The sequence below is a fragment of the Streptomyces sp. CRCS-T-1 genome, assembly GCF_024442335.1.
Lineage (GTDB): Bacteria > Actinomycetota > Actinomycetes > Streptomycetales > Streptomycetaceae > Streptomyces > Streptomyces koelreuteriae.
Genome location: NZ_CP101651.1, coordinates 4,780,203 through 4,837,873, shown reverse-complemented (window position 1 = coordinate 4,837,873; position 57,671 = coordinate 4,780,203). Strand labels below are relative to the sequence as shown.

Genomic DNA, 57,671 nt, shown 5'->3' with positions numbered 1-57,671 from the left:
GTTGTTCGTCTCGCGCACGACGATCTTCTTGGTCTCGCCGCCGGCGACCTTGATGGTCTCCTCGCGCGTCTGGAAAGGCTTGATCTTGCCGTCGTACTGGTAGCCGTCGCCGGTGATCTTCTCCAGGTAGAGGTCCGTGACGTCGACGCCGGAGTTGGTCATACCCCAGGCGATGTCCTGGTTGTGACCGATTATCACGCCGGGCATGCCCGCGAAGGTGTAGCCGCTGACGTCGTACTGGCAGGCGCTGGAGACGCTGCGGCAGTGCAGGCCCATCTGGTACCAGACGGAGGGCAGCGAGGGCGACAGGTGCGGGTCGTTGGCCAGCAGCGGCTTGCCGGTGATGGTGTGCTCCCCGGAGACGACCCAGGAGTTGGAGCCGATGCCGTCGCCGTTCACGCCGACCGCCGGCGGGAGGTCGTCCAGGACCTTGGTGAGGCCGGTGAGCTGGCTCTGGAGGCCCTCGGTACCGGAGCTGCCGGAGCTACCTGTGCTGCTTGAGCTGCCAGTGCCGCTCGAGCCGCCGGCGGCGGTGCCCCCGGTGCCGGTGGAGCCGCCGCTCGTGCCCAAGGTGCCGGACGTGCCGCTCGTGCCGCCCTGTTCGAAGGTGCCCGTCAGCTCGTTGTACTGGCCCTCCTGGACGATCGCCTTGTTGCGGCCGGAGGGATACTCCGGGTACAGGTCGGCGATCTGCTTCGGGCCGAGGCGGCTGGTCAGCAGGGCGCGGTCGACCTCGTCCTGCATGTTGCCGCGCAGGTCCCAGGCCATCGCCTTCAGCCAGGAGACCGAGTCGACCGGGGTCCAGTTCTGCGGCTTGTAGTCGTTGGTGAAGCCGAGCGCCGCGTACTCCAGGGAGATGTCCTTGCCGTCCTTGCCCTGGAGGTAGGAGTTGACCCCCTTGGAGTACGCCTGGAGGTACTTCTTCGTGGAGGCCGACAGCTTGGTGTCGTACTCCTTCTCGGCGACCCGGTCCCAGCCGAGCGTGCGCAGGAACTCGTCGTTGTCGACCTGGCTCTTGCCGAACATCTCCGACAGCCGGCCGGAGGCCATGTGGCGGCGTACGTCCATCTCGTAGAACCGGTCCTGCGCCTGGACGTAGCCCTGCGCCATGAACAGGTCCGCGTCGGAGGAGGCGTAGATCTGCGGGATGCCGTAGTTGTCCCGTTTGACCTCGACCGGTCCCGAGAGGCCCTTGAGCGTGAGAGTGCCCTTGGTCTGCGGGAACGAGGCCCGGACGGTGCTGACGGACCAGTACCCCCCGAAGGCCACACCCCCGATGAGGGCCAGCACCAGGACGATCAGGACCAGTCGGGCTTTGCGCCCCTTTCTCCTGCCGGACTTGCCGGGCTGCTGACCCGTGGAGGCGGTGGTGTTGGGGGGCATCGCTGTCCTTGCTGTCCTAACGCGAGCGGCAGGTTCGGCTGTGCTTTTAACTGAGCGCTGGAGCAACGATAGGCGCAGGGCCTTGGGCGCCTTGACGCGGAGTCGGGAACCAGCACGGACGAACGTTCGATCTTGGCCTCGGAAGCGTCAAGAAATCGTCAAGAGTTAGGTAAGGTAACGAAGTAGTTGGCGCGGTGCGCCACAGCTTCATGTGCGATGTACGAGAGCCCACGCGCGCGTGCGGGCGGGCCAGGGAAGGATTCAGCCGCTGACTGTTCACCACCTCAACCAGCTCTTGCTCGTCTGCTCGCTCGTCCTGCTCGTCGCCGTCGCAGCGGTACGGATCTCCTCGCGCAGCGGGCTCCCCAGCCTGCTCGTGTACCTGGGCATAGGCGTCGCCATGGGCCAGGACGGCGTAGGCGACATCCACTTCGACAACGCCGAACTGACCCAGGTCATCGGATACGCGGCCCTGGTCGTGATCCTGGCCGAGGGCGGTCTCGGCACGAAGTGGAAGGAGATCAAGCCGGCCCTGCCGGCCGCCACGGCACTGGCGCTGGCCGGTGTCGCGGTGAGCGTCGGGATCACGGCGTCGGCCGCGCACTATCTGATCGGTCTGGAGTGGCGGCAGGCGCTCATCATCGGGGCGGTCGTCTCCTCGACCGACGCGGCGGCCGTCTTCTCCGTGCTGCGCAAACTGCCCCTGCCCGCGCGCATAACGGGCACGCTGGAGGCGGAGTCCGGCTTCAACGACGCGCCCGTGGTCATCCTGGTGGTCTCCCTGTCCACGGCGGGCCCGGTCGAGCACTGGTACGTGCTGCTGGGCGTGATCCTGCTGGAGCTGGCCATCGGCGCGGCCATCGGGATCGCGGTGGGCTGGCTGGGCTCCTGGGGGCTGCGGCATGTGGCGCTGCCCGCCTCCGGCCTCTACCCGATCGCCGTCATGGCGATCGCGACGGTGGCGTACGCGGCGGGCGCGCTGGCCCACGGCAGCGGGTTCCTCGCGGTGTACCTCGCGTCGATGGTGATGGGCAACGCGCGGCTGCCGCACTGGCCGGCCACGCGCGGGTTCGCCGACGGGCTCGGCTGGATGGCCCAGATCGGCATGTTCGTGCTGCTCGGGCTGCTGGTCACCCCGCACGAGCTGGGCGACGACATCGTGCCCGCGCTCGCCATCGGGCTGGTGCTGACCATGGTGGCGCGTCCGCTGAGCGTGGTGTTCTGTCTGACGCCGTTCCGGGTGCCGTGGCGCGAGCAGGCCCTGATGTCCTGGGCGGGACTGCGCGGGGCCGTGCCCATCATCCTGGCGACCATCCCCATGGTGGAGGGCGTCGACGCCAGCCGCCGGATCTTCAACATCGTCTTCGTCCTGGTCGTCGTCTACACCCTGGTCCAGGGCCCGACGCTGCCGTGGCTGGGCCGCAAGCTGCGCCTGGGCGACGGTTCGGAGGCCGCCGACCTCGGCATCGAGTCGGCCCCGCTGGAGCGGCTGCGCGGGCATCTGCTGTCGGTGGCGATCCCCGACGGGTCGAAGATGCACGGCGTCGAGGTCAACGAGCTGCGGCTGCCGCCCGGCGCCGCGGTGACGCTCGTCGTGCGGGCGGACGAATCGTTCGTCCCGCTTCCCACGACGGTGCTGCAGCGCGGGGACGAGCTGCTCGTCGTGGCCACGGATCCGGTCCGGGACGCGACGGAGAGCCGACTGCGGGCGGTGGGGCACGGCGGCAAGCTGGCCGGATGGCTGGGGACGGACGGGGCGAGTCGTTAAGTGGCGGGTCGTTAAGGACCGATTCATGCCGATTCGTATTTGCAAGGCGGGCGGGCCCTTGGTGCTTGCTTTCACAGCCACGCGCCCCGTTGATCCCTGTACGATGAAGGCGTACCCAGATCGAACCAACTCTGTCTGACGCAGAGCTGGCGCGACCGTATGGCGGTCGGGACGTCCCTCCTCACCGGGCCCCGGCATCTACCGCAGTTCCGCGCAAGAGGACAGCTCTCGGCGCCGCCCGCCTGCCGGGACGCGCTACCAGGCGGCAGAAAGGCACGGGCCGTGGCATCCACGGTCACCTCGAAGAAGTCGAAGAACTCGACGGCTTCCGCCCGCCCGGGATACGGCCGGCTGCTGCGCACCCGCGGCGCCTGGACGTTCCTGCTCCCCGGTTTCGCGGCACGCCAGCCGTTCGCGATGCTGACGATCTCCATCGTGCTGCTGGTGCAGCACACCACCGGCTCCTACGGAGCGGCGGGCGCCGCCGCGGCCGTCACCGGTGTCTCCATGGCCCTGTTCGCGCCCTACAGCGGCCGCCTCGCCGACCGCTACGGGCAGCGTGCCGTGCTGATCCCCGGGGTGCTGCTGCACGCGGTCTCCGGGCTGACGCTGACGGCGCTCGCGCTGCTGGACGCCCCGCTGTGGGCGGTGTTCGCGGCGGCCGTCCCGACCGGCGCCTCGGTGCCGCAGGTCGGCCCCATGGTGCGGGCCCGCTGGGGCGTGAAGCTCAAGGACTCGCCCCTGATGACCACCGCGGCGGCCTTCGAGTCGGTCACGGACGAGCTGACCTTCGTCGTCGGACCGCTGCTGGCCACCGCGCTGTGCACGGCGATCGACCCGGCCGCCGGGCTGGTCACCGAGGCCTCGCTGACGCTGATCGGCGGTCTGCTGTTCGCCGCGCAGAAGAGCACCCAGCCGTCCGTCGAGGGCCGCGGCCACGCGCGCGTGGAGCACGCTTCCGCGCTGCGCGTCCCCGGTGTGCGCGTGCTGATCGTGACCTTCCTGGGCATCGGCGCCGTCTTCGGCGGCATGCAGGTCTCGCTGGCCGCGTACACCGAGTCGATCGGCGAACCGGGCCTGAACGGCGTCCTGTACGGCGTCTTCGCCGCGGGCAACATGATCTCCGGCCTCGTCTGCGGCGCGATCGCCTGGCGGGCGGCCCCGCAGCGGCGCCTGGTCATCGGCTACACGGCGCTCGCCCTCACCGCCTCGGGCCTGTGGGCCGCCGACTCGGTCCCGGTCCTGGCGGGCCTCGGCCTGCTGGTCGGCATGTGCATCGCGCCCGCCCTGATCACCGGCTACACCCTGGTCGACGGCCTGGTCCCGGCCGGTGCCCGTACCGAGGCCTTCACCTGGCTGACCGGCGCGGTGGCACTGGGCCAGGCGGCGGCCGTCAGCATCGCCGGGCAGCTGGAGGACCGTCTGTGGGGCGGCGCCGGTTTCCTGGTGCCCATGGGCGGCACCGTGCTCGCCCTGGCGACCCTCCTGGCCCTGCGTTCCCGGCTGGCCGGGCACGCCCAGGGGCGGACGGTCGCACGTGGCGTGGGTCACCGCGTGCCGGTGGCGGTGGACTGAGCGGCTGGAATACGTCACTATGGACCGTCGTTAGCACTCATCGAGTGAGAGTGCCAGGAGGAAGACAGTGCCGACCTACCAGTACCAGTGCACCGAGTGTGGCGAGGGCCTCGAGGCGGTGCAGAAGTTCACCGACGACGCTCTCACCGAGTGCCCGAACTGCAAGGGCCGCCTGAAGAAGGTGTTCTCGGCGGTCGGCATCGTCTTCAAGGGCTCCGGCTTCTACCGGAACGACAGCCGCGGCTCCTCGTCGAGCAGCTCCCCGGCGAAGTCGTCGAGCTCCTCCTCGTCGTCCTCCGACTCCGGTTCGGGCTCCGGCTCGGGCTCCTCGTCGAGTTCTTCGTCCAGCTCGTCCTCGAGCTCTTCGTCGGGCTCGGGCAGCTCGACCAGCAGCACCACCGCCGCGTAAGGCCTGATGCGTTCGGGACCCTGTCGCCCTTGGGGCGACGGGGTCCTCGGCGTTCGTGCGTGCGGTTAGGGTGCGGACATGGCGAACAAGGCGAACGTGACGGGCTCGGCGGACGTGGCGGGCTCGGTGGACGGGCAGGGCGCGGGGATCGGCGTCATCGGCGGCTCCGGGTTCTACTCCTTCCTCGACGATGTGACCGAGGTCCAGGTCGACACCCCGTACGGGCCGCCCAGCGACTCCCTCTTCCTCGGTGAGGTCGCAGGCCGGCGGGTCGCCTTCCTGCCGCGGCACGGGCGGGGCCACCACCTGCCGCCGCACCGGATCAACTACCGCGCCAATCTGTGGGCCCTGCGGTCCGTCGGCGTGCGCCAGGTGCTCGCGCCGTGCGCCGTGGGCGGCCTGCGCCCCGAGTACGGACCGGGCACGCTGCTGGTGCCGGACCAGCTCGTCGACCGTACGAAGTCCCGCGCGAACACGTACTTCGACGGAGAGCCGCTGCCCGACGGGTCGGTGCCGAACGTGGTGCATGTGTCGCTGGCCGACCCCTACTGCTCCGCCGGGCGGGCCGTCGCGCTGAAGGCGGCGCGCGGCCGGGACTGGGAGCCGGTGGACGGCGGCACGCTGGTCGTGGTCGAGGGGCCGCGCTTCTCGACCCGTGCCGAATCGTTGTGGCACCAGGCGCAGGGCTGGTCGGTGGTGGGGATGACCGGGCATCCCGAGGCGGCACTCGCCCGTGAGCTGGAGCTCTGCTACACGTCCCTGACCCTGGTCACCGACCTCGACGCGGGCGCCGAGAGCGGGGAGGGCGTCTCGCACGACGAGGTGCTGCAGGTGTTCGCGGCGAACGTGGGGCGGCTGCGGGGGGTGCTGTTCGACGCGGTGGCGGGGTTGCCGGGGGTGGACGAGCGGGACTGTCTGTGTGGTGGGGCGTTGGGTGGGATGGATCCGGGGTTCGTGTTGCCGTAGTCGGCAGGCCGCCTTTCTTGTGGGGCGTGGGGAGGCGGAACTTGCCGTTCGGGTGAGGGAGTTGTCCACAGGTCCGGGGTAGGTCCACAGGCCTCAGCGGGCGGCGGCGGGAAGCCTCATCGTGGGGAGCGCAAGCCGGTCCTCGTCGCAGGTGGTGGTTCCCGTGTCCCTCGCTCCGCTCATGTCCTCCCTTTCCGGCGGCTCCCCCGTCGCCGCGCTCCCGCCCGGCCCCGAGGTGCCCGCGACGCGTGAGGTGCCGCGCTTTGATCCCGTGCGGGTGCGTGGGGGCCGGTACCGGTCGGGCCGGCTCGGGCGGCACCGGCGGCGGGCCCTGGCCGTCGGGCTCGCGGTCACCGCGACCGCGCTGGTGGCGGCGGGCCCGCGTGACGGTGACGGGGCCCGCGGTCAGCCCCGGGCCACGTCTCCCGCGCATACGTCCTCGATGTACCGGGAGCGGTCCGCGCGGATGCGTGGTGCAGCGGGGGCGGGTGTGGCGGGGACAGGTGCCGCAGGGGCAGGTGCCGCGGGCCCGGGTGCGGCGGGCCCGGGTGCGGCGGGCCCGGTGACGGCTCCGATCCGGATCGCCGACGCGGCGACGGTACGGCTGCTGCGGCCGGGCGACCGGGTCGACGTCATCGCCGCCGAGGGGACGGCACCGGGCGGCGACGCCCGCGTGATCGCGCGCGGGGCCAGGGTGACGAAGGTGCCGGAGCCGCTGGAGGGCGCGACGGACGGCGGGGCGCTGGTCGTGCTCTCGGTGCCGCGTGCCACCGCCGCCCGGCTCGCCGGGGCGAGCGCGACGGCACGGTTGGCGGTGACGTTGTGGTGATGCTGTGCACGATCGCGTCAAGGCCCTCGTTCGAGGGACCCAGGTACTCGGTTCGGCCCCCTCGTGACGTAGGTTGCGGAGCGTTTTGTTCCATAAGCTGCTCGTGCGAGGAAAGGCCCCGAGGTGAGCGAGAAGAAGGAACCGAGCCTCTGGGAGGGCTTCAAGGCCTTCCTGATGCGCGGGAACGTCGTCGATCTGGCTGTGGCGGTGGTGATCGGCGCCGCGTTCACGAACATCGTCAACGCCGTGGTCAAGGGGATCATCAACCCGTTCGTCGGGGCCATCGGGACCAAGAACCTCGACCACTACAGCTCCTGCCTGAGCTCGACCTGCAAGGGCGAGGAGGGCATCCAGATCGCGTGGGGCTCCGTCCTCGGCGCCGCCCTGAGCTTCGTGATCACGGCTGCGGTCGTCTACTTCCTGATGGTCCTGCCCATGGCGAAGTACCTGGCCCGCCAGGAGGCCCGCCGCAAGGCGAAGGAGGGCACACAGGAGGTCATCGAGGTGACCGAGCTGGAGGTGCTGAAGGAGATCCGGGACGCGCTGGTCGCCCAGCGTGGCGCGGGGAACGACCGGCAGGACCAGCCGGAGCGGTAGCGCGGCGGGCGGCGCGGACGCGGCTGGGCCGCCTGGTCCGGCTGTGGTGGAGCCGCCCGGCTCAGACGTGGTGGAGCCGCCCGGCTCAGACGTGGTGGAGCCGCCCGGCTCAGACGTGGTGGAGCCGCCCGGCTCAGATGTGGTGCGGCGGCTTCTCGTCGAGGAAGCGCTTGAGGTCAGCCGCGCCCCCGCCGGAGTCCGTGCGCTCGCCCCAGCCGCGGTCGGTGTCGTCGGAGGACTGCTGGTCGAGCGGGTCGTCGAAGACCAGCGCGGGCTTCGGCGCGGGCGCCTCGGGATCGGGGGTGCTGCTCATGCGTCCAGGGTACGGTCGCGGAGAAAATCCCCGCGCCTTCTGTTGTGCTGGGAATCATGACGTCCAGCCCCACTCCCCCGCCCGTCCCCTCCGGCCCGCCCGGCGACCGGGGACCGCTGCGCAGGCTCAGGGCCCGCGGACGCGACGAGGCGCACCGGACGGCCTCACCGCTGGAGCTCTTCTTCGACCTGTGCTTCGTCGTGGCCGTCGCCCAGGCGGGCATCCAGCTGGTCCACTCCGTCGCCGAGGGCCATGCCGGCGAGGGGATCCTCGACTACGCGATGGTCTTCTTCGCCGTGTGGTGGGCCTGGATGAACTTCTCGTGGTTCGCCTCGGCGTACGACAACGACGACGTGCTGTACCGGGTCGTCACCCTGGTGCAGATCGCGGGTGTGCTGGTCCTCGCGGCGGGGGTCTCGCAGGCCTTCGAGGAGCACGACTACCTCGTGGTCTGGCTGGGCTACGTGATCATGCGGCTGGCCCTGGTGACGCAGTGGCTGCGGGCGGCCCGCGCCGCCGAGGGCCCGGAGCGGACGACGGCCCTGCGCTACGCCGGCGGGGTACTGCTGTGCCAGGTCGGCTGGCTGGGCCTGCTGCTCCTGCCCGAGGACGCGCTGCCCTGGTGGTTCCTGGTGATGGCGCTGCTGGAGATGTGCGTGCCGCTGTTCGCGGAGCGGGGCCAGCCCACGGCCTGGCATCCCCGCCATATCGCGGAGCGCTACGGACTGTTCACGATCATCGTGCTCGGCGAGACGGTCGCCGCGGCCACGATCGCCGTGAAGTCCGGCATCGACGAGAACGACTCGCTGGGCGAGGTCCTCCCCATCGCGTCGGGCGGGCTGCTGATCATCTTCGCCGCGTGGTGGATCTACTTCGTGGTGCCCATCCACGGCCATCTGCGCTCCAACCGGCAGGCGTTCCTGTGGGGCTACGGCCACTACGTGGTCTTCGCCTCGGCGGCCGCGATCGGGGCCGGGCTGGAGGTGGCGGTGGAGCAGACGGTGGGCAAGGCGCACATCTCCACGCTGGCGGCGTCGGCCGCCGTGACCCTGCCGACGGCCCTGTATCTGCTGACCGTGTGGGCCCTGCACTCGCGTCACTTCAAGGCGGGCATCACCCAGCAGCTGGTACTGCCGACGACGGCACTGCTGGTGATCTGCTGCACGTTCCTGGGTGACTGGGCGGTGCTCACGGCGGGCGTGGTCTGCGCGCTGTCGGTGGCGGCGGGAGAGACACTGGCCGCCCGCCCGTCAAGGACCCACGCCCCGTCGAGCCGGACGGCCTGACGGCGCCGACGGGCCCGGCGACGCCCGGTGCGCCCGCGACGGCCGACGACTGGACAACACTGGGCGCCATGACAGTTGAAGCTCTGGTGGACGCTCTGACGGATGTCTCCGGCCTGCGTGTGGGGCACGCGACCCGCGCCGGCGACGGATGGCTCACCGGCACCACGGTCGTGCTCGCCCCGGAGGGCGGGGCCGTGGCCGCCGTGGATGTGCGGGGCGGTGGCCCCGGGACCAAGGAGACGGACGCGCTCGATCCGCGCAACGTGGTGCGGAAGGTCGAGGCGATCGTGCTGACCGGCGGCAGCGCCTACGGGCTGGACGCGGCCTCGGGGGTGATGGCCTGGCTGGAGGAGCGGGGACGCGGGATCCGGGTCGGGGCGGACCCGGCGCAGGTCGTGCCGGTGGTGCCCGCCGCCTGTGTCTTCGATCTGGGGCGGGGCGGCGACTTCCGGGCCAGGCCGGACGCGGCCACCGGGCGGGCCGCGGTCGAGGCGGCGGCGGCGAGCGAGCCCGGCGCGCCGGTGGCCCAGGGCTGTGTGGGCGCCGGTACGGGGGCGGTGACCGGGGTGGTGAAGGGCGGCATCGGCAGCGCGAGCACGGTGCTCGGCTCGGGGGTCACGGTGGCCGCGCTGGTGGTGGCCAACGCGGCGGGTTCGACGGTGGATCCGGAAACGGGGGTGCTGTACGGGGAGTTGTTCCAGGGGCGGGTGGAGTATCCGGAGGCGGAGGTGCATGAGGCCGCGCGGCGGCGCCTGGCCGAGACGGCCGCGCGGAGCGCGCCTCCGCCGCTCAACACCACGCTCGCGGTGGTCGCCACGGACGCGGATCTGTCGAAGGCCCAGGCGCAGAAGCTGGCCGGCACGGCTCACGACGGCATCGCCCGCGCGGTGCGGCCGGTGCACCTGCTCCACGACGGGGACACGGTGTTCACGCTGGCGACGGGAGACCGCGCCCTGGACGCCGAGGACCCGCTCGCCCTCAACGAGGTCCTCGCGGCGGGCGCCGATGTGGTGACCCGGGCGATCGTGCGGGCGGTGCGTGCCGCCGAGTCGGTCGACGGTCCGGGCGGGGCGTGGCCGTCGTACGGGGAGTTGTACGCGGGCCGTTGAGCAGCCCGGCACCCACAGCGGTTCCACAGCGGCGCCGGACATTGTCGCGGCCCTGTAACGGTGATGTCGTTCCTGGCGGCCGGACGCAACCCGAACGGCCCCCGGGGCCCTCTTGCTTCACGTACTGGAGCGGATCACGCACTTCACACGAACTGGGAGCAGCCCGTGACAAGGCCGGACATTGCTGCGCGGCGCACACTGGGGGCCTGTGCCGCCCTGATGGTCGGCGCCCTGACGCTCACCGCCTGTGGTGGCAGCGCCAACGCCAAGGACGACGCCAAGGGCGGCAAGGGCACGGGCAACACGTCCGTCGCGAAGATCGCCATCTCGGCGAAGGACGGCTCCACGGGCGCGTCCATCAACTCGACCGGGGTGAAGGTCAGCGACGGCAAGCTGACCGACGTGAAGATGACGGTGGCGGGCGACGGTCAGGCCGTGTCGGGCTCGATCTCCTCCGACGGCAAGGCGTGGAAGCCGAAGGAGCAGTTGGAGCGCGGCACGAAGTACCAGATATCCGCGACCGCGAAGGACTCGGACGGCCGGACGGCCGCGGCCAACTCGATCTTCACGACGGTGTCGTCGTCGAACAGCTTCATCGGGACGTACACGCCGGACGACGGCACCACGGTCGGTGCGGGCATGCCGGTGTCGTTCACCTTCGACAAGGCCATCACCGAGCGGAAGGCCGTGCAGTCGCGCATCACGGTCACCTCCAGCAGTGGGCAGCAGGTCGTCGGGCACTGGTTCAACGGGCAGCGGCTCGACTTCCGGCCCGAGGAGTACTGGAAGGCCGGCTCCAAGGTCACGATGAAGATCGACCTGGACGGGGTGGAGGGCGCGAAGGGCGTCTACGGCGTGCAGAAGAAGACGGTCACCTTCACCGTCGGGCGCTCGCAGGTCTCCACGGTCGACGTCAACACACAGACCATGACGGTGGTCCGGGACGGCAAGACCATCAAGACGATCCCGATCTCGGCGGGCAGCGCGGAGCACACCACGTACAACGGGCAGATGGTGATCTCGGAGAAGTTCACGCAGACCCGGATGAACAGCCGGACGGTCGGTCTCGGCGGGGAGTACGACATCCCGGACGTGCCGCACGCGATGCGGCTGACGACGTCCGGCACCTTCATCCACGGCAACTACTGGTACAGCAAGGGCAATCCGCCCTTCGGCCGCCAGGGCACCAGCCACGGCTGCGTCGGCCTCGCGGACGTCCAGGGCGCCGGGGGCAGCACTCCCGCCAAGTGGTTCTACGACAACTCCCTCATCGGGGACGTGGTGATCGTGAAGAACTCCCCCGACAAGACGGTGTCGCCGGACAACGGGCTCAACGGCTGGAACATGGACTGGAGCCAGTGGGTCGCGGGCAGCGCGTCCTGATCGACTGAACAGCCGCCCCAACTGGGGTATTTGACGGACCATCCGGGCCGCGCGGGAACTTTTCGCGCGGCCCGGGCGTTTTCCCGGACGTACGTTTTCTCGGTTCCCGGACATGATGTCCGACCGAGGGGCTACGGTATGCACCCACAAGGTGACATGCAGCAACGCCGGGAGAAACCTTGAGCGTTCCGTACGAGACGGCAGCGTACGAACCCCACGACTCGCCCGAGTCTCCGGAGGAGCACCTCGCGCGACTCCTCGGCCGCGCCCTGAACTCCTTCGAGCTACCGGACGAGACGCTGAGGCGGCTGGACTGCGCCCTGGCGCACGACAGTTCGCTGCACTCCGCGCACCACAGCGCGGGCCTGCACCGGGAGACGTACCGGCACACCTGGCTGCTGGCCGACGGTTCGGCACTCACCCTCTGGGAGCTCGTCCACAACACCGCGCCGGGCAGCGAGCCGCAGCACGAGGTCTATGTGGACGAGGAGGAGCTGCGGGCCGCGACCGCGCGTCTGCCGCTGCCGCCGGACACCCCTGACTTCGAGCTGCCGGTGACGGTGCAGCTCTCCCCGGTCCCCGCGCCCCGGCACGCCTATGCCGGCGACGACTCGGCGGACCACGCGCGCCGTTTACTGCGCCGGGCGGAGAACACGGACCGGCCGGGCGCGGACACGGCGGCCCTGCTGGCCACGGCGTCCGGCCACCGGATCGCCCAGGCCTTCGGCCGCCCCTGCCGAGCCGGCCGGGCGGGGCTGGGGTTCTCGCTCTACGAGCACGCGTTCCTGCTGGGCGACGGCGAGGAGCTCTCCCTCTGGGAGGTCGAGCACACGGCGACGCCGGACGGACGGCACATGTGCGAGGTGTACGTCAGCGAGGACGCGGCGCGTGAGGCGATGGAGCGGCGGGCGGCGCAGCTGTCGTAGGAGCCGTCGCGGCTTTCCTAGACGCCCCGGTCTCCGCTCAACTGGCGCACCAGCTCGGTGAAGGCGTCTCTCTCCTGCGTGGTCAGCTCCACGGACTCCGACCGGGGGCCTGTCTGCCGCTGTTGTGGGAGAGCGGGGAGGGAGTGGCCTTCGGGCCACCCGGAGACGTGCTCAGGCATGCGTTCCAGTAGACACCACGGCCCGGGACTTCGGTCCCGGGCCGTGATTTTCGTGATCTATCTCGCAGGTGGCATGAACGGTTCACATGCCTTGAAAGGGACGGACCGCGACGGGTGTCACGCCGCCACCGGCTGCTTGCTCTCCGCCGTCGGGGCCGCGGTGCCCTCGCCGGGTGCCGCGGTGGCGCCCGGGGCCTGCTTGCGCATGCCCTTCAGGACGATCACCAGGGCCGTGGTGACGCAGACGCCCGCGGCGATGGCGACCAGGTAGAGCAGCGGGTTGCCGATCAGCGGGACCACGAAGATGCCGCCGTGCGGGGCGCGCAGGGTGGCGCCGAAGGCCATCGACAGGGCGCCGGTGATCGCGCCGCCCGCCATGGAGGCCGGGATGACGCGCAGCGGGTCGGCCGCGGCGAAGGGGATCGCGCCCTCGGAGATGAAGGAGGCGCCGAGCACCCAGGCGGCCTTGCCGTTCTCGCGCTCGGTGGCGTTGAAGAGCTTGCCGCGCACGGTCGTGGCCAGGGCCATCGCCAGCGGGGGCACCATGCCGGCCGCCATGACCGCCGCCATGATCTTCATCGCGGAGTCGCTGGGGTCGGACACCGCGATACCGGCCGTGGCGAAGGTGTAGGCGACCTTGTTGACGGGACCGCCGAGGTCGAAGCACATCATCAGGCCGAGGAGGGTGCCGAGCAGGATGGCGTTGGCGCCGGACAGGCTGTTCAGCCAGTCGGTCATGCCCTTCTGCGCCTGGGCGATGGGCTTGCCGATGACGACGAACATCAGGAACCCGACGATCGCCGAGGAGATCAGCGGGATCACCACCACCGGCATGATGCCGCGCAGCGCCGCCGGGATGTTCACCTTCTGGATGGCGATGACCACGCCACCGGCGATCAGACCGGCCGCGAGGCCCCCGAGGAAGCCCGCGTTGATGGTCAGGGAGATCGCGCCGCCCACGAAGCCGGGCACCAGACCGGGCCGGTCGGCCATGCCGTAGGCGATGTAGCCGGCCAGGACCGGGACGAGGAAGCCGAAGGCGACGCCGCCGATCTGGAAGAGCAGGGCCGCCCAGCTGTCGGCCTGCGTCCACAGGAAGTGGTCCATCACCGACGGGGCCTTGTTGACCTTGTAGCCGCCGATCGCGAAGCCGAGGGCGATCAGCAGACCGCCCGCCGCGACGAACGGCACCATGTAACTGACGCCGGACATCAGCCACTTGCGCAGCTTGGTGCCGTAGCCCTCGCCGGAGTCGCCGGTGCGCTCGACGGGCGTGCTGCCCGGGGTGCCGGAGGTGACCTCGCCGCGCGCGGCCTTCTCCCGCACCTCGGCGATGAGTTCGGCGGGGCGGTTGATGCCCGCCTTCACACCGACGTCGACGGTCGGCTTGCCGGCGAAGCGGTCCTTCTCCCGTACGGAGACGTCGTGGGCGAAGATCACGCCGTCCGCCGCCGCGATGACCTCCGGGTCGAGCCGGGTGAATCCGGCCGATCCCTGTGTCTCGACGGTGACTTCGACGCCCGCCTCACGGCCGGCGTTCTCCAGCGACTCGGCCGCCATGTAGGTGTGGGCGATGCCGGTGGGACAGGAGGTGACGGCGACGATGCGGAACGGGCGCTCCTCGGGGGCGCTCTCGGCGCCGGCGTCGTCGTCGGTGACCGTGGCGGCGGCGGGAGAGGCCGCTCCCGCCGACGCCACGGTGTCTTCGGAAGCCGCAGGCTCGGGCGCCTCGGGCTCGTCGCCCCTGATGAGCGCCGCCGCTGCGCCCGCGTCGCCCACCGAGCGCAGCGCGTCGGTGAACTCCGTGTTCATCAGCTGCCGGGCCAGCGACGACAGGATCGTCAGATGGGCGTCGTCGGCACCGGCCGGCGCGGCGATCAGGAAGATCAGGTCGGCGGGGCCGTCCGTCGCACCGAAGTCGATGCCGTCGGAGCTGCGCCCGAAGGCGAGCGTCGGCTCGGTGACGTGCTCGCTGCGGCAGTGCGGGATGCCGATGCCGCCGTCGAGGCCGGTCGGCATCTGGGCCTCGCGGGCGGCCACGTCGGCGAGGAAGCCGTCCAGGTCGGTCACCCGGCCCAGGGCCACCATGCGCTCGGCGAGGGCGCGCGCCGCCGCTTCCTTGGTGTCGGCGGACAGGTCGAGATCGACCAGGTCCGCGGTGATCATGTCGCTCATCGCGGGCTCCTTAGCTCGCGTATCGCCCGGTGCGTGGGGTGGGCGGGGGAAGGGACGGGGGTGCTGCGGTGGGGGGTGACGAGGGTGGCGGCGGGGAGTAACGGGGAGGTCCGCCGCTCACGGTCCGGTTCGTGCGGGTCGGGAAACGTCATGACACCGGCTCCTTCAGCACACGGTCCACCGGGACCTCCGCCGTGACCGTGACCGCCGCCGGATCCAGGTCGCCCGGCGTCGGCATGACGCTGCCGGGCAGCTGAACGGCCGCCGCGCCATGGGCGACCGCCGAGGCCAGGGCGTCAGGCCCGCTGCCGCCCGCGATCAGGAAACCGGCGAGGGAGGAGTCGCCGGCGCCCACGTTGCTGCGGACGGTGTCCACGCGGGCGCTGCCGAACCAGGCGCCCTCCTCGGACACCAGCAGCTGCCCGTCGGCGCCGAGGCTGGCGAGGACGGCCCGGGCGCCCATGGCGCGCAGTTCCTCGGCCGCCTTCACGGCGTCGCCGACGGTGGCGAGGGGGCGGCCGACGGCTCCGGCGAGTTCCTCGGCGTTCGGCTTGACCACGTCGGGCCGCTCGCGCAGCGCCTCCAGCAGCGCGGGCCCGGAGGTGTCCAGGGCGATCCGGGCACCGGCCGCGTGGGTGCGGGCGACCAGCTCGGCGTACCAGGAGGGGGCAAGGCCACGCGGGAGGCTGCCGCAGCAGGCGATCCAGGCGGCGTCGCCGGACTGCTGCCGTACGGTCTCCAGGAGCAGTTCGCGCTCGGCCTCGGACAGTTCCGGACCCGGTGCGTTGATCTTCGTCAGGACGCCGTCGGCCTCGGCGAGGGCGATGTTGGAGCGGGTGGCCCCGGCGACGGGGACCGGCGCGACCTCGATGCCCTGCTTGTCGAGCAGGTCGGCGACGAGCGCGCCCGGGGCGCCGCCGAGCGGCAGGACCGCGACCGTGCGCTGTCCGGCCGCGGCGACCGCGCGCGAGACGTTCACGCCCTTGCCGCCCGGGTCCATCCGCTCGCCGGTGGCGCGGATGACCTCGCCGCGGTCGAGGGACGGCACCTCGTAGGTGCGGTCCAGTGACGGGTTGGGGGTGACGGTGAGGATCATGCGCGCACTACTTCCGTGCCGCCGCGCTCGATGGCGACGGCGTCTTCGGGGCTCAGCCCGCTGTCGGTGATCAGCAGGTCCACATCGCTCAGGTCGCCGAAGCGGGCGAAGTGCTCCTGGCCGTGCTTGGAGGAGTCGGCGATCAGGACCACCCGGCGGGCGGCGGCCACGGCCGCGCGCTTCACGGCGGCCTCGGCGAGGTCGGGGGTGGTCAGACCGTGCTCGGCGGAGAAGCCGTTGGCGGCCACGAACAGCACATCGGCGCGGATCTCGCCGTACGCCCGGAGCGCCCAGGCGTCCACGGCGGCGCGCGTACGGTGCCGGACGCGCCCTCCGATGAGGTGGAGCTGGATGCCGGGGTGGTCGGCGAGGCGGGCCGCGATGGGCAGGCTGTGTGTGACGACGGTGAGGGACGCCTCCAGCGGGAGGGCCGCGGCCATCTTGGCCACCGTCGTCCCGGCGTCGAGGATCATCGTGCCCTCGCTCGGCAGTTCCGCGAGGGCCGCCTTGGCGATGCGGTCCTTCTCGTCGGCCGCCGCGGTCTCGCGCTCGGCGAGGTCCGGCTCGAAGTCGAGACGCCCGACCGGGATGGCCCCGCCGTGCACCCGGCGGACCATGCCGGCCCGGTCGAGGGCCTTCAGATCCCGGCGGATCGTCTCCGCCGTCACCTGGAACTCCTCGGCCAGCGACACGACATCCACTCGGCCGCCGTCACGGGCGAGCCGGAGGATCTCCTGCTGCCGCTCCGGTGCGTACATGTCTGTTTCGCCTCCGCCTCATGCCCGAACGTGTGGTTTCAGCGGGAGGCTACGCCGAGATTTCTGGGAAGTAAACAGGTTCGGGCCCAATCGGGCATGATCGGAAACAGAAACGGGCCCGGCACCCTGTTGAGGTGCCGGGCCCGTACTTCGTAATCCGCTGTCAGACCAGCGCCGGTTCCTTCCCCTCCGCCGCCAGCGCCTCACCCTCCACGTGCTGCGCCGGCCGCTTCGGCAGGGCGAACATCAGCAGGAAGATGACGGCCAGCACCGCGGCCACCCAACCGAGCGCGTTCTGGAAGGCGTCGGCGAAGGCCGGGCCCACCTGATCCCGGCTCAGATGGTCGCTGATCGAGCCGAAGAACACGACCGACACCAGCCCGAGCCCGAGCGCGTTGCCCATCTGCTGCACGGTGTTGATGAGGCCGGAGGCCGAACCGGAGTGCTCGCGCGGCACCTCGGAGAGGATCGCGTCCGTCAGCGGCGCGACGATCAGGCCCATGCCGACACCCATCACGACCAGCGGCAGCGCCATCTGCCAGGGGGTGATGGCGAGTCCGTAGTGCCCGGACTCCCAGATGTAGAGCAGCACCCCGGCCGCCATCACCAGCGCGCCCGCCTGGAGCACCTTGCGTCCGAAGCGCGGGACCAGCTTCTGCACGGACATCCCGGCGGCCACGGACACCGCGATCGAGAACGGCACCCCGGTCAGCCCGGCCTTGAGCGGGGTCCAGCCCAGCCCGAACTGCATGTACAGCGTCCACACCAGGAAGAAGATGCCGAGCGCGACTCCGAAGACGGTCTGTACGGCGATCCCGGCCGCGAAGCTCTTGACCCGGAACAGCGACAGCTCGACCAGCGGGGAGCCGTCCCGGGCGCTCTTGCGCCGCTCGAACACCACCAGCGCCGCGAGGACGACGAGCGAGCCGGCCATCGAGACGTACCCCCACAGCGGCCAGTCCAGCTCACGGCCGCGGATGAGCGGGTAGAGCAGCATCAGCAGGCCCAGCGTCACGAGCGCCACACCCACGAGGTCCAGCTTCAGGGCCTTCGGCGCCTTGGACTCGGTGATGAAACGGCTGCCGAGGATCAGGCCCGCGACACCCACGGGCAGGTTGATCAGGAAGATCGAGCGCCACTCCCACCCGAACAGGTTCCACTCCGTCAGCAGCGCGCCCAGCACCGGACCGGACACGGCCCCGAGCCCGACGACCGCGCCGAACAGCCCGAAGACCTTGCCCCGTTCGTGCGCCGGGAAGGTCGCGTGCACGATCGACAGCACCTGCGGCACCATCAGCGCCGCCATACCGCCCTGCAGGAACCGCGAGGCGACCAGCATCTCCGGGTTCACCGCGAGGCCGCACAGCGCGGAGGCGACGGTGAAGCCCCCGATGCCGACGAGGAAGATCCGCTTGCGGCCGTGGATGTCGCCGAGCCGTCCGCCGGTGATCAGCCCGGCGGCGAAGGCGAGGGCGTATCCGGCGGTGATCCACTGGATCTCGCTGAAGGACGCGCCCGCCTCGCGCTGGATCGACGGGATGGCGACGTTGACGATCGTGACGTCGACGAGATCCATGAAGGCGGCGGTCATCACAATGGCGAGGGCGAACCAGCGGCGGCGGTCGGTGCCGCCGCCGCCCGTGGAGCCGGGGGTGGTGTCGGTGGAGGTCATGCTTCGAATCTAGGGGGTCATTAGGTCAGATCATGACCTAGTGGTACGGCATCCTCGTCGGTATGACGACGGACACACCGGCTCGGCTGCTCACGCTCCTCTCCCTCCTCCAGACGCCCCGCGAATGGCCCGGCGGCGAGCTGGCCGGCCGGCTCGGGGTCTCCCGCCGCACGGTCCGGCGGGACATCGACCGGCTGCGCGAACTGGGCTATCCCGTGCAGGCGACCAAGGGCGCCGACGGCGGCTACCGGCTGGTCGCCGGCAAGGCCATGCCGCCGCTCGTCCTCGACGACGAGGAGGCCGTGGCCATCGCGGTCGGGCTCCGCGCCGGGGCCGGGCACGCGGTGGAGGGCCTGGACGAGGCGTCGGTACGGGCGCTGGCCAAACTGGAGCAGGTGCTGCCGGGCCGGCTGCGCCACCGCGTGACCACGCTCCAGGCCGCGACCATGCCGCTGACCAGCGGGGACGGCCCCAGCATCGCACCCGAGACACTGACCGTGATGGCCTCGACGGTGGCCGGGCACGAGCGGCTGCGGTTCGCCTACCGGGCCGCGGACGGCACCGGCTCACGACGCCTGACGGAGCCCTACCGGCTGGTCTCGACGGGCCGCCGCTGGTACCTGGTCGCCTACGACATCGACCGCGACGACTGGCGCACGTTCCGCGTCGACCGCGTGAGCGAACCGTTCGCCACGGGGGCCCGCTTCGTACCGCGCGAGCTGCCGACCGGGAGCGCGGCGGAATTCCTCCGCCAGTCGATGCAACGGCAGCAGCAGTCCTACGACTTCGAGGTCACCTTCGCCGCACCGGCCGACTTCGTCGCCGCCCGGGTGCCGAAGTGGCTCGGCACGCCCGAGCCGTTGGACGACAGCAGCTGCCGGCTGCGGGGGTCCGCGGGGGACCAGGTGCAGTGGGTGGCGTTCCGGCTGGCGATGCTGGAGTGCGACTTCATGGTCCGGGAGCCGGAGGAACTCGTATGGGCAGTACGGGAGTTGGGGGCGCGGTTGAGCAGGGCGGCCGGGGACGGGAACGCCGCCGGGGCATGACCCTGACACTCACCGCGGTTCGGCCCCGGCCGGGTCACGCCTCCCATGGAAAGTCCCGCAGTGCCGCCAGGTTCCGCGACGCGAGTTCCGCCGGGCCTCCCGGGCCCTCCGCCGGGCTGTCGCCTTCCGCCCAGGTCTCCAGGGCGGCGCGCACGGCGGCACTGGCTACGGCGGCGGCGAAGCGCGACCCGGGGGCGGGGGCGGGCTCGGGGGCGAGGGCGGAGGCGGGCTCGGGGGCGAGGGCAACGTTGTCGCGACTCTCCGTGACCCCTGACGCCGAAGCCCCGGCCCCTTCATCGCTCCCCCGTTCCGCCAGCACCTCCCCCAGCATCCGCTCCGACGTCTGGCAGACCTCCGCCCACACCCGGCGCAGGGACGGGTTCGCCTCGGCGAGACGCAGGAGGGAGCGGACCCACTCCCAGGAGGACGCCGAGACGCCGACGCCCGGGGTGAGGGTGTGGCGGACGCCCTGTTCGAGGGCCTGGAGCACGCTCGCGTCAGCGGGAGCGGCGCGTACCGCCGCCACCCAGCGCTGGGCGCCGGCCGCGTAGAGCGGGGCGACGGCCTCCTCCTTGGTGGCGAAGTACCGGTAGAAGGTGCGCGGGGCGATACCGGCGGCCTGGGCGATGTCCTCCGCGCGGGTGGCGCGCAGGCCGTGCCGGACGAAGAGGCCCGCCGCCGCCCGGGCGATCTCCATCCGCGTCTCGGCCTTCCGCCGCTCGGTCAGCGAGGCCTGAGGCGGGGTCGGGGTGGTGCTGCTCACGCCCGGCAGGGTATGCCCATGTGGCACAATCTGCCATCTGGCGGGCCACCCCGTGGTTCAGGTACGGGGTGCCCCGCCCTCCAGACACCGCGCGGTGCGCGAGGCACCGGCACGAAGAGACACGAAAAGAGCCGGACCCCGGCGCCCGGGGGGAGGGGCGCCGAAGCCCGGCCTTGGGAGAGTCCCGGCGCCGGGGGGAGTGCGACGGGACTTGGTTTTCGGGGGCCCAGGGGGGTGTGGCCCCGGGCCCGAACTGGTGGACCCGGAAGTCTTGTTCCCCGAGTCCTTCGGGTTAAGCGGCGATACAACGCCATGTTTGCGCGGTCTTTCGCCACCCGGCGTACGCGGTGCCACGCATCACGCAGCCGGGTGCGAACCCGGCGTCACGCCGCCGCGTCGAAACCGGTGCTGCGCGCCAGCTTCTTCAGCTCCAGCAGCGCGTGCTTCTCGATCTGCCGGATGCGCTCGCGGGTCAGGCCGTGCTCCTTGCCGACCTCGGTCAGGGTGCGCTCCCGGCCGTCCTCTATGCCGTAGCGCATCTTGATGATGGAGGCCGTGCGCTGGTCGAGGCGGCCTATGAGGTCGTCGAGCTCCTCGCTGCGCAGCAGCGTGAGCACCGACTGCTCGGGCGACACCGCCGAGGTGTCCTCCAGGAGGTCGCCGAACTGGGTCTCGCCCTCGTCGTCCACCGACATGTTCAGCGAGACCGGGTCGCGGGCCCAGTCGAGCACGTCGGTGACACGCTCCGGCGTGGAGCCGAGCTCGGTGGCGATCTCCGCCGGCTCCGGGTCCCGGCCGTGCTCGCGGTTGAACTCGCGCTGCACACGGCGGATCCGGCCGAGCTCCTCCACGAGGTGGACGGGCAGGCGGATCGTGCGGGACTGGTCGGCTATCGAGCGGGTGATGGCCTGGCGGATCCACCACGTCGCGTACGTGGAGAACTTGAAGCCCTTGCGGTAGTCGAACTTCTCGACCGCGCGCACCAGGCCGGCGTTGCCCTCCTGGATCAGGTCCAGCAGCGGCAGACCGCTGCGGGGGTAGCGGCGGGCGACGGCGACGACCAGGCGGAGGTTGGAGCGGATGAAGATGTCCTTGGCCCGCTCCGCGTCGGCCATCAGGGCCTCGAGTTCGTCACGGGTGGCGTCGGCCTTGGTGTCCTCGAACCCGTCGAGGACCTGCCGCGCGAACACACCCGCCTCGATGACCTGTGACAGCTCGACCTCCTTGGCGGCGTCGAGCAGTGGTGTGCGCGCTATCTCGTCGAGGTACATGCCGACCAGGTCGCGGTCGGCGATCTCGCCGCCATGGGCGCGAACACTGCTTGCCGCGTCGGCCGTCTCGCCGGTGGCGGACTTACGACGGGCGACGGCACGGGTTGCCATGCGTGCTCCCTTGCGATGGTGAGGTCAGCGGGCGGTCCTTCGGACGCTGGACTCCGTCTCCGGGACTCTCCGGACTCTCCTCGGGTGCCCTGCATCCGATGGAAACAACGACTGGAATCAGGACAGAATTCCCAACCCGCCCCACGATTTTCCTGATCATGCAGTACCCTGTCCGGCCACCTGGGGAGGCACGATGCCGTCGGAACGTACAGAGCCGCAGGTCAGGCCGGGAGTCGAGGCCGACCTCGAAGCTCTCACAGCCCTCTACAACCACTATGTACGTGAGACAGCGATCACATTCGATACCGCGATCTTCACTCCGGAAGAGCGCCGTCCTTGGCTGCTCTCCCATCCAGTAGACGGCCCGCATCGCCTGATGGTTGCCACGGGCACCAACTCACAGGAAATTCTGGGCTACGCCACATCAAGCCCTTACCGGCAGAAGCCCGCTTATGCCACCTCGGTGGAGACGACCGTCTACGTCGCCCCGCACACGGGCCGCCGCGGCATCGGCACCCTGCTGTACGAGGCCCTCTTCGAGGCCCTGTCCGGCGAGGACCTGCACCGCGCCTACGCCGGCATCGCCCAGCCGAACGAGGCGTCCGGGCGGCTGCACGAGCGCTTCGGCTTCCAGCACGTCGGTACGTACCGGGAGGTCGGCCGCAAGTTCGGCCGCTACTGGGACGTGGCCTGGTACGAGAAGCCGCTCCAGCCCGGGACCCTTGAGGTCGGTTTCGGCTGAGGTCGTTTTCAGCCGAACTGCACGGACCGCTTGGCCAGCCCCATCCAGAACCCGTCGATCACCGACTTCTGGGCGTCCAGCTCACCGGCCGCGTCGGCGGCGCCCATGGTCACGAACAGCGGGGCGAAGTGCTCGGTGCGCGGGTGGGCGAGCTGCCCCGCGGGCGAGGTGTGGAGGAAGTCGAGCAGGGCGTCCACATCCCGCGCCTCCAGCGCCCGCCGGCCCCAGTCGTCGAACTCCGCCGACCAGCCGGGTATGCCGCCCTGCCGGAGCGCGGCCAGGTTGTGCGTGAAGAAGCCGGAGCCGACGATCAGCACGCCCTCGTCCCGCAGCGGGGCGAGCTTGCGGCCGATCTCCATGAGCCTGACCGGGTCGAGCGTCGGCATGGAGACCTGGAGGACGGGGATGTCGGCCTCCGGGTACATCTCGACCAGCGGGACGTACGCGCCGTGGTCGAGGCCGCGGTCGGGGACGTCCTGGACGGGCATACCGGGGGCGCGCAGCAGCTTGCGCACCGACTCGGCGAGCTCCGGTGCGCCGGGAGCCTCGTACCTCACCCGGTAGTAGTGCTCGGGGAAGCCCCAGAAGTCGTAGACGAGGGGGACCGTCTCGGTGGCGCTGAGGGCGAGCGGGGCCTCCTCCCAGTGGGCGGAGACCATCAGGATCGCCTTGGGGCGCGGCAGTCCGGCGGACCAGGCGGCCAGTTCACCGGGCCAGACCGGGTCGTCGGCCAGCGGCGGGGCGCCGTGGCTGAGGTACAGAGCGGGCATGCGCTCCTGGGTGGCGGCGGACATGCTGCGACTCCCTCCAGAATGGTTCCCTGACAAAACTGTACGGGCCATTTGTTTAATCTTCAAGGAGGGGCCACGTAGAGTGGAACACATGAAGGCACCCGCATCCGCACCGACACCTGCCTCCGGCCAGGAGCCCCAGGAACCGCGCTGGCTCACCGACGAGGAGCAGCACGTCTGGCGCTCGTTCATGGAGGGCGTCACCCTCCTCGACGACCATCTCGACCGTCAGCTCCAGCGCGACGCGGGCATGCCGCACGTCTACTACGGCCTTCTGGTCAAGCTCGCCGAGGCGCCCCGGCGGCAACTGCGGATGACCGAGCTCGCCATGCTGGCGAAGATCACCCGCTCCCGTCTCTCGCACGCCATCGCGCGTCTGGAGAAGAACGGCTGGGTGCGCCGCGAGGACTGCCCCGACGACAAGCGGGGCCAGTTCGCCGTGCTCACGGACCAGGGCTACGAGGTGCTGCGGCAGACCGCCCCGGGCCATGTGGAGGCCGTACGGCAGGCGGTGTTCGACCGGCTCTCCCCGGGGCAGCAGAAGTCCCTCGGCGAGATCATGAGGATCGTCGCCGAGGGACTTCAGCCGACCGAAGCGGGTGCGGACCTGCCCTGGCTCCGCTGAGCCGGGGCAGGTCCTGGAATCCATAGGTACGAGGCGTCCCCTTCCTCGTGCCTACGGGTGGCCCGAAGGGGGTTCTTCAGGGGCCGCCGTCAGTGGGCGACGACCGGGATCTGCACCTCGTCGTCCACGCCGGAGTCCGAGCCGGTCACCGGTGAGCTGTCCGGCCGGCCGGCGTTGACGAAGGTCAGGGCGATCGCGGCGGCCACGACGAGGATGCCGACGGCGAACCAGATGGCGCTGGTGTAGCCCTTGACCATGCCCTCCAGCTGGACCAGCTGCTGCTGGGACCGGCTGGTCGCCCCCACGATGTGGTCGGCGATGTACGAGGTCGTCGCCGAGGCGGCGATGGTGTTCAGCAGGGCGGTACCGATGGCGCCGCCCACCTGCTGCGAGGTGTTGACCATCGCGGAGGCGACACCGGAGTCCCGGGCCTCGACGCCCTGGGTGGCCAGGGACATGGCCGGCATGAACGCCGTACCCATACCGAGGCCGAGCAGCAGCATCGCGGGCAGCAGCAGGGCCGCGTACGAGGAGCCGATCTCCAGCTGGGTCAGCAGCAGCATGCCGAGCGCGGCGACCAGGAAGCCGGGGCCCATCAGCAGGCGCGGCGCGACCCGGGTCATCAGACGGGTGCCGATCTGGGTGGAGCCCGTGATCATGCCCGCGATCATCGGCAGGAAGGCGAACCCGGTCTTGACCGGCGAGTACCCCTTCACGATCTGCAGGTAGTACGTCAGGAAGAGGAACAGGCCGAACATCGCGATGATCGCGAGCCCGAGGGAGAGGTAGACACCGCCGCGGTTGCGCTCGGTGACCACGCGCAGCGGCAGCAGCGGCGCCTTGACCTTGGACTCGACGAGCACGAAGGCCGCGAGCAGGACGGCCGATGCGACGAACATCCCCACCGTCACGGAGTCGCTCCAGCCGTCGGACTCGGCGCGGGTGAAGCCGTAGACCAGGGCGACCAGGCCGAGGGTGGACAGGATCACGCCGGGGATGTCGAGCGGCGAGCGGTTGCGGCCGCCCTCCGGCTCACGGATGACGAAGTAGGCACCGGCCGCGGCGACGATGGCGAACGGGATGTTCACGAAGAACGTCCAGCGCCAGTCCAGGTACTCGGTGAGGAAGCCGCCCAGGATCAGTCCGACGGCACCGCCGCCACCGGCGATCGCGCCGTAGATGCCGAACGCCTTGGCGCGCTCCTTGGCGTCGGTGAACATCACGGCGAGGAGCGACAGCGCGGCGGGCGCGAGCAGGGCACCGAAGACGCCCTGGAGGGCGCGGGCGCCGAACATCATCGCCTCGTTGGTGGCCGCGCCGCCGAGCGCGGAGGCCGCGGCGAAGCCGCCGAGGCCGACGACGAACGCCCTCTTGCGGCCCCACAGGTCGGCTATCCGGCCGCCGAACAGCAGCAGACCGCCGAAGGCGAGGGCGTAGGCCGTGACGACCCATTGCCGGTTGCCGTCGGAGATGCCGAGGTCCTGCTGGGCGGAGGGCAGGGCGATGTTCACGATGGTGGCGTCCAGGACGACCATCAGCTGGGCGAGCGCGATGAAGACGAGCGCTTTCCAGCGGCCGGCGTCCGGCGCGGCGGCCGGGGTGCCGAGTGCCTTTGAGGCTGTTTCAGACATGGGGGTACCCACTTCGGGACTTCGTGACGGAAAGAGATGTCGAGAGACAGCGGATCGTCGACGGGGACGGCCGCAGGGACTGTCGTCTTGGCTTCGGACGCGGTGTCGTGGCTTCAGACGGGACGTACTGGCTTCAGACGGATGGGACGCGCTGAACTAATCGGTACTGATCGGTCAGGGCCGGCGCAGATCCTCCAGGGTGACGGCCGTGCCCGGCAGTACGGAGCGAGCGGGAGCCCGCAGCCCGTCCAGGAACAGCTGAAGATGGCGGTGAACGAAGGGGTCGGCACGGAAGCAGTCCGTCCCGGCCGGGGGCCGGCTGAGCTGGGCCACGGCGATCATGACGTCTCCGACACCCACGTCGGAGCGGAGCTGCCCGGCAGCCCGGGCACGGTCCATGACCTCGGCGACCTGGCTCTCGACCCGTTCGCGCGCGGCTTCCAGGTCCGGGTGGTGCTTGTCGAACGTGCTGGAGACCATCGGGCACAGCGCGCTGATCCGCTCGTCGGCGGCGGCGTGCACGAAGCGCTCCAGCGCCTCGAACGCGTCCCCGGTCTCGGCGAGCGCGAGTTCGGCCGCGGCGGCCGTACGGTCCATGACGGAGCAGACGACCTCGCGGACCAGGGCGTCGCGGTCCGGGAAGTTGCGGTACACCGTGGCGTTGCCGACGCCGGCCCGGCGGGCGATCTCGTCGAGCGGCACCTCGGGGCCGTGCTCGACGAACATCTCCCGGGCGGCGGTGACGATCCGCTCCCGGTTGCGCAGGGCGTCGGCGCGAGGCCGGGGCACCTTGCGCTGTTCGGGGGTTGCGGTCTGCACGGCGTACTCCTGGATGAGTGAGGCGGGTGTGCGGTGTGGTGCACGTGGTGCGTGGTGTGCGGTGCTTGGCGATCCGGGGAGCGGGTCCCCGTTTCGCTCTGACACATGGCTAAACGGGGAGTGGGTCCCCGGTATTTCCCGTAGCCGGGATTTTTTCCTTGTGACCTGGATCACAAGAGCTCCGGGTGGGGGCGCGGGGCGCTACTGACGGGAAACCCACGATCGGTCTCCTCCAACGCGCGCCTCCATCCGCCGCAACGCAGGGTGAGCGAAAGGGTGCAGCCGGAGACCGGCGGCTGCCGTGGCGCGGGAGGTCCCCTGCATGCAGCCGCAGCAGCAGCCTCAGCGACCCCGGCGGCGGGGCCGGGGCGCGGAGGGGCCGCTCGGTCCAGGCCGTACGCAGCATGCCGGGTCGGGCGGTGAGGGGTCGGCCGGCTCGGGCGGTGAGGGGTCGGCCGGCTCGGGCCGTGAGGGGTCGGCCGGCTCGGGCCGTGAGGGGTCGGCCGGCTCGGGCCGTACGCCGCCGCCCCGCTGTCGGATACCCCGGCCGCCCCGGAGCCGTCTGGCCGCCCTTGCCTGCGTGACCGCCCTGACCTTCTCGGTCAGCACCTCCGCCGGCACGGGCCACCTCACCTCCGGCGCCACGACGGCCGGAGCCGGCCCGGTCTCCCTGTCCCGCAGCTCCTCGCACGGCCCCTGCCTGATCCGCGGCACCCGCGAGGTCCAGATGTCCGAGGGCATCCCGACCTCCGACGGCTACTCCCGCTCCACCGGCACCGTCCGCGCCCTCACCCTGATGATCGACTTCTCGGACGCCCCCGGCGACGGCGACGCCCTGGACCGCTTCCGGGAGTTCTTCCCGCAGACCCGCGAATGGTTCCGCACCAGTTCCTACGGCCGCCTCGACTACCGCCCCGAGACCCCGATCCCGGGGTGGCTGCGGATGCCGAGGTCCTTCCGCGAGTACGGCATAGAGCGCGGCGCCCCCTTCGACCCCGGCTACCGCTCACTGGTCCAGGATCTCGTGGCCGCGGCCGACCCCAAGGTGGACTTCCGCGCGTACGACCTCGTGAACGTGCTGGTCACCCCGAACGCAGGCCCCTCCGCCCTGGACACGGTCCTGTCCGTCACCTTCGCCGGCAACCCCGAGGCCCCGACGGCCGACGGCATGCCCGTGGCCAACGCCTCGTTCGTCTACTCCCGCCAGGACGACGGTTCCGGCTCCTACGACCGCAACGGCTACCGCGTACTCCCCCACGAGAACGGCCATGTCTTCGGCCTGCCCGACCTGTACACCGCCGAGGGCGGGGGCGCGGTCGGCCACTGGGACATCATGAGCGAGGACTGGGGCGCCAACAACGACTTCCTCGGCTGGCACAAGTGGAAGCTGGGCTGGCTCGACGCGACGCAGGTCCACTGCGTGGCGACCCCTGGCACCACCGAGTACACCCTGACCCCGCTGGCCAGCGCCGGCGGCTCCAAGCTGGTCGTCCTGCCCCTGGACGGCGCGACCGGCTACGCCCTGGAACTGCGCACCCGCGCGGGCAACGACGAGACGGTGTGCCGTCCGGGCGTACTGATCTACAAGGTCGACGCGCAGGTGGACACGGGCATGGGCCCGGTCACGGTCTACGACTCCCGCCGCGACAGCGGCGGCTGCACCCGCGCGCCGAACGTCCACGCGGAACTGTCGGACGCGCCGTTCACGCCCGGGGAGACGTTCCGGGATCCGCGCAAGGGAGTGGAGATCGAGGTGGCGGGGGTGGATCTGGAGGGGGGAGGCGGAGGTGCGGGCGGGTATCGGGTGCGGGTGAAGAGGGGGTAGCGACGCCAGGGGGAACCCGCCCCGGGCTCCGGATTACCGTAGGCCTGCCGCGACCGCCGTACCGGAGAGCCGATGCCAGCGAAGCCCATGAACGACGACCCCGAGGGGTCCGCCGCCCCCTCGGCCGACGAGAACGGGGCGACGGTGAAGGACGGCGGGACGACGGCTGAGGGGGGCGGGGCGACGGCAGGGGACGGCCGGACGACGGCTGAGAGGGGCGGGGCTACGGCAGAGGACGGCCGGACGACGACAGAAGGCGGCGGCACGGCCACACCGGCCGGGGGGTCGACCACACCAGCCGGGGAGTCGACCACACCAACCACGGGGGCGACCACACCAGCCACGGAGTCGATCACGCCGGATGAGGCGGTCACGCCATTGATACGCGGCATCGCGGTGCTGCGGGAGCTGACCGAGGCAGACGGCACGCTGAGCCTGAGCGGCCTGGAACGGGCCACCCGCCTCGCCCGCTCCACGGTCGACCGCATCACGGCCACGCTCGCCCGCATGGGCTACGTCCGCGTGGACGGCCGGGACGTACACCTCTCCCCCCGCCTGATGGAACTGGGCAACGCCTACCTGGCCGCCCTGCGCCTCCCCTCCCTCCTCGCGTCTCGGGCGGACGCCTTGGCCGACGAACTGGACGAGTCGGTCTCCCTGGCGGTCGCCGACCGCGACGGCATCCGCTTCATCCACCAGGCCACCCGCCGCCGCGCGATGTCCCTGAGCTTCCGCATCGGCGACCTGCTCCCCGCCGAACGCACCGCCCCCGGCCCGTTGTTCGCGACGGAGTGGACGACCGCCGACTGGCAACGCTGGCGCGAACGCCGGGCGGCGGACCCGCGGGACCTCTCCTTCACGGCCGTACCCCCGCGCAAGTACGGAGCGGACGAGCGAGACGACGAGACGTTCGTGAGCCGCACGCAGGAGGCGGCCGCGAACGGCTGGGCCCTGGACGACCAGCTGATCGAACCGGGCCTGGTGGCGGTCTCGGTACCGGTCCGCTCCCCTCACACGCCCCCCGCCCACCGCCCACCGGCCTGCGTGGCCAGCGTGGTCAGCCACACCAGCCGCCACACGGCACACAGCCTGCGCACCACGCTGCTCCCAAGGTTGCAGGAGGCGGTAACGCAGATGGAGGGGGAACTGGACCGCACCCCACCCCCACCCCCCGGCACCCCACCATCGGACCTGGCGCTCTGGACGGGCGCGTCGAAACAGCAACTCGGCCGCGACTTCATCGAATCCCTGGCGCGGGGCCTCACCGTCCTCACGGCCTTCGGCGAGGCCAGGCCGGAGCTGACCCTCACGGAGGTGGCCCAGGCCACGGGCCTGGCCCGGGCGACGGCCCGCCGCGCACTGATCACCTACGAACACCTGAACCTGGTGACGCAGACAGACGACCGCACCTTCGCCCTGACCCCCCAGATCCTCTCCCTGGGCTTCCCACCCCTCTCCCGCACCACCCTCCCTGACATCGCCCACCCCCACCTGGCCGACCTGACGTCCCGCATCCACGAGTCGACGTCACTGGCGGTGCTCTCGGACTCGGGCGAGGAGATCCAGTACACGGCAAGGGTGGCGACGGGCCGCGTCATGAGCGTGAACATCACGGTGGGCACCCGCCTGCCGGCGCACGTCACAGCTCTCGGCCGAGTCCTCCTGTCGGACAGAGCCACGACCAAGACCACAGACACTGACTCCCTGACCTCGATCCGCTCCCAGGGCTACGCCTTGGTGGACGAGGAACTGGAAGAGGGCCTCCGCGCCATCGCGGTCCCGATCCGCGACCGCTCCGGCAGAGTCGTCTCCGCCCTCAACACAGCGATGCACGCAAGCCGCCACACCCTCCGCGAGTGCGTGACAGACCTCCTCCCCGAACTCACGACCACAGCCACCCGCATCGAATCAGACCTCCACACCGCCACCCGCTACACCCACGTCCCCCTGACCTGACCCCCACCCACCCGACCCGTATCCGGATGACGGACAGCACGGACCTCGGCGAGGAGTTCGGGGCGACGGCTCTCCACTACGGGCCTGGGTTACGGGAGGCTCTACTCGGCGTACCCGACGGGCTGGAAGTTCGACCGCGTGACGGCCCTCTGAGTCTTCCTCGTCCATCTCGGCGACGAGGCCAGTGACCGAATCGAGCAGAGCTCACGGGACTGCTCTTCAGTGACGGGTGCCGGCCTCACCTCAAGGCCCCACGTCACGTGCACAGGCCACAGCATGACGCGAGAGGACACCCTCCAGTTCAAACACGGTCATGAGGTCGGCCCACACGGTTCCCTTCAGGACATTCGTGATCACCTGGCGCTTCACACCGCTCCACTGGGCAAGCGCAGGCAGGGAGTCCACAGGTGGAGTGTCATTGGTGGCCACCGGCCAGCTGGCACCCTGCCAGCTGGCCGCTCCGGCTCTGCACTAGTGCCGCTGCCACGAGAAGGAAGGCAGGCGCCGCCAGGTGTGCCTCGAACCCTCGCCAAGACATCTGCGCCAAGGGGGCTTCGGCGTTGGAGGGCTAAGAACTGGCAGGTCACGCCGCTTCTTCCCCGCTGATGCCAGGCCACGGAAAACCCATGGCGGCCCACCTGACATGCGCCAGGCCAGCCAGGCCTTCCTGATACTTGTCCTCAACTCCCCTCTCCACAAGGAACATTGGAGTGTCGCCAAGATCTGCGTTCACCTGCGCCAGATGAAGGCCGTGTTCTACGCTGCGGACGCGTTATCTTGTCGCCGATTCTTCGGAGGAACCTTGGGCAAGGGCCAGCGCCGGTCGCCGGAGCCTCCCGCGAAACCGGTGCCGCATGATCGTGTCACCACTCCGGTGCTGGTCGAGTTGATCCCGTCCGTGGGGCGGTTCTCCGAGCCGTTCCGCGTCGACGATCTGCACGCGATGACGGGGGCCGGGCAGTGGGCCATCGGCCTGGCCATGAAGTTCCTGGCGGACTGCGGGCTGGTCAGGAAGCTCTCGGGACGTGGAATCTATGAGTCGACCCGAGCTGCTCAGGAGATCACTCTCGCCTGGGACAACCATCCCGAAGACGGCATGCGCGCCTTGCGAGATACCTGGGACCGCCTGTGGTTCGTCGGGGCAGCACGAAAGCGCACCCTCGAAACTTCCGCTCCTCGCGCGGCATTGCGGCTCCGGTTCGTCCAGATGGTCAAGACACCCGGCTACGAGAAGAGCATCGACCGTCTCCTGGATCTCATGATCGCGGTCGGATACCTGGTGGCCGAGAATGACGGCTTCCTCCGCTGGCACGAGAATTCCCCGGAGACCCCCGCGGCCGACAAGGAACAGCCTGCCGCCGACTCTTCGGAGTCCTCCTCGGACGAGCAGCCGGTCGGCGATGCACCTGACGAGCCGCAGGATCCCCCCTCCCAGAAATCCGAGAGCCAATCAGCCACTGCGTCGGGGCAGGACGACGAGGAGGCCACCACTCCGGGACCACGCAGCGGCAACGAGCAGGAAGCACGGCCAAGGTTCGGTCCCGAGGCTGACAATCTGCTGACTCATCGCCTTGGCGTCGGCGAGGCATGGCATCTGACTCCCGGAGAAGCGGCCGCTCTCCACGACCACGTGACCGGCTTGCTCACGGTCCTCTCGGGGATTAAGGCCCGTAAAGAGACGGAAGGCACCCCGCTGAACCCGGAGCTGCTCGGACCGATGTGGTCCCTCGCCCGTATCGCCGACATGGAACAGGACGAGTGGCTCACCACCCACCGGATGATCCGGGAGTTCAGCAGCCTCGGGTCGTTCCGGAAGGAGCACATGAGTAGCTGAAAGTCGGGTCCGGAGGCGCTCCATTCCTTGGCCGGAGAGGCGCCTCCGGACCCCGCCCAAAACCGAATCCGTTCACCGCGGGCGGAAAGGCCCGCGAGAAGGGGGGCTTTGGCGTGCCCTCACCCAAGGCGAGAGCCACTGACCACCGTAGCGCGACCATGCCGCGTACCCCATACGTTTCCGCAAACCCGCTGATCATGGCCGCCGCAGCGCGACGCCCTCGCTCCTGCGCGGGAGCCCGCGTGGCCAGGTGCACCCTGCGTGCCGCGTTTCTCCGCGTCATCCGTGTCTTGGACGACGCCGTCCGGGCCGGCCAGATGAGCCCACGAACGGCCGAGAGTTACATCGCCACCGGCGAACGCCTCTTGCGGTACACCGACGCACCCGGCCGGGACCGCGACGACGACATCACCCCCGTCCATGCCGACAGCACCCGCAAGCTCCGTAAGCCCGGCGTCGATGCGCTGTTCACCGAAGCCCGGTGTCTTGGCTTGACCTCCAAGGCCCCGCTGCCTGACCTGCCGCCCATCCCCCTCTCAGCACGTCGCGCTCCAGCTCCTGGTGCGTGTGCCAAGTATCAGGAGAGCGGCGCGCCCCGACGCCAGGAAGCCACGCAGCATCCCGCGGGGAATACACCCCGACTCCACTGAGTTACACTGCACACCCCAGTATTCAGCAGAACAATCAGTGGTGATCTCGGAGGTCGCATGCCCACCATCGTGCTCCATCTCCCACACGACCTGCTCTCCAAGCTGGCCGCGGCCGGACCGGACGGCACTGTCGAGCTGAGCCTCGACGTCCGCACCGGCGAACCGGGGCAGCCCGAAGAGGCTCCGCAGCCGAGCGGCCCGCTCGCTCCCCTGCTGCGCACCGGCCTCCTGGCTCCGGGCACACGCCTGCACCTTCATCAGCCGCGCGCGAACCGTTCCGCGACCGCGACGGTCCACGCTGACGGCACGCTGACGGTCGAAGGCAAGCTGACTCCCTTCCGTTCACCGTCGAAGGCCGCCTTCGCCGTGACACAGAGCCAGGCGAACGGTTGGCTCACTTGGCGGCTCGCCGACGGACGCACCCTCGACGACCTGCGCGACGAGCTTGAGCAGAGTGAGGCCTGACCCTGGAGAACACCGACGCGACACCCCCTCCGACTGGTCAACAGCCGACACCGCTCGCCTTCATGGACGAGTCCGAACCCGATCCCAAAACGGCCCCCGGCACCTACATCCTGGCCATCGCCCTGGTGCTGCCCGCCATGCTGGAGCCTGTCCGGGAGGCGATGCTGTCGCTACGTCTTCCCGGGCAACGCAAGCTGCACTGGCACGGGGAGTCCGCCGGTCGGCGCGCGACCATCGTCGATCGCATCGCGTCCCTTCCTGTCCGGCACCTGGTCGTCGTACGCGACGGGCTGCCCGAAGAGCCGTCGGAGCGTCGGCGGCGCAAGTGCCTCGCACGCGTGGTGTGGGAACTTGACCAACGCGGGGTGACCCGGCTCGTCGCCGAAAGCCGGGAGAGGAAGCAAAACGGCCGCGATGTGAAGGCCGTCGGCTACCTGCGCTCCAGCGGCATGGTGAGTTCCGCGCTGCACATGCTCCACGAGCCCGGCCCCTGTGAACCGGTGCTTTGGGTCGCCGACTGTGTCGCGGGGGCAGCCGCCGCGGGGCGATCCGGTAAGAGTCACCAATTCGATGCCCTGAGGCACACCGCAGATGTCATCCGCATCACAGCCGGCGGCACCGGATGACCCATGGACCGGACGGCGCAGGCCCGGGACCCCGCCGTCCGGCGGGAACTTCCCGGGCCCACTTCCGATCGCTCCGCGGAGGACCGGCGCAGTCGCCATTGTGGAACACCGCACAGGCAGCGTCGACGGCAGCACATCGACACGATGGCGAGCCAATGATCCGCCCCCACCAAGGAAGCCTCCAGGCAAGGCCCACGTCGTCCAGGAAGTCATCGACGCCCGCGCCTCCGCTCCGCCCAATCCGCTACGCTGTTCACGTCAGCGGTCAGGTCGCGCCAGACGCCCGCCCGGGAATCCGTCGCGAGCACCAGCGCACCCCCACTGGCCAGCGGGCTTGTACGCCTTGGCCGAAGATCCATCTGCTGGGTTTTCTCCAAGGTCCCTGACAAGCCCCGCCTTCGTAGCTCAGGGGATAGAGCACCGCTCTCCTAAAGCGGGTGTCGCAGGTTCGAATCCTGCCGGGGGCACAGCCAGAAGGGCCAGCTCAGGAGGGGTTTCCTCCCGGGCTGGCCCTTCGTCGTCTTCGAGGGCGTGCCACACGCGTGCCACACGCGTGCCACTACGTGGCTTCATGGGGTCCACGACCGGCACATCGGGCCCGCCTCTTGGAGAACCCTGCTGTCACGCTGAGCGAAGGGTCGTTCGGCCGCTCAGCCCTGCCAGTCGGCGCCTGGAAATGCGCAGCACAACAGCGGGCATCGTTGGGATACTCCTTCTGCCTCTATGGAGACATCTTGCACTGGAGGGACGGGGGCATGTCACCTGAAAGCCGGATCACCGAGCTCACTCGGCGCCGCATCGTCGATTGGCTGATACTCGGCAACGTGAACTGGGCAGGCCGCTTGGAGGAGGACGCCTTCCTAGCTCGCATCTACGACCTTGACAGCATGGAGAGCGGCGATCCGCGCTTCGACACCGCGCGAGGCGACATCTGGCAGCATCGTGTGCACAATCCGTATGACTGGCCCGACGACTGGATCTTCCAAGATCGAAGATTCGGGTTGCATCAGGGCAGCCCCGACGAGACGTTCCTCAAGTTCCTCTCAGAACTGCTTCACCCAATGGTCCGGTCGGACCGCGATGAGGTTGAGCGACTTCGCACCGAGTTCAACGAGGCACTGGCCCCAGACGGATACGAAATAGTGCAGAGCGGCAGCATCAGTGGCCATCCTCTGTACGAGGGGCGCTCCAGAAGCTCGTTCCACGGCTCACTTCCGCAACTGAATCTGGAGCAGCGTCCGCTTTTGACCAATCACCGCGTTCTTCAGGAACACCTAGACCGGATCCGCGACGGAGTAGATAGAGATTCTGCCGCCGCGATCGCCTCATGCAAAGAACTGGTCGAAAGCCTCTGCAAGATCATATTGGATCGCAGCGGGGTGGAGTACCCAGCGCACGACGATGTCCCGCAGTTGTACCGCAAGGTCGCCGAATTGCTCGCTTTGAAGGCGGAGTCGGTACCCGCAAGCGCGAAGGGAAGCGAGACCGCACAGAGAATCCTGCGCACGCTTTCGACTACAGTGCAGTGCCTTGCTGAGCTGCGCAATCAACTAGGCCTGGGACATGGACGCACCACCTCCAGTCCGGCCCTCACTCGGCATGCACGACTCGCACTCAACAGCACGGTCACCATTACAGAGTTCCTGCTCGACACTTGGCAGGAGCGCGTCGACAAAGGAACTCTCAGCATCGCCAGCTAATGCGAAAAGTGAAATGGTCAGCTCAGGAAGGCTCCCTGAGCTGACCTCTCTCACGTACAAGGTATGCCGCACGCACACCCTCAGTGCAGCGTAATTGCCACGTCCACTAGTCCAGGGGTATCTCTCCCACCCCTGCGAATCATGGCCCCGAGTCGGTCGGCGATGGCCCGGTCACGGTCACTGGTCATGTGCTGATAGATCAACGCGGCCCGGGAGCTGCTGTGCCCCATCCTCGTCATCAGCTCCCGCGTGCTGGCCCCGGCCGTGGAGGCCAGCGTGTTCCCCGTGTGGCGCAGGTCATGAAAGTGCAGCTCGGCCGTGACGCCCGCAGCCTTACGGGCCTTGACCCAGTCGTCCCGGAAGTTACTCCGCCGCAACTGCCCGCCCTGCGGCCCCACAAAGACGTGCCCCTCACGGCCGGGGGCGGCGAACTGCTCCAGGTGGTGCGAGACCGCATCGAGCAATTCGGCCGGGAAGGAAACAGAGCGCACGCCAGCCGCAGACTTCGGCGCCTTGTCGAAGAGCCGACCGTCCTGCAACTCGGCCTGAGCACGGCGCACAGTGACGGTTAGCCCTTCCTGGTCGATGTCCCGGCGTCGCAGGGCTGCCAGCTCCCCGAACCGCAGTGTGGTGAAGGCCGCCAGGAGCACGAGCAGCCGGTAGCGGGGCGCGGTGGAATCGGCGATGGCGAAGACCTCCGCCACCGTGAGGACGGGCCGCTCCGGCACGTCGTAGCGGTCCGCGCCCTTGATGCGGCACGGGTTGCGCCGGATCAGCTCGTCGTCCACAGCCGTGTTCAGCAGGGCGCGCAGCAGTTGGTACGCCTTGACAACCGTAGGTTCCCCGGTGCCGGCCGCGAGGAGCTTGCCGTGCCAACTGCGCACCCGGGCTGTCGTCACATCGGCCACGCTCCCGGCCCCGAAGGTGGGCAGGATGTGCAGCCGCATCACCGACTCGTTCCGCTCGCGGGTGCGGTCGGCGAGCTTCCGGTCCCGCAGCCACGCGGTGGCGTACTCCTCCAAGTTCACCGCCCCGGCGTCCGGGTCCGACCACTGCCCGCGCGCTACGTCCGACTCAATGTGTGTCAGAGCGACTTGGGCATCGGTTTTGGAACCGTAGGTCTTCTCCGCCGGGCGCAGTTGCCCTGACTCCGGGTCGCGGTAGCGGACCTGCCAACGACCGGACGGAAGCTGCCTGACCGAGCCGAAGCTCCGGCGCCTTCCTCTCTTGTTGGCCATGAGGCAGCCCTTCGCAGGGGCCCGCGCCGCTGACCGATCGGCTGCACCGTGTGGGCGTCGATGAAGGCGTTCAGCGCGCCTTCTGGGATGCGGACGTGTCGGCCGACCTTGACGAACGCGATGCGTCGCTCGGCGACCAAGCGGCGTGGGAAGCGCTCGGTGGTACCGAGGAGTTCGGCCACCTGCGCGACATTGAGGTAGCGGTCAGCCACGGGTGGGCTCTCCTTCCGTTCCGGGGGCGGGTTCGAGGGATGCGGCAAGCCAGGCTTCGGTGTCCGAAAGGCCCGGTTCCGGCGAAGACCCAGTGCGCGAGGACGTACGTCGTGTCGGGCTCGGGGCCGTTGGCTGTTGCGGCTTGGGCTCGGCGCCATTCGGCGCGGGCGTCGCGGAGGGCGCCGAGGGTGGTGGAGTAGCGGCGGGACTTGGTGGAGAGGTGGCCGCGGAATCCGAGCATGTGGGCCCAGGCGCGCAGGCGAAGGTGTTCGAGGTCCTTGCGTGCGCCGAGGAACCAGGCGGTGCGGATCATGCGGCGGGCGTGGTCGCTGATGTCGAGCTGGGCGAGTTCGGCGGCGAACTTGAGCGGCCGGTCGAGAGGTCCCGTGGCGGTCTCGGCGCCCTTGGTGGCGTACTTGGCGATGTAGGCAGCGACGGCCCGTTCGGTCAGCTCCTGGCCGCCGTTGAAGTCCGCCGAGCGGATGGTGCGTACGTCGAGTTGGCGGCCGAAGGTGAAGGAGTGTGCGCGGCCGTCGATGGCCGGGCCGTCCACCTGGACCTTGGCTGTGGCAGTGCGGATGGCGTCGGTGAGCAGCTCGGCCGTGGCCCAGGCAGGGGGCGGTGTGTCGCCGCCGCTGGGGCCGTCGATGCGGATGACGGCGTGGAAGTGGACGGCGCCGCGCTTCTGGTACTCGGCGACCTTGGCGAAGGACACGCGCGCGTGCTCGCGGAACCGGCGCTGAGGGAGGCCGGCGCGCTTGGCGACCTCTCGGCGGACGTAGGTCGAGAAGCGCCGCCAGAGCGGCCCAGCGTGGGCGTTCCACAGCACGGCCGCTTCGTAGTCGTAGGTGTCCGGGTCGAGCGGGGAACCGAGTACGTCGTCGTGCTGGGTGCCGCAGCGGCAGGGGCGGCCACTGGAGGGGCGGTTGTGGACCGGTCCGAAGCTCGGGGCGGTGAAGGTGGCGAAGACGCGGGGGTGGGCGGCGACGTGTTCCGGGATGCCCTTGCCGCCGCGCAGGCCCGAGGTGATCAGGTGGAAGGTGTCGCGGCGGTAGACCTCGGCGCAGGCGGCGCAGCGGGTCGTGCGGCGGTTGTTGCAGCGGACGAGGAGCTGTCCGGCCGGGAGGCTGGTCGAGTCGAGGCGGTGGAGGACGTTGCCGATCTCGCCGGTCGTCGTGTCGACGTCGTACTCGGTGCGGTGGCCGTCGAGGCGGATCGGGTGGGCCCCTGTCCAGGCCCCGCGTCGAGCATGAGCCACTCGTGCACATTTCGGCCGGGGCCAGCGCCTGCCAGCGATCTGACTTGTTGTCGGCACCGGTCGAACAACCCCCTAGCCGGACCGATTGCCACGCACGGTCGCGTTGGCGGCGGCGACCGTGTCGATGCCGGTGGGAGTTCGACCGGGGGCGTATGAGGAGTTTCGTGGGCGAGTGATAGTGACCAGCCAGGCCTCACCACCGCTTGAATCCGGCCAGTCTTGGCCGATGCCCATCGAGGCACACAACCACTTAGATTGTATGATCGCCAGCGACCAAAGACCTAGTCCTGCTGGGGGATAACATGCGAACACCACTGGCCATAAAGCGACTTACGGCCGTCGGATTGGCCTCGATGGGACTCGTCATCTCCATGAGTTCCACGGCCTCGGCCGATCAAGCCGGAGTGTGGATGAAGGATGGCCACTACTTCAGCATCCGAAAGACTGCCAGCACCTCGTCGACCCTACTCCACACCATTACCGACCCTCGCGCCAAGATTCCTTGCACCACGACCCCGTGCACGCGGAATAACAGCGGCGGCTCATACAAGTGCTGGTCTGGGGGTCCTTCCGGAAATGACTGGGTCAAGGTGAGGTGGGACGGAAAGACGGGTTGGGTGGCCGTCCTCTGTGTCGAAGGCGGACGCATCGACTGACTCGGGGTGCCAAGTTCTAATGGGACTCATGGGAACTAGCGGAGAATTCAGCTAGTCCAGCAACTGCCAAGAAGACCAAAGTTTCCCAAGTTAGGGCTCAAGTACCGTTTCCATGCGTCGGCGGTCACGGCTTGCTCTGTCGACGGCACCGGTAGCGTGGCTGATGCCGGTGGGGGCAGCGAGGCACACGCGTGCGTGGTCGGTCGGCGCACCCGCCTTCGTGGCTGACTGTCGTCGGCTGCGGTTCGTGCCACGACCGTGCCAGATGCAGCGGTCAACCTCGGTCAAGTAAAGCCTCACGGTCGAGTTAGCAGCCACCGCATCGGGTAATGAAGCCCCAGGTCACTGGTACGGTCTCCCAGCCGCTCTCCTAAAGCGGGTGTCGCAGGTTCGAATCCTGCCGGGGGCACAGACTGCGTAGCAGGTCAGAGAGTTACGGGCCCTCGTTCCATTCGAACGGGGGCCCGACTCGTGATCGACTGTCACAGGGAATCCACGCGACAGGCCACGAGGCCGAGGCACGCTGCCGTAGCTGTCGGTGAGGGCTCATGTGGTTTCGAACCGGTGCCTCACCCTTGCTCGACACTGACCCAGGCCGCCTACGTCATCGGCGCAGACCTAGCGGAGTCGGCAAGGTGAGCGGCTCGTGCAGCGAGGGATCTCCGGGACGAGCCGCGGGGGATGCCTGTTGCTGGCGCCGGCCGGTGGCGCGGGTCAGGTAGGAGTGCTACCCGGTGCCGACGCGGCGGCATACAGGCACCCGGGGGCTAACCGCTGCGGCCCGCCCCGCGCGGTCCATGAGGATGGCGGCGGATCCGCACGTTGCAGTCGGAGACACGCGACAGGTCACTCTCCGCCCTGGCGGCCTCCCGCTCTCTGGCAAACCGTTGGCACTCCGGACAGCCGCTCACGGGCTCCGGCTCGGGGAGTGGCAGCCTCCGCTCCACCGCCCTCTTGGCCCTGTTCACCGGTCTCCTCCTGGACCGACGGCGCGGGCCGCCTTGCGGTACTCCTCGCGCAGCCGGTCCTGCTCCGCACAGGGGAGGTTCAGGTTGGCCCCGTCGTCGTCCATGGCACGACACGTCGGGCAGGCAATGCAGTGATCGGCGAAGCGCACGAAGGCGGCCTGCTTGGGCGTGACTTGAGGGAAATCTGCGAGCGGCTCGCACGCGGTATCACTCACACTCCCTCCCCCGGGTCAGTACTGCGCCGCCCGGCGACGATCAGCCGGGCGACGGCGAGCGGGGCACACAGCGTCGCGGCCGATCCCATCGGCACCGACCAGTACGAGGCACATGCCCGGGCGCCTCCCACAGCGTCCACCTGCGGCACCCCGAGGTAGCTGCCGAGCCCAAGCAGTTCCACGCCCATCGCACGCCAGGCGTCGGCCGCCCGCTGCCACGCCTTCGGCATGTCGGCAGGCACGAGTGCGTAGTACCGGAAGTGCCGCGGATCGCAAATGACCGGACCACCGCCGAGAGCCTGGTCCATGAACGCGTCCAATTCAGCTGTCTCGGTGCAGCCTGTCAGGGCGGCCACGAGCTGACCGGGGATCCGCGCGGCGGAGAAGAGCGTGCCCAGGGGCAGCATCGCGACCTTGTGCTCCTGCCACTCCAACCTGGCCCGGTCGCGACTCGGCGCAGGCAGCGTCGACAGCAACCAGAGCACTGTCGCCGAATGCCGGTCCGCAGCTTGGGGTACGAGCACGCCGGGCTCGTGCTCAACATGTGGCAGCACACTGATCGCTCCCCACGGGCCTGCTCCTCGATCGGTACGCGCGACCGAATCGGATTCCACGGCAGCACCTTCCCTATACGCTCAGTAGTTGATTGGCTACCTGGACGGTAGAGAGCCCTGATCAGCGGCTGAAGTGACTGGCGGTACGGGTACGCAGAGGGGTCGCGAGGGGAGAGGTGGGCGTGATGCCGCCAGGCTCGGGAGAAACCCGGACCGGCAGTAGGGGTAGGCCTTCACGACCCCGGATCGGGGTCATCTCCGGCTACGCGTTCCGCGTCATCCGAGAGCAGATCGGCCACACACAGGAGGTCGTCGCCGAGCAGTTGAAGGTGTCGCCGGACACGATCGCGGGCTGGGAGTCGGGACGCAGGCCGCTGACCGCGGTGCCGTTGGGGCAGATGCTCGTACACCGCCGCCGGCTGATGCGGATGGGAACCTCGCCATCCCTCTTGCAGGCCCTGGAAAGAGCCATCGAGGCCGACGTCCTCCTGACGAGCGCCCTGGACGAGGAAACACCGCCCGAAGAAAGCTCACTGGGAGCCTGGGTCATGCAACGCGACCTCGTCGAGGTCCTCGCCTGGCCGCTCACACGGGTGCCACCTCAGACCATCCGCGATCTGCCCACCCCTCCCCGCCGCGGCCCCGTACCGTCGGCCCCCGAATTACCGGCCACCGACCGGCGCCGATTCTTCGCACGAATGCGGGACACCGCAGAGCAAGCCCGAGGCGAAGAACAATTCCTGCTGCGACGCCAAGCGCTGTACCTGTCCGGCTACGACGACCAGTCCGACACCTCCGAATGGCTCACCCACCAGCAAGCCACCGAACGGCCCAGAGGCCGGCTCATCGACTGGCTCAACGCCCGCTCTGTTGCGGCGGTCGCCGCGCGGCAGGGCGACCGTGACCGCATGGGCCACTTCATCGACACGGTCCTCATCGACGACGACCACGGCGAGGCAGCGAACCTGAACTACTGGGCCTACTGGATCGGCGAGTACCAACACCTCGAACTGTCCGACGACTTCATCGCCTCGCCCACCCCCGGGCCCTGGCCCGGAGACAAACTGCTGTCCCACCTGGCCCACGGGCTGGCGCCCCACCACGGGTACGTCGACCTGAACATCCACACCCTGTGGACCCTGCTCGCCATCAGACCGAACCTCTTGAAATCAGGCGCTGCGACCCGGGCCCTGAACGACCGGCTACCCGTGATGTTGGATAGCCGGGAACTGTCCGCTCGCGCCCGCCGTGAACTGGACAGCATCAGGTACGCGATCCGCCTCGCTGAGGCGTGAGAGGGGACTCAACCGTGGCAGAAGAGCTGGCCCAGGTCGCGCGGTTCCTGTTCGAAGCGGGAACGCTCAAGCAGTCCAAGCGCACCGGCTGGTGGATGGCCGGCGTACGCGATCCGGAGAGCGTCGCCGAGCACTCCTGGCGCACCTCACTGATCGCCTCCGTCATCGCCAAGCTGGAAGGCGCGGACCCCGCCCGCGCCGCCTTCCTGGCGGTCTGGCACGACTCCCAGGAAACCCGCACCGGCGACGTCAACCACCTCGCGAAGAAGTACGCCGGCGAGGCCGACCCACAGGCCGTCACCGCCGACCAGGTCAAGGGCATGCCCGAGATCCTCGCCGCCACCGTCCGAGAACTGATCACCGAGTACGAAGCCCGCGAATCCCCCGAAGCAATCTGCGCCCGCGACGCCGACAAGCTCGAGTGCATGCTCCAGGGCATCGAGTACAAAGCCCAGGGCTACGAACTCGCCCAACGCTGGATCGACAACAGCCGCGCTCGGCTCACCACGAAGACGGCCAACGAACTCGCCGACCAGCTCCTTGAGATGGACCCGCTGGACTGGCTGCGCAGCACCATGGGCGAGTAACACCAACCCCCCACACAACGACAGGCGCCCCCTCACGCCCTCGAGCCCAAGGGGACCGTCACAGATGCCCGGGCCACGCCACGAAGCATGGGCATGGCTCTACGAGCAGCAAGCCAAGACGACAAGCGCCCCCTGGCATCCGAGCCCTGCCCCATCACACACGCCGTACCCCGCACCGCCTGGACGATCCGGCCAATGCTCCGCATCCCCCTCGCTCACCGCCGGATCCGCGAACTTCCCGCGTGCGCACCCAACTTCAAGCCCACGCCACAGCCTGAGTTACAACCTTCTCTACTGGTTCAAGTCGGCTCGCTCCGCTCGCCGCGCGCGGCCCGGCCCCCGGCCGGGCCTGCGCTCCTGTCTCCGCCCCGCTCCAGCCCGGCCGGCGTCCGTGCCGCGCGCACAGCAGTCAGCCACCTGATGCCAGAGAAGGGGTACGTCGTGGCTGGGGCGGTCGGCTCCACGGCTTTAGGCAGCCACTTTGGCGCGAGCCTCGAAGATCATGGCCCCAACGTCGTGCTTTAGCGGGCAGGTCAACAGACTGCCCGACGCGCCGGAAGCTTACGGGGCCATGATCACTCGCGCCAAAGCAGCTCCAGCCCAAAGCCGCTCCGCCGACCTCAACCTAGGCCCTGCACGTCGCAACATAAGGCAATAAGATCTCAACGACCGGGTTTCAGTTAGAGGTCCTAACGGAATGACCTGCTCAGTGATTGATCGACAGCCCATTGGCTGGCGTATCACCACTGTTCGTGTCCCAAGCGCGCACATTGACAGACTCCCAGCCCGCTTCCGGTATGTGGAAGGTGTATTCGAAGTCGAACCATCCACGTTCAAGCCCGAAGCTATCTTCGCGGTACACCACCGGATCGGCAGGGTTTCTGAAGATTGCCCACGCAATATGCACATCCCCCTCCATGGTGAAATCCTTTCCACGGATCCGAATGTTAGAGCTGCCTATATTCTCTCCAGCAATGCGTGGTTTCATCGGATAGGGAAGACAGAAATTAAGCGTACTGTCGAGACTTACGGGGCTGTAATGATTATCCCCATCTGCCGGGCACACCGAGTTGGACATGAAACCACCAAAGAATAGCGCCTGACATTTCCAGCAATTACGCCAATTGCTCTGAAGGTGGTCGCCGTCACCCAGACCGTGAACCAGTCTGTAGTTGGGCGCAGGGTCACCGTGAACGTGCCCGTGGCCGGGGCGTGCCGGACAGATGCCATCCTCCCCGTACCGCGGCGGAATATCCGGGTGGCCAGAAAAATAGAGAACGTAACAGTAGATGCATCGCCGCCAATTCTCCTGGAAGGGGACAAACGGCAGCGATATCTCACCTAGCGTGAACTGCGCCCCTGCAGGTTGATGCATCCCGCTCTCCGGGCACTTCCCCATGTCGTAATCCTCTTGGTCGCCATAGTAGCCAGCATAAAAGAGCCCTTGGCAGTCCGAGCAGTTCCGCCACATAGGAGCACCTTCCATCTTCCGGAAAGCCGGTATCTACCCTTCCTTTCCCGGGTAGTCTGGGTATTTCGGGACCCCGACAAGGTGCGCCGATGCGAACGGCATCCTCAATCCTGCGAGAGGCAAGCCGAAGCCGCCATGGCGGGATTCGCCATTCGCGAGGCCTGAGGAGAGGTGTAAAGTCCCATGGCTATTGGGCCTTTCGGGACGACATGGAACTGGTTGACCGTTTGACGGCTCCTGAGCTTTGGCAGGTCCGTTCAGACCAGACCTGAGGGCGCTGCCACGAAGGTGGCCGACCACCCATGAACGCAGGTGAACGCAGCGGGTCCGTCTCGGCGGTGATACGTCCCTGCCGGCGCAGCCGGACCTCGACGCGCTTGTCGTTGTCCGCCTCCGACGCCTCGGGCGAGCCGCCCCGGATGATGGCCTCGGCGTACGCGCGCGTCTGCAACAGGCCGGTGATGATCTGCGGTTCGTAGACCCTGAGCGACTCGGCGTCCGTCTCCAGGCCGATGTAGACGCTGTAGGGGATGTCCCCGAAGGCGTGCCACCAGCCCTGCTGCCGGGAGTCCTTGGCCATCTGCATCAGCGAGTCGACGATGCGCTGGTCCTCCACCTCGTACACGCCGCACAGATCGCGCACGTCTCGCTGGCTGATGCTGCGCCGGCCGTTCTCGAGCCTGCTGATCTTCGACTGCGACACCAGCAGCCGCTCGGCGACCTCTTCGGCCGTCATGCCCTTGAGCTCGCGGAGCCTGCGGAGCTCCTGGCCCAGCCGGCGCCGCCTGACGGTGGGATTGACATTGGACGCCACGGGAACGTGCACCTCCGGCTGCGTGCCTCTACTTTGCGTATCTGCTGTTGAGCAGACTGCCACCAAGGTGCTTCCTACCGCTGGGAAACGGTGGATATGCGACGGGTACACGCCAGTTCGGACAGGCACGCCGAGCGGGGCGGGGAGAGTGTGTGCTCTCCCCGCCCCGCTCGGACAGCGGCTCCCGTGACCGGGTCGTGGGTGCGGCGTGGTGCTCGTGGTGCGGCGCGGCTCAGTGGGCCGGGACGCGGGCCATGCTCGCGCGGTGCGGCTGCATCGGAACACCGCGGGCGGGTTCCGGTGCGGACCTGGCTCCGCCGGCGGCCTGGCGGCCGGGCGGTGCCGGGTTGCGGCGCGGCTGCGCGGCCACGCCGTTCTGGACGTCCATCACGGCGTGCGCGACGAGGCCGCCCATGGGGTCGTGCCTGATCAGGTCCCGCAGCCGGGACCGGGACGAACGTCCCTCGTTCCCCGGATACAGGTGCTTGCCGAGGCCGACCGCGTGTGCCAGTGCGGCGAGCGCGGCGGTCCGCGGGTCCGGCGGTACGCCGGTGCGGATCGCGGAGTCCAGCCTGGCCCTGATCTCCCGGCTGATCTCGGTGTCCGTCGCCTGGTAGCGAGTCGTCGGCAGCACTCCGCACATCTGGCCCGCCACGGCATGCACCATGCCGCATCGCTCCAGATGCGAGAGGTAGGTCTGGCGCAGCCCCAATCGTGGCCCGCCGATCCAGTGGACGGCCCGCACGGGAGCGCCACGCCTTCGCAGCAACTCCAATGCGCAGTCCAGTGTCGGATCTCCAGTCGGCCGTGGTGCCACCACGGCGATACGATCCCCGTCTGGGGCTATCCGTCCGGCCAGCGCCAGCTCTACTAGCTGTGCTCCGGCCAGACCGAGGTCGAGCGACTGCGGCTGTGCAGTGGTACCCGTGGTCGGGTCCAATGCCAGCAGCAGAAGCTCCTCCGGAAGTGTTCTGCGGCTCCTGCCCATCCATGCCTCCCCGCGTGGATGAAAGACAGGGTGACCCCTCTCACATTGGTCTGTCGAGGGTGCGTGACCGGTTCGTAGTGGAACCAGTAGGTATGTCGTTCTCGTCTACCGGATGGGTTCGACCCGTACACAGGACACTGGTACATGGTTCGGACAGCGCCGGGGAGCGGTGTCACGGCGGCGGTTCACGGTTCGTTACGCGTACGCGGGGAGTGCGGCGCGAGGAGGAGGCATCGGTGGCGGGCGAGTCCCCCGACAGGTCGAAGCAGCGCGAGTCGTCGGAACAGAAGACGTCGGGGAGCGCGAGTCCGGTTCCGGAGGCCAGGAGCGAGGCGTCCGCGGAGTCCCCCCGCGACCCGCGCGTCCCGGTGTCCCGGGACACGGAGAAGTCCTCCGCACGCGGCGGCGTCGATACGGCGACCCGTGTGTTCTCCGTCCGCACCCCGGACGAGCCGACGGACGCTCCGAGCGATGACGCGTCCGACTCCAAGGAGCCCGCCGACGCGACGCCTGACGCCGAGCAGGGCGACGGCGACGGCGACGCGGAGGCCTCCGGCTCCGGGCAGGGTGACGACACCTCGGGCAGTGACGGGCGGCTGCGGGACGCGGTGGCCGCGTGGGTCGCGTCGGCGGACGCGGACGAGGATGAGAAGCCCGACGCGGCCGAGGGCCGGGACGAGGATGCCGAGAGCGCCGAGAGCGCCGAGAAGGGCTCCGGAGACGACCAGGAGCCCGAGAAGGCCGCCGAGGGCGCGGGCGAGAGCCCGGGCGGGTCTGCGGACGCCCCTGCCGCAGAGGCGGCGTCGGAGGGCTCCGAGGGCTCGGAGGCGAGCCAGGACGAGGACGACGAGCCCGAGGCGGACCGTTCCGCCACGGACGCGGACGCCCCCGAGGCGGATGCCGACACCGACAGCGAGCCGGACACCGCCGCGTCCGAGGCCGCCGACAGTGAGCCCGCCGAGGACGACGGCGCGGCGAGCGACGCGGACAGCACGGCGGACAGCGACGCCGAGGCCGAGCCGAAGACCGAGAGCACGGCGGACGCCGACGGCGAGGCCGCCAAGCCCAAGGCCCCCCGCGCCGCCGACGACTCGAAGGCCGAGCCGAAGACCGACAGCACGCCGGACGCCGACGCCAAGGCCGCCAAGGCCGAGTCGAAGGCCGACAGCGCGGCAGACACCGACGCCAAGGTCACCAAGCCCAAGGACCCCCGCGCCACCGACGACTCCGACGACGCTGACGACTCCGACGAGGACCCCTCCCCCGGCGCCGAAGGCGAAGGCACCGGTGAGGCACCGGAGTCCGGCAAGGGCGACGACGAAGACGAGGACGACGGCTCCGCCGGGGCTCGGGTCGATCAGCCCACCGCTGTGTTCAAGGCGCCGCGGCCGGCCGTCGATCAGCCGACCACGATGTTGAAGATCGGGGGTGCGGCCAAGGGCAAGGACGCTCCCGAGAAGGAAGCCGAGCGGACCAGTAAGTTCGTCGCGCTCAAGCCGCTGGACGAACCGGCGACGCGGAAGCCGGCCGCACCGGCGGCCCCCGCGCCCGCCCCCGCCGAAGCCACCGCCCCCGTCCCCGCCGTCAGCCCCGAGCGGACCACGCAGCAGCCGTTGCCGCCGCGGCCGCCGCTGGACATGCTGGCGGAGCTGACGAACACCCCGCCGCCCCCGGACACCCCGCTGCGGACGGCCGTACGGCGGGTGAAGATCTGGACGCCGCTGGCGCTGCTGCTGGTGATCGTCTTCGCGGTCGTGCAGAGCGTGCGCCCGCTGCCGGCGCCCACGCTGGAGCTCAGCGCGAAGGACAGCTACACCTTCGAGGGCGGCAAGGTCGACATCCCCTGGCCGGCCGACGGCCAGGCCGCGCTGGATGTCCAGGGCATCGGTACGTTCGGCTCGTCCGGCGAGCAGAAGCCCGTGCCGATCGCGAGTGTCGCCAAGGTCATGACCGCCTATGTGATCCTGCGCGATCACCCGCTGAAGAGCGGTGAGGACGGGCCGAAGATCGGGATCGACCAGGCCGCCGAGGACCAGTCCGACGCCGGCCAGGAGTCCACCGTCGATGTGACGAAGGGCGACAAGATCACCCAGCGGGAGGCTCTGGAGAGCATCCTGATCGCGTCCGCGAACAACGTGGCGCGACTGCTGGCCCGCTGGGACGCGGGGTCGGAGAAGGCGTTCGTGCAGAAGATGAACGACGCCGCCGAGGACCTCGGCATGAAGAACTCGACATACACCGACCCCTCGGGCCTGAACAACACGACCGTGTCCACGGCCGTGGACCAGGTGAAGCTCGCCCGCGCCGCCATGGAGCAGCCCGCCTTCCGCGAGGTCGCGGCGATGATGTCGTACGTCGACTACAAGGGCACCAAGCACGACAACTGGAACCGCCTGGTCGGCTACAACGACGTCACCGGCATCAAGACCGGCACCACCACCTCGGCGCTCGGCAACCTCGTCTTCTCCGCGAAGAAGGACGTCGACGGCGAGACCCACCGGGTCATCGGCGCCGTGGTGCGCCAGCCCGCCGGCGGTCCGGACAACACGATCCTGGGTGCCGCGCTGCACGAGGGCGACCAGCTGATCCGGGCCGCGCAGGGTGCGCTGGAGTCGGCGACGATCCTGAAGAAGGGCGACATCGTCGGGTACGCCGACGACGGTCTTGGCGGCCGTACGCCGGTCGCCGTCACCGAGGACGTCACGGCGGTCGGCTGGGCGGGCCTGTCCGTGAAGCTGACGTTCGCCGCGGACGAGCTGCCGCACACGGCCAAGGCCGGCCAGAAGGTGGGCACGCTCACCGTCGGTGACGGCAGCAGCAGCGCGGTCAAGGTTCCGGTCGCCCTCCAGGAGGACCTCGTGGAGCCGGGCTTCGCCGACAAGCTCACCCGCATCGGCTGAGCCCGGGACGCCCACTCGCACCACCGCACCCCGCCGGTCGCAGCCCGTCCGGGCTCCGCTCGGCGGGGTGCGTGCTAGCGTCCCGAATCGGGGCAGGTCGCCGTCCGCGGCGGCGCGGTCGCGAACCGAGGGTGAACGGTACGCGGCCGGGAAGCAGAAGCTGAGAACAGAAGACGGGACACGGGGAGTGCCTTTCAGTGGCCACTGCGGAGCCGACACGCACCGAGAACGCCGATCCGGGCCCGGTATCCGGCCCGCGAATAGGCATGTCCGAGACGCGGGAAGCCGACCCACCGGACGCTGAAGCACGGGCCGACGTACGGGACGCTGACGCACACGGCGCCGACGCGGGGGACGCCGACGGCACGACCGGCCGTGAGCGCGACACCCGGCTTCGGGCCGCCGTACTGACGCTGCGTGAGCGCATGCTGCGCCACCCCGTCCTGTCCGTCACCGGCCTCGCCGGAGTGCTCCACGTCGTCTGGTTCTTCACGTTCGCGAACAGTGGCGGCGACCTCGCCGCGCAGGACGCGTGGGCGGAGTTCGTCGGCCGGCACCCGGACTCGGCGTACAACCTCGCCTGGTACGGCGGGATGCACCCGGTGTCGTACAGCGTCGTGTCGCCGTATCTGATGTCGGTGCTCGGCGTGCGGACGACGATGATGATCGCGGGGACGGTGTCGGCCGGGCTGCTGACGCTGCTCCTGCTGCGCAGCCGGTCCGTCCGCAACCCTCTGTGGGCGTCGATGGCGGGCGTGTTCGGGCTGTTCTGCAACGCGGTGTCGGGGCGGGTGACGTTCGGCCTCGGCATGATGTTCGCGCTCGGCGCGGTCTCCGTGGTGTTCTGCTGGCCGTACCGGTGGCGTTACAAGCGCTGGGCGAAGGCCCTGTGCGCGGCGCCGCTGGCCGCGCTGGCCACCATGGCGTCGCCGGTCGCGGGTCTGTTCGTGGGCCTGGTGGCGGTCGCGCTGTTCCTGCAGAAGCGGCGGCCGGGCGCGTGGGCGCTGGGGCTGGCGCCGAGCGCGGTGGTGGGCGTGTCGGCGCTGCTGTTCCCCTTCTCGGGGACGCAGCCGATGATATTCGGCTCGGTGATCCTGCCGGTCGCGTTCTCGGTCCTCGCCTATGTCCTGGTGCCGAGCGACTGGAAGACGGTCCGGCTGACGGCGGCGGTGTACGCGCTGGGCGTGGTGCTGGTGTGGCTGATCAGCTCCCAGATCGGGTCCAACATCACGCGGCTCGCGATGCTGTTCGCCGGGGTCGCGCTGGTGGCCGCGCTGCCGTACACGGTGCCGCGCGGCCGCAGGTGGTACGCGGCCGTGGTCGCGATGGTCGCCTTCGCCGGGTGGATCGGTTTCAAGACGGTCGACGACATCGTGCACACCGCCCCGGCGGCGTCCTGGTCGCGTGAGCTGGCGCCGCTGCTCAACGAGTTGCAGGAGGTCGGCGCCGAGAAGGGCCGGGTGGAGGTCGTCCCCGCCCGCTCCCACCGGGAGGCCGCCGCGCTCGCGCCGTACGTCAACCTGGCCCGCGGCTGGATGCGCCAGGCCGACATGGAGCGCAACCCCCTCTTCTACGACGACACGCTCAACTCGGCGAACTACCGCGAGTGGCTGCGGCGCTGGGGCGTGCACTACGTCGTGCTGCCCAAGGGCGAGCCGGACGGCGACGGCGGGGTGCGGGAGCGGGCGCTGGTGCAGCGCGGGCTGCCGTATCTGACCCAGGTCTGGGGCGACGCCAACTGGCAGCTCTTCAAGGTCACCGACCCCGCCCCGCTGGCCGAGCCCCACACCGTCGTCGAGCGGGCCGAGCAGGGCGAGATGGTGCTCAAGGTGAAGAAGCCGGGCCGGATTCTGGTCCGCATCCCGTACACGCCCTGGCTGAGCGTCGTCGACTCCGAGGGCAAGAGCCTGAAGCCGCCCCAGGAGACGGAGGAGTCCAGGAACCGGCCCGAGGGCGAGCCGAAGACGTACGTCAACGTCAACGGCTGCCTGATGGACACCGAGGAGGACGAGCAGGGCGTCCGCTGGACGGAGCTGCTCGCCCCGAAGGCGGGCACGTACCGGCTGGCGGCGCCGTACCAGTTCCCGCGGGGGCTGCCCTGCCCGCAGGAGCTGCGCTGATCGCCTGAGTTCTCAGCGGAGCCGGTCCACGTAGGTGTCGGTGCCCGGCAGGGTCGGTACGAACGGTGCCACCAACTCCACTCTGCCGAGCCCCGAGTCCGCCACCGCCGTGTCGAGGCCGGTGAAGTGGTTCTCCCAGCACTCCCTGGGGTCGGCCTGGAGGAACCACAGCAGGGTCAGGCGGGTGTCGACGCCCTCGACCTGCTTGACGTAGGTCATGCGGTCGCCGGGGAGCGGGGTGGGGCGGAAGGCCGTCACCATCGCCGCCGGGGAGCCCGCGAGGCGCTTCGGGAGGTGGCGGGAGCGGAGCCATTCCAGTAGCTCGGTTCGCTGCTCGGGGGTGTCGGCCTCGACGACCTGGAGGACCAGGCCGGCGTAGGGGTGGTCGAGGGCGTGCCGGTCCCTGGGGCCCGCCGCGCCGTCCCGGTACACGGTCGCCTCGTGGTCCTGGAACGCGGTGAGGACGTGGGTGCGGCCCTGGTAGACGCGGCCGTCGCGGTTGAGGCGCTTGTTGATGGCGACCGTCCAGCGCATGTGGTCGTCGTAGCGGCCGTCGGTGATCCAGTACGTGGAGAGGTAGCAGCCCGTGGTGACGGGCTGGGCGATCGCCGACTTCTCGGGGTAGCGCAGGAGTTGCAGGTCCCGGGTGGCGACCCAGCGGCGGCCGGCGTACATCCAGGGCATGGCCATGGCGCCGGCGTAGTAGTGGTCGTCCTCGTACCAGCGGTTGTAGGCGTACTCGTGGCCCGGGTGCGGTTCGACCATGGTGATCAGGGCGTGGCCGGGGTGGGTGCCGTAGGGGCCGACGGCGGCCAGTTCGGCGTACAGCTCGCTGCGGGTGTCGTCGCTCATGACCCTTCCCCTTCGTCGGTGACAGGCCCATACTCTGACGCTCCGTCAGATATAGCGCCAGGGGTCCGGAGGTCTTCGATGTCGCTGCTCGCGGGAAAGACGGTTGTGGTGTCGGGGGTCGGGGCCGGGCTGGGGCGGCAGGTCGTGGCGGCCGTCCTGCGGGACGGCGGGCGGGCCGTGCTCGGTGCCCGGACGGAGGCGAGCCTGGCGAAGACGGCAGCCGAGCTCGACCCCGGCGGGGCGCGCACCGCCCACCGGGCCGTCGACATCACCGACGAGGCGCGGTGCGAGGCGCTGGCGGGGCTGGCGGTGGAGCGGTTCGGGGGGATCGACGCGGTGGTGCATGTGGCCGCGCTGGACAGTTACTTCGGCGGTGTCGAGGACGCGGATTTCGAGAGCTGGCGTGCGGTGCTGGACGTGAATCTGCTGGGCACGCTGCGGATGACCCGGGCCTGTCTGCCGGCGCTGAAGGAGGGCGGCGGCGGGGCGGTGGTGTTCATCGGGACGCAGTCGGCGGTGGCGGCTCCGTCGCAGGTGCGGCAGGCGGCGTACGCGGCGTCGAAGGGGGCGCTGACGAGCGCGATGTACTCGCTGGCGCGGGAGCTGGGGCCGCATCGGATCCGGGTCAACACCGTGCTGCCGGGCTGGATGTGGGGGCCGCCGGTGCAGGCGTATGTGCACTTCACGGCGCAGACGGAGGGCGTGTCCGAGGATGCCGTCCTGGAGCGGCTGACCGGGCGGATGGCGCTGCCCGAGTTGGCGGCGGACTCGGATGTGGCCGACGCGGCGGTGTTCCTGGCGTCGGACCGGGCCCGGGCGATCACCGGGCAGTCATTGCTGGTCAACGCAGGGGAGTTGATGCGATGAGTTCATGTAGATGAACCGAGGCCATCACGCCGAACATTTTTACCCCTCCTTGACCTGACCGTCACTTGTCGTGTTCACGCGGGAGCGCCCACGATGAGCGCCGGGCTGACCCCTGGGAGGGCGCACATGAACGGTCTCGACTGGGCCGTGCTCATCGGCTATTTCGCCGTGATGGTCGCGATCGGCGTCTGGTCGCACAAACGCGTGGACAACGTCAGCGACTTCTTCACCGCCGGCGGCAAGATGCCCTGGTGGCTCTCCGGCATCTCCCACCACATGTCGGGCTACAGCGCGGTGATGTTCACCGGGTACGCGGGCATCGCCTACACCTACGGCGTCACCTCCTTCGTCACCTGGTCCTTCCCGATCGCCCTCGGCATCGCCATCGGGTCCAAACTCTTCGCGCCGCGCATCAACCGGTTACGCTCACGCCTCCATGTGGCGTCCCCGCTGGAGTACCTGAAGAACCGCTACGACCTGAAGACCCAGCAGGCGCTGGCCTGGTCGGGCATGCTGCTGAAGATCGTCGACGTGGGCGCCAAGTGGGCGGCGATCGCCACGCTGCTGTCCGTCTTCACCGGGATCTCCCTCAACCAGGGCATCCTCATCACCGGCGGCATCACGGCGGTCTACTGCACGATCGGCGGCCTGTGGGCGGACGCGCTGACCGAACTGGGCCAGTTCATCATCCAGTTGCTGGCCGGCATCGCGATGTTCGTCGCCGTCTTCGTACGGCTCGACGACCACGGCGGCTTCTCCGGGGTCTGGGACTCCCCCGAACTCCAGGGCCACGACAAGCCGTTGGTCGGCCCGTACGGCACGGTCTTCCTGCTCGCGTTCCTCTTCATCAAGCTCTTCGAGTACAACGGCGGCATGCTCAACCAGGCCCAGCGCTACATGGCCACGCCGAACGCGAAGGAGGCCGAACGCTCCGCGCGGCTCTCGGCGATCCTGTGGCTGGTCTGGCCGCTGGTGCTGTTCTTCCCCATGTGGATGTCGCCGCTGCTGGTCGAGTCGCAGAAGCCGGACGGCTCCGACTCCTACGCCCTGATGACCGAACAGCTCCTCCCGCACGGCCTGCTGGGCCTCGTCATCGTCGGCTTCTTCTCGCACACCATGGCCATGTGCTCCTCCGACGCCAACGCCATCGCGGCGGTGTTCACCCGGGACTGCGCGCCGGTGATCTGGTCCAGGGCCAGGACGTGGAACCAGGGGCAGGGCCTGCGGGTCGCCCGGATCGCGACGGTCGTCTTCCTCGGTCTGTCCATGGCGGCGGCGACGCAGGTCAACTCCCCCGCGTTCAAGGACATCATCACCGTCGTCATCAAGTGGGTGGCCGGACTGATGGGCCCGATGGCCATCCCGATGATGCTGGGCCTGCTGCGCGCGTTCCGCCGCTCCGGACCGACCGCGGCCCTCACCAGCTGGTCGATGGGCCTGCTCGCCTTCTGGCTGGTGAACTACCCGATCCACTGGAACGTCGAGGGCGGCGTCCCGCTCCAGTACCAGGTCTCGATCCCGCTGGCGGTCTCCCTGGTCCTCTACATCCTCGTCGGCTGGATCAAGCCGGAGGACACCCCGGAGCGGCTGGCACTGATCGAGAAGATCAACACGGACGGGGACGGGACGGCGGCGGCCGCCATCCCGACGCCGGCCGGTCCGGCGGACGGGGTGGTGCGGACGACGACCCGGGAGTGAGCCCGGTCTCCGGTTCAGGCGCGGGGGTAGCGGGCGAGCCACCCCGGCGACGACCCCCCGGGCCCGTGCAGGGCGGGCCCCTGGGTCATCTCCATGGCGAAGTCGTCGGCCAGCTCCAGGACGGTGGGGCGGCCCTCCAGCTCGGCCAGCCAGGCCGGGGGGAGGGCCGTTTCCCCGTGCAGGGCGCCGAGCAGGCCGCCGGTCAGCGCGCCGGTGGCGGCGGACGGGCCGTCGTGGTTGACGGCGAGGCAGAGCCCGTGGCGGACGTCGGCGGCGACGAGGGCGCAGTACACGGCGGCGCCGACGAGGCTCTCCGCCGTACCGGCCCCGCACAGCTCGGTCACGCGCTCCGGGCCGGGCATGCCCTGCCGTACGGCGCCCAGCGCGTGCTGGAGGGCGTCCGAGACGGGCTGGTGCCCGGGGCGGGCGGCCAGCATCGCGAAGGCGCGCTGCACGGCACCGTCGAGGCTCTCGCCGAGGGCGAGGGCGTGCACGATCACCGCGTACGCGCCCGCCGCGAGCGAGGCGGCGGGGTGGCCGTGGGTCTGCGCCGCGCACTCGACGGCGAGCTGCGCGACGAGCTGCGGCTCCCAGCCCACGAGCAGCCCGAACGGGGCGGAGCGGGTCGCGGCCTCGGGTCCGGCCTCACCGGGGTTCTTGGGCGTGTCCGGGGTGCCCATGATCTCGTCGCCGAGCCCCAGCAACAGGGACTGGTGCGGGTCCCGCCGCGCGTACAGCCACTCCTCCCGGGCGAGCCAGCCGTCGTCCTTGCGGCGCTCGTCGGGCCCCCAGTCCCGCTGGGTGGCGGCCCAGCGCAGATACGCCCGGTGCACATCGGTCGGCGGATGCCAGGCTCCGGTGTCGCGGCGCACGTGGGCCCGGATCAGTCCGTCCACGGAGAACAGGGTGAGCTGCGTGATGTGCGTGACAGCACCGCGTCTGCCGTAGGCCGGGGCCAGATCGACCAGCCCCTCGGCCCCGTGCGCCTCCCTGATCGCGTCGATCCCCAGCCCGTTCACGGGCGTGCCCAGCGCGTCCCCCACAGCCACGCCGAGCAGCGTCCCGCGCACCCGGCTGCGGTAGTCCTGCTGCTCCGTACGGCCCCAGACGGCGCCGGCAGTCGCACCCACCTTGACCTCCCAGGGACCGTCCACACGTACGACAGCTAGGCACTGTAATCGAACGGGGACGGTGGGTTCAGTGGGCGGAATCCCGCCTTCACGGGCAGCTCACGGACTGTCGCTCTGAGCACTCGACGCCTCGGACAGGTGTGCGAGGATCCCCGCGTGAACGATCTACGCGTCCGCCCGGCCACCGAGTCCGACCTGTCCACCCTCGTCCGCCTCCGCGACGACGCGGCCCGCTGGATGCTGACCCGTGGCATCACCGGGCAGTGGCAGCCGGGAGAGCTCGACGAGTCCCACTTCCGCCGCGTCATGACCCACGGCGAGATCTGGCTCGCGGAGGCCGACGGGGAGGTCGCCGGTGCCTGGGAACTGTGGTGGTCGGACGAGTCCGCGTGGGGCCCGCAGCCGCCCGTGGCCGGATACGTACACCGCCTCATGGTGAACCGGTCCGCGTCCACGCCCGGCACGGGTCGGCTCCTGCTGCGCCACGCGGAATCCCGCGTGGCCGCGACCGGCCGCACCCACGTACGCCTGGACTGCCTGGCCGGCAACACCCAGCTCACCGCGTACTACCGCGACGCGGGCTACCGCGTAGTGGGCCACAAGGAGGGCAAGCCACAGCCGGGCGGCGTGCCCAAGTCCTTCACGCTGCTGGAGAAGGAGCTCGGGCGGGCTGCCTAGGACGAGGGTCGGGCGCCGGTGTCCTCGTTCGGGTTGTCGAAGTCCCGGAAGAACGTGTCGGCGTCGCTGGAGGAGTGGGGGCGGTCCTCTGATTCGGCCGTGATCCCGAGGTCGCGGCGCATCGCTTCTCTCGTGGCGGCTATCAGTGTCCAGATGGCGTGCTGGGCCTCGGCGGCGGAGCGCAGGGTCTCGCCGGGGCGTGGGTTCGCCTGTTCCAGGCGTTTGATCTGGCCGTAGACCCTGTTGAGGGCGCCGTTCACGTCTCGGGCCGGGGTGATCACCGGGTCAGGGGCGATCATCAGCGCCTCGGACCAGCGGTCGCGGTAGGTGTCCTTGGCCGCTTCCAGGGACTGGATGTCCTCGTCGCCGGGGGTGCGGTCCCGTAGGACGTACAGCTGCCGGCTGAGCGCGGTGCAGAACTGGCGGGCGTCGCGGTGGAGTTCCGTGTAGCAGCGGCGCCGGAGGTCGCGGTTCTCGCGGGCCTCCTGGATGGTCTGCGTCATCTCCAGCTCGCGCCGCTTGGCCTTCTCGGCGCCCCGTTGGGTGAGCAGCGCGCCCCCGAGAGTTCCCGCCACACCGGCTACGGCTATCAACACCGACCCCACGTCCATCCGATCACCCTAGATCGACGAGGGTGGCAAGTCACCGTTGCGCAGAACCAGTTCAGCCCAGACCGTCTTGGCGTTCGCCGGCGCTTCCGTCACGCCCCAGCGGTCCGTGTACGCCTCGACGATGCGTAAGCCCCTGCCGCCCTCGGTGTCCTTCTCCACCGGGTCGGGGACGCGCGGGATCCGGTCGCCCCGGGCGTCCGTGACCTCGATGCGGAGCACGCGGTCGGGGCGCAGCTTCAGGCCGAGCCGGAAGTCCCTGCCCCGGACGTGTCCGTGCAGCACGGCGTTGGACGCCAGCTCCGCCACGACCTGCGCGGCGGCGTCGTACGGCTCACCCCACTCGTCGAGTTGGCGTGCGGTGAGCAGCCGCGCCAGTCGAGCACCTCTTCGAGTGGCGGACAACTGGATCGTGAAGTGGCGTACGGGGGTGGTGATTTCCGCGAGGGATTTCTGACTCATGTCACCCAGCGTGGTCGGTCGTTCTTACTCTGAACAGCAACGACCTCGGTACGGAGCGTGACTGTCCGGGCGCCTGACGGGGTCGTACGGCTCGTACGTCAGTGGAGGGGAAGCGTGGAGGACGAGGAAGCGGCGGCCGTACTGAGGACGGTCGGTCGGCAGATCAAGATGTGGCGCGAGGCCGCGGGGATGCGGCAGGCGGAGTTGGGCTCCGCCATCGGGTACGGGGAGGAGATGGTCTCGTCGGTGGAGCGCGCTCGGCGCGTTCCCAAGCCGGACTTCCTGGACAAGGCGGATGAGGTGTTGGGGGCGGGCGGGAAACTCGCCGTGATGAAGGAGGACGTGGAGAAGGCCCGGTATCCCAAGAAGGTGAGGGACCTGGCGAAGCTGGAGGACGAGGCCGTCGAACTCGGGGCCTACGACAACCACCAGATCCACGGACTGCTCCAGACACCGGAGTACGCCCAGGCGTTGTACGGCATGCGGCGGCCGGCATTCACCGAGGACGAGATCGAGCGGCACGTCGCCGCACGCATGGCGCGGAAGGCCGTCTTCGATCGCGTGCCGCGAGCGCTCATCACCTTTGTCCAGGAAGAGACGACGCTACGGCGGCCGATCGGGGGCAGAATGGTGCTGCGCCAACAGCTCGAACACCTGTTGGAGGTCGCCAAGTTGCGGCATGTGTCGATCCAGGTCATGCCGACGGACCGGGAGGACCACGCGGGTATGGCGGGGCCGTTCCGGGTGCTGAAGCTCCAGGAGGGCAAGACACTGGGGCACTTCGAGGCTCAGTTGCACAACCGGGTGATCAGCGACCCGC

The 57,671-nt window shown here is 69.9% G+C and carries 47 protein-coding genes, 2 tRNA genes and 3 pseudogenes (2 of these 52 cut by a window edge); 29 read left to right on the top strand and 23 right to left on the bottom strand.

Features of this window, described 5'->3' with window-relative positions; genetic code table 11:
* A protein-coding gene (locus tag NNW99_RS22055) for a penicillin acylase family protein (protein WP_215120864.1) crosses the window boundary here: on the bottom strand, window positions 1–1,383 show its 5' portion. It extends 1,437 nt beyond the left edge of the window; the window shows 1,383 of its 2,820 coding nt (coding positions 1–1,383); its start codon is at window positions 1,381–1,383; its stop codon lies off the left edge, out of view.
* Between the two features lie 238 nt (window positions 1,384–1,621).
* On the opposite strand from NNW99_RS22055, the gene NNW99_RS22050 reads away from it, so the two are divergent.
* From NNW99_RS22050 to mscL, 6 genes are all read left to right on the top strand, one after another.
* Window positions 1,622–3,151, top strand: a complete 1,530-nt coding sequence (locus NNW99_RS22050; protein ID WP_215120863.1) for a potassium/proton antiporter — start codon at window positions 1,622–1,624, stop codon at window positions 3,149–3,151.
* A gap of 282 nt (window positions 3,152–3,433) precedes the next feature.
* The gene (locus NNW99_RS22045) at window positions 3,434–4,726 is read left to right on the top strand and encodes an MFS transporter (protein WP_215120862.1); all 1,293 of its coding nucleotides are present in this window, start codon (window positions 3,434–3,436) and stop codon (window positions 4,724–4,726) included.
* Window positions 4,727–4,793: 67 nt separating this feature from the next.
* Window positions 4,794–5,135 carry an FmdB family zinc ribbon protein gene (locus tag NNW99_RS22040; RefSeq protein ID WP_215120861.1) on the top strand — a complete coding sequence of 114 codons (342 nt, stop codon included), beginning with the start codon at window positions 4,794–4,796 and terminating at the stop codon, window positions 5,133–5,135.
* Between the two features lie 78 nt (window positions 5,136–5,213).
* Entirely contained in the window at window positions 5,214–6,101 is an 888-nt protein-coding gene (locus NNW99_RS22035; protein ID WP_251057902.1) for an S-methyl-5'-thioadenosine phosphorylase, read from the top strand.
* 181 nt (window positions 6,102–6,282) lie between these two features.
* Entirely contained in the window at window positions 6,283–6,930 is a 648-nt protein-coding gene (locus tag NNW99_RS22030) for a hypothetical protein (RefSeq protein ID WP_251057901.1), read from the top strand.
* Window positions 6,931–7,053: 123 nt separating this feature from the next.
* Window positions 7,054–7,527 (top strand): large conductance mechanosensitive channel protein MscL, encoded by a 474-nt coding sequence (gene mscL / locus NNW99_RS22025; RefSeq protein WP_215120860.1) that lies wholly within the window; start codon window positions 7,054–7,056, stop codon window positions 7,525–7,527.
* A 133-nt stretch (window positions 7,528–7,660) separates the two neighbouring features.
* On the opposite strand, the gene NNW99_RS22020 is transcribed toward mscL, so the two are convergent.
* Window positions 7,661–7,840, bottom strand: coding sequence for a hypothetical protein (locus NNW99_RS22020; RefSeq protein ID WP_215120859.1), 180 nt, complete (start codon window positions 7,838–7,840; stop codon window positions 7,661–7,663).
* A 56-nt stretch (window positions 7,841–7,896) separates the two neighbouring features.
* On the opposite strand from NNW99_RS22020, the gene NNW99_RS22015 reads away from it, so the two are divergent.
* From NNW99_RS22015 to NNW99_RS22000, 4 genes are all read left to right on the top strand, one after another.
* Window positions 7,897–9,126: a low temperature requirement protein A gene (locus NNW99_RS22015; RefSeq protein ID WP_215120858.1), complete on the top strand. Its 1,230-nt coding sequence runs from the start codon at window positions 7,897–7,899 to the stop codon at window positions 9,124–9,126.
* 68 nt (window positions 9,127–9,194) lie between these two features.
* Window positions 9,195–10,235 (top strand): P1 family peptidase, encoded by a 1,041-nt coding sequence (locus NNW99_RS22010; protein WP_215120857.1) that lies wholly within the window; start codon window positions 9,195–9,197, stop codon window positions 10,233–10,235.
* 165 nt (window positions 10,236–10,400) lie between these two features.
* On the top strand, window positions 10,401–11,618 hold the full coding sequence (locus tag NNW99_RS22005; protein ID WP_215120856.1) for an Ig-like domain-containing protein: 1,218 nt from the start codon (window positions 10,401–10,403) through the stop codon (window positions 11,616–11,618).
* 179 nt (window positions 11,619–11,797) lie between these two features.
* Window positions 11,798–12,544, top strand: a complete 747-nt coding sequence (locus NNW99_RS22000) for a DUF6227 family protein (RefSeq protein WP_215120855.1) — start codon at window positions 11,798–11,800, stop codon at window positions 12,542–12,544.
* A gap of 17 nt (window positions 12,545–12,561) precedes the next feature.
* Here NNW99_RS22000 and NNW99_RS21995 read toward each other — a convergent pair whose 3' ends face one another.
* The 5 genes from NNW99_RS21995 to NNW99_RS21975 form a co-directional block, all read right to left on the bottom strand.
* The gene (locus NNW99_RS21995; protein WP_215120854.1) at window positions 12,562–12,723 is read right to left on the bottom strand and encodes a hypothetical protein; all 162 of its coding nucleotides are present in this window, start codon (window positions 12,721–12,723) and stop codon (window positions 12,562–12,564) included.
* A gap of 117 nt (window positions 12,724–12,840) precedes the next feature.
* Window positions 12,841–14,898 (bottom strand): fructose-specific PTS transporter subunit EIIC, encoded by a 2,058-nt coding sequence (locus tag NNW99_RS21990; RefSeq protein ID WP_215120853.1) that lies wholly within the window; start codon window positions 14,896–14,898, stop codon window positions 12,841–12,843.
* A gap of 148 nt (window positions 14,899–15,046) precedes the next feature.
* Window positions 15,047–15,994 (bottom strand): 1-phosphofructokinase, encoded by a 948-nt coding sequence (pfkB, locus tag NNW99_RS21985; RefSeq protein WP_215120852.1) that lies wholly within the window; start codon window positions 15,992–15,994, stop codon window positions 15,047–15,049.
* The gene (locus NNW99_RS21980) at window positions 15,991–16,752 is read right to left on the bottom strand and encodes a DeoR/GlpR family DNA-binding transcription regulator (RefSeq protein ID WP_215120851.1); all 762 of its coding nucleotides are present in this window, start codon (window positions 16,750–16,752) and stop codon (window positions 15,991–15,993) included. Before NNW99_RS21980 ends, pfkB begins: the two co-directional genes overlap by 4 nt.
* Window positions 16,753–16,915: 163 nt before the next feature.
* Window positions 16,916–18,424, bottom strand: coding sequence for an MFS transporter (locus tag NNW99_RS21975; protein WP_215120850.1), 1,509 nt, complete (start codon window positions 18,422–18,424; stop codon window positions 16,916–16,918).
* Between the two features lie 62 nt (window positions 18,425–18,486).
* Between NNW99_RS21975 and NNW99_RS21970 the strand changes: the two genes are divergently transcribed.
* Window positions 18,487–19,470 carry a YafY family protein gene (locus tag NNW99_RS21970; RefSeq protein ID WP_215120849.1) on the top strand — a complete coding sequence of 328 codons (984 nt, stop codon included), beginning with the start codon at window positions 18,487–18,489 and terminating at the stop codon, window positions 19,468–19,470.
* A gap of 34 nt (window positions 19,471–19,504) precedes the next feature.
* On the opposite strand, the gene NNW99_RS21965 is transcribed toward NNW99_RS21970, so the two are convergent.
* Both NNW99_RS21965 and NNW99_RS21960 read right to left on the bottom strand, forming a co-directional pair.
* Window positions 19,505–20,233, bottom strand: coding sequence for a TetR/AcrR family transcriptional regulator (locus NNW99_RS21965; RefSeq protein ID WP_251057900.1), 729 nt, complete (start codon window positions 20,231–20,233; stop codon window positions 19,505–19,507).
* 383 nt (window positions 20,234–20,616) lie between these two features.
* Window positions 20,617–21,615 (bottom strand): RNA polymerase sigma factor RpoD/SigA, encoded by a 999-nt coding sequence (locus NNW99_RS21960; protein WP_215120848.1) that lies wholly within the window; start codon window positions 21,613–21,615, stop codon window positions 20,617–20,619.
* A 193-nt stretch (window positions 21,616–21,808) separates the two neighbouring features.
* On the opposite strand from NNW99_RS21960, the gene NNW99_RS21955 reads away from it, so the two are divergent.
* Window positions 21,809–22,357 (top strand): GNAT family N-acetyltransferase, encoded by a 549-nt coding sequence (locus NNW99_RS21955; RefSeq protein ID WP_215120847.1) that lies wholly within the window; start codon window positions 21,809–21,811, stop codon window positions 22,355–22,357.
* 8 nt (window positions 22,358–22,365) lie between these two features.
* On the opposite strand, the gene NNW99_RS21950 is transcribed toward NNW99_RS21955, so the two are convergent.
* The gene (locus NNW99_RS21950; RefSeq protein ID WP_215120846.1) at window positions 22,366–23,151 is read right to left on the bottom strand and encodes a dioxygenase; all 786 of its coding nucleotides are present in this window, start codon (window positions 23,149–23,151) and stop codon (window positions 22,366–22,368) included.
* 88 nt (window positions 23,152–23,239) lie between these two features.
* Between NNW99_RS21950 and NNW99_RS21945 the strand changes: the two genes are divergently transcribed.
* On the top strand, window positions 23,240–23,773 hold the full coding sequence (locus NNW99_RS21945) for a MarR family winged helix-turn-helix transcriptional regulator (protein WP_215120845.1): 534 nt from the start codon (window positions 23,240–23,242) through the stop codon (window positions 23,771–23,773).
* An 89-nt stretch (window positions 23,774–23,862) separates the two neighbouring features.
* Here the strand turns inward: NNW99_RS21945 and NNW99_RS21940 are convergent, their stop codons facing one another.
* On the bottom strand, window positions 23,863–25,404 hold the full coding sequence (locus NNW99_RS21940) for an MFS transporter (RefSeq protein WP_215120844.1): 1,542 nt from the start codon (window positions 25,402–25,404) through the stop codon (window positions 23,863–23,865).
* Between the two features lie 174 nt (window positions 25,405–25,578).
* A complete protein-coding gene (locus tag NNW99_RS21935) occupies window positions 25,579–26,223 on the bottom strand; it encodes a TetR/AcrR family transcriptional regulator (protein ID WP_215120843.1) in 645 nt (214 codons plus the stop codon).
* Window positions 26,224–26,803: 580 nt separating this feature from the next.
* Between NNW99_RS21935 and NNW99_RS21930 the strand changes: the two genes are divergently transcribed.
* The 7 genes from NNW99_RS21930 to NNW99_RS21900 all read left to right on the top strand — a co-directional run bounded on the left by NNW99_RS21930 (window position 26,804) and on the right by NNW99_RS21900 (window position 35,279).
* Window positions 26,804–28,048 (top strand): M6 family metalloprotease domain-containing protein, encoded by a 1,245-nt coding sequence (locus tag NNW99_RS21930; protein WP_321170444.1) that lies wholly within the window; start codon window positions 26,804–26,806, stop codon window positions 28,046–28,048.
* A gap of 72 nt (window positions 28,049–28,120) precedes the next feature.
* On the top strand, window positions 28,121–30,004 hold the full coding sequence (locus tag NNW99_RS21925) for an IclR family transcriptional regulator C-terminal domain-containing protein (protein ID WP_251057899.1): 1,884 nt from the start codon (window positions 28,121–28,123) through the stop codon (window positions 30,002–30,004).
* 643 nt (window positions 30,005–30,647) lie between these two features.
* Window positions 30,648–31,838, top strand: coding sequence for a hypothetical protein (locus tag NNW99_RS21920; RefSeq protein ID WP_215120842.1), 1,191 nt, complete (start codon window positions 30,648–30,650; stop codon window positions 31,836–31,838).
* A gap of 707 nt (window positions 31,839–32,545) precedes the next feature.
* Entirely contained in the window at window positions 32,546–32,953 is a 408-nt protein-coding gene (locus tag NNW99_RS21915; protein ID WP_215120841.1) for a DUF4357 domain-containing protein, read from the top strand.
* A 62-nt stretch (window positions 32,954–33,015) separates the two neighbouring features.
* Window positions 33,016–33,579 (top strand): hypothetical protein, encoded by a 564-nt coding sequence (locus NNW99_RS21910; protein WP_215120840.1) that lies wholly within the window; start codon window positions 33,016–33,018, stop codon window positions 33,577–33,579.
* Window positions 33,580–33,973: 394 nt separating this feature from the next.
* Window positions 33,974–34,046: transfer RNA gene (locus NNW99_RS21905), tRNA-Arg, on the top strand.
* Window positions 34,047–34,334: 288 nt separating this feature from the next.
* Entirely contained in the window at window positions 34,335–35,279 is a 945-nt protein-coding gene (locus NNW99_RS21900) for an abortive infection family protein (RefSeq protein ID WP_215120839.1), read from the top strand.
* A gap of 80 nt (window positions 35,280–35,359) precedes the next feature.
* Here NNW99_RS21900 and NNW99_RS21895 read toward each other — a convergent pair whose 3' ends face one another.
* From NNW99_RS21895 to NNW99_RS21885, 3 genes and pseudogenes are all read right to left on the bottom strand, one after another.
* Entirely contained in the window at window positions 35,360–36,517 is a 1,158-nt protein-coding gene (locus tag NNW99_RS21895; RefSeq protein ID WP_215120838.1) for a site-specific integrase, read from the bottom strand.
* A gap of 2 nt (window positions 36,518–36,519) precedes the next feature.
* Window positions 36,520–36,729, bottom strand: a pseudogene (locus tag NNW99_RS39165) (excisionase family DNA-binding protein); the annotation flags it as partial.
* Window positions 36,722–37,988 (bottom strand): annotated as a pseudogene (locus NNW99_RS21885) (replication initiator). The pseudogenes NNW99_RS39165 and NNW99_RS21885, both read right to left, overlap by 8 nt.
* Window positions 37,989–38,978: 990 nt before the next feature.
* On the opposite strand from NNW99_RS21885, the gene NNW99_RS21880 reads away from it, so the two are divergent.
* Window positions 38,979–39,053: transfer RNA gene (locus NNW99_RS21880), tRNA-Ser, on the top strand.
* Between the two features lie 770 nt (window positions 39,054–39,823).
* Here the strand turns inward: NNW99_RS21880 and NNW99_RS21870 are convergent.
* Window positions 39,824–40,441, bottom strand: a complete 618-nt coding sequence (locus NNW99_RS21870) for a hypothetical protein (RefSeq protein WP_251057895.1) — start codon at window positions 40,439–40,441, stop codon at window positions 39,824–39,826.
* A gap of 125 nt (window positions 40,442–40,566) precedes the next feature.
* Here NNW99_RS21870 and NNW99_RS21865 point away from each other — a divergent pair, with 125 nt between their 5' ends.
* Window positions 40,567–41,676, top strand: coding sequence for a DNA-binding transcriptional regulator (locus NNW99_RS21865; protein ID WP_215120837.1), 1,110 nt, complete (start codon window positions 40,567–40,569; stop codon window positions 41,674–41,676).
* Between the two features lie 14 nt (window positions 41,677–41,690).
* Window positions 41,691–42,263, top strand: coding sequence for an HD family hydrolase (locus NNW99_RS21860; RefSeq protein ID WP_215120836.1), 573 nt, complete (start codon window positions 41,691–41,693; stop codon window positions 42,261–42,263).
* Between the two features lie 706 nt (window positions 42,264–42,969).
* Here the strand turns inward: NNW99_RS21860 and NNW99_RS21855 are convergent.
* The 3 genes and pseudogenes from NNW99_RS21855 to NNW99_RS21845 form a co-directional block, all read right to left on the bottom strand.
* Complete coding sequence (locus NNW99_RS21855; protein ID WP_215120835.1) at window positions 42,970–43,341, bottom strand: hypothetical protein; 372 nt, start codon at window positions 43,339–43,341, stop codon at window positions 42,970–42,972.
* Between the two features lie 709 nt (window positions 43,342–44,050).
* Window positions 44,051–44,548 (bottom strand): annotated as a pseudogene (locus tag NNW99_RS21850) (Scr1 family TA system antitoxin-like transcriptional regulator); the annotation flags it as partial.
* 232 nt (window positions 44,549–44,780) lie between these two features.
* Window positions 44,781–45,536 (bottom strand): GPP34 family phosphoprotein, encoded by a 756-nt coding sequence (locus NNW99_RS21845; protein ID WP_215120815.1) that lies wholly within the window; start codon window positions 45,534–45,536, stop codon window positions 44,781–44,783.
* Window positions 45,537–45,772: 236 nt separating this feature from the next.
* Here NNW99_RS21845 and NNW99_RS21840 point away from each other — a divergent pair, with 236 nt between their 5' ends.
* Window positions 45,773–48,436, top strand: coding sequence for a D-alanyl-D-alanine carboxypeptidase (locus NNW99_RS21840; protein ID WP_251057890.1), 2,664 nt, complete (start codon window positions 45,773–45,775; stop codon window positions 48,434–48,436).
* A 197-nt stretch (window positions 48,437–48,633) separates the two neighbouring features.
* Window positions 48,634–50,556, top strand: a complete 1,923-nt coding sequence (locus NNW99_RS21835) for an MFS transporter (protein ID WP_215120813.1) — start codon at window positions 48,634–48,636, stop codon at window positions 50,554–50,556.
* 12 nt (window positions 50,557–50,568) lie between these two features.
* On the opposite strand, the gene NNW99_RS21830 is transcribed toward NNW99_RS21835, so the two are convergent.
* Window positions 50,569–51,408, bottom strand: a complete 840-nt coding sequence (locus NNW99_RS21830; RefSeq protein ID WP_215120812.1) for a hypothetical protein — start codon at window positions 51,406–51,408, stop codon at window positions 50,569–50,571.
* A gap of 78 nt (window positions 51,409–51,486) precedes the next feature.
* On the opposite strand from NNW99_RS21830, the gene NNW99_RS21825 reads away from it, so the two are divergent.
* Both NNW99_RS21825 and NNW99_RS21820 read left to right on the top strand, forming a co-directional pair.
* On the top strand, window positions 51,487–52,275 hold the full coding sequence (locus NNW99_RS21825; protein ID WP_215120811.1) for an SDR family oxidoreductase: 789 nt from the start codon (window positions 51,487–51,489) through the stop codon (window positions 52,273–52,275).
* Between the two features lie 126 nt (window positions 52,276–52,401).
* Window positions 52,402–53,973 carry a sodium:solute symporter family protein gene (locus tag NNW99_RS21820; protein ID WP_215120810.1) on the top strand — a complete coding sequence of 524 codons (1,572 nt, stop codon included), beginning with the start codon at window positions 52,402–52,404 and terminating at the stop codon, window positions 53,971–53,973.
* Window positions 53,974–53,987: 14 nt separating this feature from the next.
* Here NNW99_RS21820 and NNW99_RS21815 read toward each other — a convergent pair whose 3' ends face one another.
* Window positions 53,988–55,103: an ADP-ribosylglycohydrolase family protein gene (locus tag NNW99_RS21815; RefSeq protein WP_215120809.1), complete on the bottom strand. Its 1,116-nt coding sequence runs from the start codon at window positions 55,101–55,103 to the stop codon at window positions 53,988–53,990.
* Between the two features lie 156 nt (window positions 55,104–55,259).
* Between NNW99_RS21815 and NNW99_RS21810 the strand changes: the two genes are divergently transcribed.
* Window positions 55,260–55,781, top strand: a complete 522-nt coding sequence (locus tag NNW99_RS21810; protein ID WP_215120808.1) for a GNAT family N-acetyltransferase — start codon at window positions 55,260–55,262, stop codon at window positions 55,779–55,781.
* On the opposite strand, the gene NNW99_RS21805 is transcribed toward NNW99_RS21810, so the two are convergent.
* The gene (locus tag NNW99_RS21805; protein WP_251057889.1) at window positions 55,778–56,392 is read right to left on the bottom strand and encodes a hypothetical protein; all 615 of its coding nucleotides are present in this window, start codon (window positions 56,390–56,392) and stop codon (window positions 55,778–55,780) included. The two genes, NNW99_RS21810 and NNW99_RS21805, sit on opposite strands and share 4 nt — an antisense overlap.
* A gap of 9 nt (window positions 56,393–56,401) precedes the next feature.
* Window positions 56,402–56,851: an ATP-binding protein gene (locus tag NNW99_RS21800; protein ID WP_215120807.1), complete on the bottom strand. Its 450-nt coding sequence runs from the start codon at window positions 56,849–56,851 to the stop codon at window positions 56,402–56,404.
* Window positions 56,852–56,965: 114 nt separating this feature from the next.
* Here NNW99_RS21800 and NNW99_RS21795 point away from each other — a divergent pair, with 114 nt between their 5' ends.
* A protein-coding gene (locus NNW99_RS21795; protein WP_215120806.1) for a helix-turn-helix transcriptional regulator crosses the window boundary here: on the top strand, window positions 56,966–57,671 show its 5' portion. It continues 107 nt past the right edge of the window; only the first 706 of its 813 coding nucleotides appear in the window; the start codon lies at window positions 56,966–56,968; its stop codon lies beyond the right edge, outside the window.

Bases quoted from the DNA above. Each gene is read 5' to 3' on its own strand.
- NNW99_RS22035 (WP_251057902.1), top strand. From the start codon at position 5,214: ATGGCGAACAAGGCGAACGTGACGGGCTCGGCGGACGTGGCGGGCTCG.
- NNW99_RS22030 (WP_251057901.1), top strand. From the start codon at position 6,283: ATGTCCTCCCTTTCCGGCGGCTCCCCCGTCGCCGCGCTCCCGCCCGGC.
- NNW99_RS22020 (WP_215120859.1), bottom strand. From the start codon at position 7,840: ATGAGCAGCACCCCCGATCCCGAGGCGCCCGCGCCGAAGCCCGCGCTG.
- NNW99_RS22015 (WP_215120858.1), top strand. From the start codon at position 7,897: ATGACGTCCAGCCCCACTCCCCCGCCCGTCCCCTCCGGCCCGCCCGGC.
- NNW99_RS22010 (WP_215120857.1), top strand. From the start codon at position 9,195: ATGACAGTTGAAGCTCTGGTGGACGCTCTGACGGATGTCTCCGGCCTG.
- NNW99_RS21995 (WP_215120854.1), bottom strand. From the start codon at position 12,723: ATGCCTGAGCACGTCTCCGGGTGGCCCGAAGGCCACTCCCTCCCCGCT.
- NNW99_RS21990 (WP_215120853.1), bottom strand. From the start codon at position 14,898: ATGAGCGACATGATCACCGCGGACCTGGTCGATCTCGACCTGTCCGCC.
- pfkB (WP_215120852.1), bottom strand. From the start codon at position 15,994: ATGATCCTCACCGTCACCCCCAACCCGTCACTGGACCGCACCTACGAG.
- NNW99_RS21980 (WP_215120851.1), bottom strand. From the start codon at position 16,752: ATGTACGCACCGGAGCGGCAGCAGGAGATCCTCCGGCTCGCCCGTGAC.
- NNW99_RS21975 (WP_215120850.1), bottom strand. From the start codon at position 18,424: ATGACCTCCACCGACACCACCCCCGGCTCCACGGGCGGCGGCGGCACC.
- NNW99_RS21970 (WP_215120849.1), top strand. From the start codon at position 18,487: ATGACGACGGACACACCGGCTCGGCTGCTCACGCTCCTCTCCCTCCTC.
- NNW99_RS21960 (WP_215120848.1), bottom strand. From the start codon at position 21,615: ATGGCAACCCGTGCCGTCGCCCGTCGTAAGTCCGCCACCGGCGAGACG.
- NNW99_RS21955 (WP_215120847.1), top strand. From the start codon at position 21,809: ATGCCGTCGGAACGTACAGAGCCGCAGGTCAGGCCGGGAGTCGAGGCC.
- NNW99_RS21950 (WP_215120846.1), bottom strand. From the start codon at position 23,151: ATGTCCGCCGCCACCCAGGAGCGCATGCCCGCTCTGTACCTCAGCCAC.
- NNW99_RS21945 (WP_215120845.1), top strand. From the start codon at position 23,240: ATGAAGGCACCCGCATCCGCACCGACACCTGCCTCCGGCCAGGAGCCC.
- NNW99_RS21940 (WP_215120844.1), bottom strand. From the start codon at position 25,404: ATGTCTGAAACAGCCTCAAAGGCACTCGGCACCCCGGCCGCCGCGCCG.
- NNW99_RS21925 (WP_251057899.1), top strand. From the start codon at position 28,121: ATGCCAGCGAAGCCCATGAACGACGACCCCGAGGGGTCCGCCGCCCCC.
- NNW99_RS21920 (WP_215120842.1), top strand. From the start codon at position 30,648: ATGCGCCAGGCCAGCCAGGCCTTCCTGATACTTGTCCTCAACTCCCCT.
- NNW99_RS21915 (WP_215120841.1), top strand. From the start codon at position 32,546: ATGCCCACCATCGTGCTCCATCTCCCACACGACCTGCTCTCCAAGCTG.
- NNW99_RS21910 (WP_215120840.1), top strand. From the start codon at position 33,016: ATGGACGAGTCCGAACCCGATCCCAAAACGGCCCCCGGCACCTACATC.
- NNW99_RS21900 (WP_215120839.1), top strand. From the start codon at position 34,335: ATGTCACCTGAAAGCCGGATCACCGAGCTCACTCGGCGCCGCATCGTC.
- NNW99_RS21895 (WP_215120838.1), bottom strand. From the start codon at position 36,517: ATGGCCAACAAGAGAGGAAGGCGCCGGAGCTTCGGCTCGGTCAGGCAG.
- NNW99_RS21865 (WP_215120837.1), top strand. From the start codon at position 40,567: ATGCCGCCAGGCTCGGGAGAAACCCGGACCGGCAGTAGGGGTAGGCCT.
- NNW99_RS21855 (WP_215120835.1), bottom strand. From the start codon at position 43,341: ATGTCCAACTCGGTGTGCCCGGCAGATGGGGATAATCATTACAGCCCC.
- NNW99_RS21845 (WP_215120815.1), bottom strand. From the start codon at position 45,536: ATGGGCAGGAGCCGCAGAACACTTCCGGAGGAGCTTCTGCTGCTGGCA.
- NNW99_RS21830 (WP_215120812.1), bottom strand. From the start codon at position 51,408: ATGAGCGACGACACCCGCAGCGAGCTGTACGCCGAACTGGCCGCCGTC.
- NNW99_RS21825 (WP_215120811.1), top strand. From the start codon at position 51,487: ATGTCGCTGCTCGCGGGAAAGACGGTTGTGGTGTCGGGGGTCGGGGCC.
- NNW99_RS21820 (WP_215120810.1), top strand. From the start codon at position 52,402: ATGAACGGTCTCGACTGGGCCGTGCTCATCGGCTATTTCGCCGTGATG.
- NNW99_RS21805 (WP_251057889.1), bottom strand. From the start codon at position 56,392: ATGGACGTGGGGTCGGTGTTGATAGCCGTAGCCGGTGTGGCGGGAACT.
- NNW99_RS21800 (WP_215120807.1), bottom strand. From the start codon at position 56,851: ATGAGTCAGAAATCCCTCGCGGAAATCACCACCCCCGTACGCCACTTC.